Source organism: Nitrosospira sp. Nsp18 (assembly GCF_900103145.1).
In the GTDB taxonomy this organism is placed as follows: domain Bacteria; phylum Pseudomonadota; class Gammaproteobacteria; order Burkholderiales; family Nitrosomonadaceae; genus Nitrosospira.
This window is the reverse complement of the sequence record NZ_FMWY01000003.1, coordinates 115344-159513: the sequence shown is the minus strand read 5'-3', so window position 1 is coordinate 159513 and position 44170 is coordinate 115344. Positions and strand designations below refer to the sequence as shown.

The 44170-nt window shown below is 54.1% G+C and carries 49 protein-coding genes and 1 pseudogene (1 of these 50 running past the window's edge); 40 read left to right on the top strand and 10 right to left on the bottom strand.

Annotated elements, in window-relative coordinates:
* The first annotated feature begins 155 nt into the window (after window positions 1-155).
* The 5 genes from BLS94_RS02575 to BLS94_RS02555 all read left to right on the top strand — a co-directional run bounded on the left by BLS94_RS02575 (window position 156) and on the right by BLS94_RS02555 (window position 7820).
* The gene (locus BLS94_RS02575) at window positions 156-3413 is read left to right on the top strand and encodes an autotransporter outer membrane beta-barrel domain-containing protein (RefSeq protein WP_176767769.1); all 3258 of its coding nucleotides are present in this window, start codon (window positions 156-158) and stop codon (window positions 3411-3413) included.
* Between the two features lie 283 nt (window positions 3414-3696).
* A complete protein-coding gene (locus tag BLS94_RS02570; RefSeq protein ID WP_256325253.1) occupies window positions 3697-3990 on the top strand; it encodes a c-type cytochrome in 294 nt (97 codons plus the stop codon).
* Between the two features lie 40 nt (window positions 3991-4030).
* On the top strand, window positions 4031-5008 hold the full coding sequence (locus BLS94_RS02565) for a hypothetical protein (RefSeq protein WP_143021635.1): 978 nt from the start codon (window positions 4031-4033) through the stop codon (window positions 5006-5008).
* A gap of 23 nt (window positions 5009-5031) precedes the next feature.
* On the top strand, window positions 5032-6576 hold the full coding sequence (locus BLS94_RS02560) for an FAD-binding oxidoreductase (protein ID WP_090957630.1): 1545 nt from the start codon (window positions 5032-5034) through the stop codon (window positions 6574-6576).
* A gap of 113 nt (window positions 6577-6689) precedes the next feature.
* Entirely contained in the window at window positions 6690-7820 is a 1131-nt protein-coding gene (locus tag BLS94_RS02555) for an NAD(P)-dependent alcohol dehydrogenase (protein WP_090957629.1), read from the top strand.
* Between the two features lie 125 nt (window positions 7821-7945).
* On the opposite strand, the gene BLS94_RS02550 is transcribed toward BLS94_RS02555, so the two are convergent.
* Complete coding sequence (locus BLS94_RS02550) at window positions 7946-8554, bottom strand: PEP-CTERM sorting domain-containing protein (RefSeq protein ID WP_090957628.1); 609 nt, start codon at window positions 8552-8554, stop codon at window positions 7946-7948.
* 358 nt (window positions 8555-8912) lie between these two features.
* On the opposite strand from BLS94_RS02550, the gene BLS94_RS02545 reads away from it, so the two are divergent.
* From BLS94_RS02545 to BLS94_RS02535, 3 genes are read left to right on the top strand one after another with little or no spacing between them, the layout of a single operon-like run.
* The gene (locus BLS94_RS02545; protein ID WP_090957627.1) at window positions 8913-9479 is read left to right on the top strand and encodes an NADPH-dependent FMN reductase; all 567 of its coding nucleotides are present in this window, start codon (window positions 8913-8915) and stop codon (window positions 9477-9479) included.
* Window positions 9480-9532: 53 nt separating this feature from the next.
* Entirely contained in the window at window positions 9533-9934 is a 402-nt protein-coding gene (locus tag BLS94_RS02540) for a hypothetical protein (protein ID WP_072767571.1), read from the top strand.
* A 45-nt stretch (window positions 9935-9979) separates the two neighbouring features.
* Complete coding sequence (locus tag BLS94_RS02535) at window positions 9980-10594, top strand: hypothetical protein (RefSeq protein ID WP_090957626.1); 615 nt, start codon at window positions 9980-9982, stop codon at window positions 10592-10594.
* 58 nt (window positions 10595-10652) lie between these two features.
* Here the strand turns inward: BLS94_RS02535 and BLS94_RS02530 are convergent, their stop codons facing one another.
* The 3 genes from BLS94_RS02530 to BLS94_RS02520 all read right to left on the bottom strand — a co-directional run bounded on the left by BLS94_RS02530 (window position 10653) and on the right by BLS94_RS02520 (window position 13424).
* Window positions 10653-12236 (bottom strand): FAD-binding protein, encoded by a 1584-nt coding sequence (locus tag BLS94_RS02530; RefSeq protein WP_090957625.1) that lies wholly within the window; start codon window positions 12234-12236, stop codon window positions 10653-10655.
* Between the two features lie 197 nt (window positions 12237-12433).
* Window positions 12434-12838 carry a Bor/Iss family lipoprotein gene (locus BLS94_RS02525; protein WP_090957624.1) on the bottom strand — a complete coding sequence of 135 codons (405 nt, stop codon included), beginning with the start codon at window positions 12836-12838 and terminating at the stop codon, window positions 12434-12436.
* A 40-nt stretch (window positions 12839-12878) separates the two neighbouring features.
* Window positions 12879-13424, bottom strand: a complete 546-nt coding sequence (locus BLS94_RS02520; protein WP_090957623.1) for a hypothetical protein — start codon at window positions 13422-13424, stop codon at window positions 12879-12881.
* Window positions 13425-13990: 566 nt separating this feature from the next.
* On the opposite strand from BLS94_RS02520, the gene BLS94_RS02515 reads away from it, so the two are divergent.
* On the top strand, window positions 13991-14377 hold the full coding sequence (locus BLS94_RS02515; protein WP_090957622.1) for a hypothetical protein: 387 nt from the start codon (window positions 13991-13993) through the stop codon (window positions 14375-14377).
* 36 nt (window positions 14378-14413) lie between these two features.
* Here BLS94_RS02515 and BLS94_RS15160 read toward each other — a convergent pair whose 3' ends face one another.
* Window positions 14414-14542: a hypothetical protein gene (locus BLS94_RS15160; protein WP_256325252.1), complete on the bottom strand. Its 129-nt coding sequence runs from the start codon at window positions 14540-14542 to the stop codon at window positions 14414-14416.
* A 179-nt stretch (window positions 14543-14721) separates the two neighbouring features.
* On the opposite strand from BLS94_RS15160, the gene BLS94_RS02510 reads away from it, so the two are divergent.
* From BLS94_RS02510 to BLS94_RS02385, 26 genes are all read left to right on the top strand, one after another.
* On the top strand, window positions 14722-15054 hold the full coding sequence (locus tag BLS94_RS02510) for a hypothetical protein (RefSeq protein ID WP_090957621.1): 333 nt from the start codon (window positions 14722-14724) through the stop codon (window positions 15052-15054).
* Window positions 15051-15587 (top strand): terminase small subunit-like protein, encoded by a 537-nt coding sequence (locus BLS94_RS02505; RefSeq protein ID WP_256325251.1) that lies wholly within the window; start codon window positions 15051-15053, stop codon window positions 15585-15587. The genes BLS94_RS02510 and BLS94_RS02505 overlap by 4 nt, the downstream gene beginning before the upstream one ends.
* Window positions 15588-15628: 41 nt before the next feature.
* A complete protein-coding gene (locus tag BLS94_RS02500; RefSeq protein ID WP_090957620.1) occupies window positions 15629-16882 on the top strand; it encodes a PBSX family phage terminase large subunit in 1254 nt (417 codons plus the stop codon).
* A complete protein-coding gene (locus tag BLS94_RS02495) occupies window positions 16879-18876 on the top strand; it encodes a portal protein (RefSeq protein ID WP_090957619.1) in 1998 nt (665 codons plus the stop codon). Before BLS94_RS02500 ends, BLS94_RS02495 begins: the two co-directional genes overlap by 4 nt.
* Before the next feature lie 13 nt (window positions 18877-18889).
* Window positions 18890-19465: a hypothetical protein gene (locus BLS94_RS02490; protein WP_072767562.1), complete on the top strand. Its 576-nt coding sequence runs from the start codon at window positions 18890-18892 to the stop codon at window positions 19463-19465.
* A 1-nt stretch (window position 19466) separates the two neighbouring features.
* Entirely contained in the window at window positions 19467-21050 is a 1584-nt protein-coding gene (locus BLS94_RS02485; protein ID WP_090957618.1) for a right-handed parallel beta-helix repeat-containing protein, read from the top strand.
* 180 nt (window positions 21051-21230) lie between these two features.
* Window positions 21231-22199, top strand: coding sequence for a hypothetical protein (locus tag BLS94_RS02480; RefSeq protein WP_090957617.1), 969 nt, complete (start codon window positions 21231-21233; stop codon window positions 22197-22199).
* Window positions 22200-22210: 11 nt separating this feature from the next.
* Window positions 22211-23482 carry a phage capsid family protein gene (locus BLS94_RS02475; RefSeq protein ID WP_090957616.1) on the top strand — a complete coding sequence of 424 codons (1272 nt, stop codon included), beginning with the start codon at window positions 22211-22213 and terminating at the stop codon, window positions 23480-23482.
* A 152-nt stretch (window positions 23483-23634) separates the two neighbouring features.
* Window positions 23635-24081, top strand: coding sequence for a hypothetical protein (locus tag BLS94_RS02470; RefSeq protein WP_090957615.1), 447 nt, complete (start codon window positions 23635-23637; stop codon window positions 24079-24081).
* Between the two features lie 29 nt (window positions 24082-24110).
* Entirely contained in the window at window positions 24111-24527 is a 417-nt protein-coding gene (locus BLS94_RS02465; RefSeq protein ID WP_256325250.1) for a hypothetical protein, read from the top strand.
* Window positions 24528-24537: 10 nt separating this feature from the next.
* The gene (locus tag BLS94_RS02460) at window positions 24538-24870 is read left to right on the top strand and encodes a DUF6682 family protein (RefSeq protein WP_090957614.1); all 333 of its coding nucleotides are present in this window, start codon (window positions 24538-24540) and stop codon (window positions 24868-24870) included.
* Window positions 24867-25508, top strand: coding sequence for a phage adaptor protein (locus BLS94_RS02455; RefSeq protein WP_090957613.1), 642 nt, complete (start codon window positions 24867-24869; stop codon window positions 25506-25508). Before BLS94_RS02460 ends, BLS94_RS02455 begins: the two co-directional genes overlap by 4 nt.
* Window positions 25509-25666: 158 nt before the next feature.
* Complete coding sequence (locus BLS94_RS02450) at window positions 25667-26569, top strand: hypothetical protein (RefSeq protein ID WP_090957612.1); 903 nt, start codon at window positions 25667-25669, stop codon at window positions 26567-26569.
* Window positions 26569-26916, top strand: a complete 348-nt coding sequence (locus BLS94_RS02445) for a hypothetical protein (protein ID WP_090957611.1) — start codon at window positions 26569-26571, stop codon at window positions 26914-26916. Before BLS94_RS02450 ends, BLS94_RS02445 begins: the two co-directional genes overlap by 1 nt.
* A gap of 256 nt (window positions 26917-27172) precedes the next feature.
* Complete coding sequence (locus BLS94_RS02440) at window positions 27173-27442, top strand: hypothetical protein (protein ID WP_090957610.1); 270 nt, start codon at window positions 27173-27175, stop codon at window positions 27440-27442.
* A 278-nt stretch (window positions 27443-27720) separates the two neighbouring features.
* A complete protein-coding gene (locus BLS94_RS02435; protein ID WP_072767553.1) occupies window positions 27721-27900 on the top strand; it encodes a hypothetical protein in 180 nt (59 codons plus the stop codon).
* A 2-nt stretch (window positions 27901-27902) separates the two neighbouring features.
* Window positions 27903-28202: a hypothetical protein gene (locus BLS94_RS02430; protein WP_072767552.1), complete on the top strand. Its 300-nt coding sequence runs from the start codon at window positions 27903-27905 to the stop codon at window positions 28200-28202.
* On the top strand, window positions 28199-28504 hold the full coding sequence (locus BLS94_RS02425) for a hypothetical protein (RefSeq protein WP_090957609.1): 306 nt from the start codon (window positions 28199-28201) through the stop codon (window positions 28502-28504). The genes BLS94_RS02430 and BLS94_RS02425 overlap by 4 nt, the downstream gene beginning before the upstream one ends.
* A gap of 31 nt (window positions 28505-28535) precedes the next feature.
* Window positions 28536-29075, top strand: a complete 540-nt coding sequence (locus BLS94_RS02420; protein WP_072767550.1) for a glycoside hydrolase family protein — start codon at window positions 28536-28538, stop codon at window positions 29073-29075.
* A 12-nt stretch (window positions 29076-29087) separates the two neighbouring features.
* Window positions 29088-31118 carry a hypothetical protein gene (locus BLS94_RS02415; protein ID WP_090957608.1) on the top strand — a complete coding sequence of 677 codons (2031 nt, stop codon included), beginning with the start codon at window positions 29088-29090 and terminating at the stop codon, window positions 31116-31118.
* 91 nt (window positions 31119-31209) lie between these two features.
* On the top strand, window positions 31210-31593 hold the full coding sequence (locus tag BLS94_RS02410) for a hypothetical protein (protein ID WP_090957607.1): 384 nt from the start codon (window positions 31210-31212) through the stop codon (window positions 31591-31593).
* 76 nt (window positions 31594-31669) lie between these two features.
* The gene (locus BLS94_RS02405; protein WP_090957606.1) at window positions 31670-32107 is read left to right on the top strand and encodes a hypothetical protein; all 438 of its coding nucleotides are present in this window, start codon (window positions 31670-31672) and stop codon (window positions 32105-32107) included.
* Window positions 32108-33655, top strand: a complete 1548-nt coding sequence (locus tag BLS94_RS02400; RefSeq protein ID WP_090957605.1) for a hypothetical protein — start codon at window positions 32108-32110, stop codon at window positions 33653-33655.
* Window positions 33655-34266 (top strand): GNAT family N-acetyltransferase, encoded by a 612-nt coding sequence (locus BLS94_RS02395; RefSeq protein ID WP_090957604.1) that lies wholly within the window; start codon window positions 33655-33657, stop codon window positions 34264-34266. The genes BLS94_RS02400 and BLS94_RS02395 overlap by 1 nt, the downstream gene beginning before the upstream one ends.
* Entirely contained in the window at window positions 34259-35383 is a 1125-nt protein-coding gene (locus BLS94_RS02390) for a hypothetical protein (protein ID WP_090957603.1), read from the top strand. Before BLS94_RS02395 ends, BLS94_RS02390 begins: the two co-directional genes overlap by 8 nt.
* Entirely contained in the window at window positions 35376-36104 is a 729-nt protein-coding gene (locus BLS94_RS02385; protein ID WP_090957602.1) for a hypothetical protein, read from the top strand. Before BLS94_RS02390 ends, BLS94_RS02385 begins: the two co-directional genes overlap by 8 nt.
* A gap of 252 nt (window positions 36105-36356) precedes the next feature.
* Here the strand turns inward: BLS94_RS02385 and BLS94_RS02380 are convergent, their stop codons facing one another.
* The 4 genes from BLS94_RS02380 to BLS94_RS02365 form a co-directional block, all read right to left on the bottom strand.
* A complete protein-coding gene (locus BLS94_RS02380) occupies window positions 36357-37316 on the bottom strand; it encodes a glycosyltransferase family 2 protein (protein WP_090957601.1) in 960 nt (319 codons plus the stop codon).
* The gene (locus tag BLS94_RS02375; RefSeq protein ID WP_176767768.1) at window positions 37313-38233 is read right to left on the bottom strand and encodes a class I SAM-dependent methyltransferase; all 921 of its coding nucleotides are present in this window, start codon (window positions 38231-38233) and stop codon (window positions 37313-37315) included. The genes BLS94_RS02380 and BLS94_RS02375 overlap by 4 nt, the downstream gene beginning before the upstream one ends.
* A 269-nt stretch (window positions 38234-38502) precedes the next feature.
* Window positions 38503-39702 (bottom strand): glycosyltransferase family 4 protein, encoded by a 1200-nt coding sequence (locus BLS94_RS02370; protein ID WP_090957599.1) that lies wholly within the window; start codon window positions 39700-39702, stop codon window positions 38503-38505.
* Window positions 39703-40235: 533 nt separating this feature from the next.
* Complete coding sequence (locus BLS94_RS02365) at window positions 40236-41252, bottom strand: PstS family phosphate ABC transporter substrate-binding protein (RefSeq protein WP_090957598.1); 1017 nt, start codon at window positions 41250-41252, stop codon at window positions 40236-40238.
* A 128-nt stretch (window positions 41253-41380) separates the two neighbouring features.
* On the opposite strand from BLS94_RS02365, the gene BLS94_RS02360 reads away from it, so the two are divergent.
* From BLS94_RS02360 to BLS94_RS15150, 5 genes and pseudogenes are all read left to right on the top strand, one after another.
* Entirely contained in the window at window positions 41381-41617 is a 237-nt protein-coding gene (locus BLS94_RS02360) for a hypothetical protein (protein ID WP_143021634.1), read from the top strand.
* Window positions 41618-41651: 34 nt separating this feature from the next.
* Window positions 41652-41898, top strand: a pseudogene (locus tag BLS94_RS15155) (heavy metal translocating P-type ATPase); the annotation flags it as partial.
* Window positions 41899-42207: 309 nt separating this feature from the next.
* Window positions 42208-42561 (top strand): hypothetical protein, encoded by a 354-nt coding sequence (locus tag BLS94_RS02345; protein ID WP_090957595.1) that lies wholly within the window; start codon window positions 42208-42210, stop codon window positions 42559-42561.
* Between the two features lie 27 nt (window positions 42562-42588).
* Entirely contained in the window at window positions 42589-42939 is a 351-nt protein-coding gene (locus tag BLS94_RS02340; RefSeq protein ID WP_090957651.1) for a hypothetical protein, read from the top strand.
* A 100-nt stretch (window positions 42940-43039) separates the two neighbouring features.
* Window positions 43040-43246: a GDCCVxC domain-containing (seleno)protein gene (locus tag BLS94_RS15150; RefSeq protein ID WP_090957650.1), complete on the top strand. Its 207-nt coding sequence runs from the start codon at window positions 43040-43042 to the stop codon at window positions 43244-43246.
* A gap of 454 nt (window positions 43247-43700) precedes the next feature.
* Here the strand turns inward: BLS94_RS15150 and BLS94_RS02330 are convergent, their stop codons facing one another.
* Window positions 43701-44170: the 3' portion of a hypothetical protein gene (locus tag BLS94_RS02330; RefSeq protein ID WP_090957649.1), read on the bottom strand. 109 nt of this gene lie beyond the right edge of the window; only the last 470 of its 579 coding nucleotides appear in the window; the start codon falls outside the window, past its right edge; the stop codon is at window positions 43701-43703.

Here is a 44170-nt window from a genome sequence, read left to right as displayed (position 1 = left end):
AATCATCTTCGATGCACTAAAATGAATTCCTTTCCTTATGGCACAACGTTAACTGCAAAACTGTTTCGGTAACCTTTTTCTATGGCGCAACGCGTGCACGCCGCGTTTCTTTTCAAATGGGATTCGCCGCAACATTATTAGCGAGTCCCGTTTTAATGCCCTTGGTCCATGCCCAACAAAATCTCACCTGGGATGCCAGTGGTGCTGCGGCGGGCGCTGGTGGTACCGGAAGCTGGGACACGAGTTCTCCAAGCTGGTTCAACGGCACTACCTTTCAGGCATGGCATAACCTGGCGTCCGACAACGCGATCTTCGATGGAACGGCCGGCAGCGTGACGCTCGATACGCCAATCACCGCGTACAATCTTACTTTCAGTACGAATGGATATATTATCGATGGCGGCACACTCACGCGTAGCGGCGCCAGCCCCACGGTTATCGTCGACGCGCCCATGGCGATAATCAACTCGAATCTTGGCGGCAGCAGCGGTTTGAGGAAGGGCGGAGCGGGTACACTGGTCCTGACCGCTGAAAACCTGGGCTTCAGCGGCGTGACGACGGTCACCCACGGCACGCTACGCGTGGATAATGCAAATGCGCTCGGTACCTCGACGGCAGCTTCCGACCTGGTACTGAACAAGAATTCGACTTTCTTTTTCAATACGGACTTCACACATGATTACACCCTGATGGGCAACACGGTGAGCGTGCAAGGAGGAGAGGGGGCTACCTGGAACGGTTCCCCGACGCTGACCCTATCGACCATCATGAACTTGAATGGAGCAAACGGCACATTATCGGGCAACCTAAGCGATACCGGCGCCCACGTGCTTTCCCTGACAAGAAACGGCACGGGCCGCATGACGTTGTCGGGAAATAATGCTTATACGGGCGCGACCACGGTCACTCAGGGCATTCTGCAACTGGGTAGCGCGAATGCGCTCTCGGCCGGCAGCAACCTGGCGTTCAACGGTGAAATTGGCACGGGTGGCTCAATCGAGCTGACCAGCTCGTCGGGCGACTTTACACGAAATCTTGGCACTGGGGCCGGGCAGGTACAATGGGCCGGAGATGGCGGTTTCCAATCCTCCGGATCGAATCGGGTTGTTGATATTGGTGGCGCCGGTGCCACGCTGGCGTGGGGGAGCGGTGAGTTTGTGCCTACCGGCCACCGGCTCATCCTGGGTGCTTCCGGCAATGGGATGCTTGATTTCCAGAACGGAATAGACCTCGGCGGGGTGCTCCGTACGATTCAGGTCGAGGGTGGCGCCAGCAGTGGTCATGCTCGGATCAATGGTGTTTTATCTGGAGACGGCGGGCTGAACGTTGCCGGAAACGGCGCGTCTTTATTGGAATTGACCGCTGCCAACACCTACACGGGCGGCACGGTTTTGACTTCCAGCACGTTATTGGTGAGCTCGGATGAAAACCTCGGCGCGGCCTCGGGTACGCTTACCTTCAATGAGGCCACGCTGGTAAACACAGCGGCTTTCTCGACGGGGCGCAGCATCACGCTCAACACTCCCAATGATACCTTCCAGACCGACGCGGACCTGGTGGCCAACGGTGTAATAAGCGGTGGCGGCAGTCTGAACAAGACCGGATCAGGCGCGCTCATTCTGGCGGGTACCAACACCTATGCGGGGGCCACGACAATTACTGCCGGTACCTTGCAGGTCGGCAACGGCGGCACAACGGGCAATCTCTCGGGCGATGTCGATGTAATGAATAACGCGGTGTTGACTTTTAATCGTTCCGACAACAACAGCTATGGCGGCATTATCTCCGGTACCGGGTTGCTGAATAAAGACGGAGCCGGTGTGCTCGCATTGACCGGTGACTCAAGCGGTTTTGGCGGACATATGTTCGTGAATGACGGCACACTTGCGATAAGCGGGACACTGGGCGGTACGCTGGATGTGCTGGCCCGCGGCCGTCTGCAAAGCACCGGCACGACTGGAACTACCATTACAGCCGGTACCATTGCGCCAGGAAACTCGATCGGCACGCTGACTGTCGACGGCAACTACACCCAGCTTCCCGGTTCCACTTATGAGGTGGAGGTTGAGCCGGGGAACCGCAGCGACCAGATCATCGTCAAGGGGTTGGCAGATATTAAAGGGGGCACGGTTTCCGTTATCCACACGACCGGTTATTACGCGCCTGGCAGCCGCTATACTATTCTGACAGCCGACGGGGGCTTGTCGGGCCAGTTCGATAGGCTGACTCAGAATTTGCCGCTTATTAATCTCGGCCTGGTCTATGATCCAACCCATGTTTATCTTGACGTGCTCCGGTTTTGCACTATGGCTGGCACTCGTAATCAGTGTGCCGCCGGAAACGGTACGGAGAGTCTGGGGCCTGGCAACCCGATCTATAGCGCCATTGTTGGCTTACCCGACCAGGAGAGCGTGCGACGGGCATTCAACAATCTCTCCGGCGAAAGCCACGCGAGTGAAAAAGCTGCAATAATCGAGGACAGCCGCTTCGTGCGTGAAGCCATCTCCGATCGGGTGAGGCAGGCTTTCAGCACGGACGCCGCGTTGGCCCAGGAAATACCGGGTCAGACGCTACAGCGAAATCCGACAACGGGACGTGCCTTTTGGAGCCGTGGCTTCGGCTCTTTCGGTCATCGCAATGGGGACGGCAATGCCAGCCGTATCGGCCGCAATATCGGCGGGATCTTCATTGGGGGGGATATGCTGATTGCGGATAAATTCCTCATCGGTGTTGCCGGCGGCTACAGCAATGCTTCATATAACGTGAGCCAGCTATTGGCGAGCTCCAGCGATAATTATCATATCTCCGTTTATGGCGGCACACGGTGGGGCCCCCTTGGGCTGCGCGTTGGCGCCGCTTACGCATGGCATGATCTTGAAACCAACCGGAACATCGCCTTCGCCGGCTTCTCGGACCATGCCAAGGCGAATTACACCGCCCATACCGCCCAGGTATTTGGCGAAGTAGGTTACAGCCTGCCATTTACCCTGATATCGCTTGAGCCATTTGGCAGAATTGCTTATGTCAACCTTGATGCGAATAGTTTTCAGGAACGCGGCGGACCCGCAGCCCTGCGCAGCAAGAAGGATAACCAGGGCACTGCTTATACGACTGTTGGTCTCAACGCAGCGAAGATATTCTCAAGCTCTGACAGGATGACTACCACATTGCGCGGCTCGCTCGGCTGGCGCCATGCCTTCGGCGAGATGACACCTATCTCGAGTTTCGCCCTCCCCGGAGGATCTTCCTTTACCGCCGCAGGCGTATTGATCGCGGGCAATGCCGTCGTCATGGTCGCGGGCATGGATGTAAATATTATCAAAGCAGCCACTTTCGGCATTTATTACAACGGTCAGGTATTGCACAATATCGTGGATAACGGTGTCCGTGCGAATCTCAGCTGGAAATTCTGAGCGGGTATTGCCGGATTAGACTATGCTAGGTCCTGCTCGTGCTGAGTGGTCTGAGTGGAAGCGGAAGGATCAATGTTGCGGTTGCCCGGATAGTATGTCTTCAAGTTAGGCGCAACTTTTCTTTCTCTTATAAAATTCTCTTCTATAATAAAACAAGCAAAAGACTCTCGCTATCCCCCGATGAATCGCGCGAAGCGCATGAATTCGGTTCTCAACAAGCAATACGATCTATGAGAGGCGCGGTATGAGGAAAACAGGACCAGAAGGCTCAGCTGTCGGTTTTATGCTCGCAATGATAGTCACTGCCGGACTCTTCGCCGATGCCGCGTGGGCAGCGCCTGAGAAAGTTCCCGCGTCAGGGTTTGCGTGGAAAGATGGCGCCGAAGTCTACATCAAGGTTTGCGCTTATTGTCATGAAGGTGGTCCTGTGGGGCCACAGATTCGCGGTCGTGAGCTCCCTGCAGTTTATGTCCAAACGGTGGTGAGAAACGGATTCCGAGCGATGCCTGCTTTTAGGGCTTCCGAGATCAACGACGAGTCCCTGGCAAAACTGGCTGAATATATCTCGAAAAATTGAATCGACCGGCAGTAACAGATAAGCGCGGGGAGGCTGAACAATGGACGTTAACAGACGTAATCTTATGAAAGGTGCGCTTACGGGCGGGACATTGCTGGCGTTGGGCATTCCTGCGGGCGCGTTTGCAATCCCCCCGAGAAGGGCAGAAAAATTCGGACTGCTGCTGGGAAACACACCGGTGGACGCCGCGTTTGCCGCTGGTTTCCGCTCGGCCGCTCAATATTCTGCCAAGGGTGGTGGAGTGATGGCGGCAGGTGCGGGAGAAGGTAACGGCTCACCGCAAGTGGTAAAGCTAAAAGGCGGACTACTCAGCGATTATGAGATAGCGGCACGGTTGCTGGAAAAGTCCCGCGGAACACGTTGGGTTGCCGTGATGGATAGCGGCAGCGCAGCGGTTTTCACGGAACTGGTGCGGAATGCCGGCGCCAGGCTGCTCTTGCTGGGCTCGCATGTTTCCTCCGATCATGACCCCTCCAAGCAAGGTATTTTCCCTGATATTGCCAGGCTTCGCCATGTATGGGCGGCGGCGTCGCCTGCGCATACCGCGGGAGCCATTCTTGCTTCCCAGCTCATTGGGAATCAGGGCAGTTTTTCCATAACAGAGAATTTTTTCTCCGCAGAGCATTCTGCCACGCAGGCGCAGACCGATAGCGCAACGACAGACGGATTTGCCCCCGGTTTCCTGAGCTATCGGCTTGATGGACCGGATGCGATTCATCTTCATTGCTCCGGCCTTTCGCTCTCGAATGGCTGCGAATCGCTTGGCTGGAGTAGCGCAGGAAGATGTGCGCCTGTTTCGCAGCAGGCCCCCATGCACGGAGCCATCATGGGGACCGGGCGGCCACAGTCCGCAGGTTGGGTGGAATCGGTAGGATATGCGGTAATGGCTGCGGCGCTGGGTACGGGTGCGCTTCAGGAATCCTGCTCCAGCCGCGCGTTCGTGCATCGGTCAGCTTTGGGAAACCGGGGCGAGCGGATTGATGCGACGGAGTTTACGTCATTTGTAATCGATATTTAGCGTAGCGCCGAGGAGAACAGGCTATGGCCAGCAAATATATTGCACTGCCCAACGGTGTATCCGAAAATACTTTCGATGCCGCCATAAATGAGTTTCGCGCTATTCTGGGCGAGGCGTCCGTACTCACCAGCGCGGCGCAACTCGCGCCCTACATCAAGACCATGATGCCGGTTCCGGATGCAGAACATGCGCCTTCGGCGGCGCTGCTGGCCACGACGGTGGAGCAGATCCAGAAGATCGTAGGCGTCTGCAACCGGTATAAAGTGCCTGTATGGACCATCTCAACCGGAAAGAATCTGGGCTATGGCTCTGCCGCGCCGGCCGAGCGCGGCCAGGTCGTGCTCGATCTCAAGGGCATGAACCGTATTCTCGAAGTCGATAAAGATTTGGCTTATGCTCTGGTCGAGCCAGGCGTGACTTACAAGCAGCTCTACGACTACATTGCCGAACGTAAGCTGGGTTTGTGGTTGTCCTTTCCGGCTCCTTCCGCGATTGCAGGACCGGTCGGCAATACGCTGGACCGTGGAGTCGGGTATACGCCCTATGGCGAACATTTCATGTATGCGTGCGGGATGGAGGTAGTTCTCGCCAATGGCGAGGTACTGCGCACGGGGATGGGCTCCATGCCGAAATCCAATACCTGGCAGGTATTCAAGTGGGGTTACGGCCCCTACCTGGACGGTATTTTCACCCAGTCCAATTACGGCATTGTCACCAAATTCGGCTTCTGGCTGATGCCGGCGCCTCCGGCTTTCAAGCCATTTGCCATTCAGTACCAGAATGAGGACGACATCGTGGAGATCGTGGAAACGATCCGCCCGCTGCGCATCAATGGTGTAATACCCAACGCCGTAGTCATTGCCCACGCATTATATGAAGCGCCGGTGAAGGCCCGTCGAGGCGACTATGTAAAAGGATCAGGTTCGATCCCGGATGAGGCGGTGCGCCGGATCACCAAGGATCACAATCTGGGGATATGGAACGTTTATGCCGCCCTCTACGGCACGCCGGAACAGATCGAGGTGAACTGGAAGATCGTGACGCAGGCATTTGGCAAATCCGGCAGGGCAAAAATCCTGACGGAGGAGGAAGCTGCAGCCGACCCTGCATTTGTGTATCGAGCCAAGCTCATGCGGGGAGACATGACACTCCAGGAATTTTCCTTGTACAACTGGCGCGGGGGTGGTGGGTCCATGTGGTTTGCGCCGGTCTCCCAGGCTCGGGGAAGCGAAACGCTCAAACAGATGGCTTTGACCAAACAGATTCTGGGCAAGCACGGGTTGGATTATTCTGGGGAATTCATTGTGGGCATGCGAGACATGCATCATGTCGTCGATGTTCTGTACGATAAGACAGACCCGGAGCAGGTGAAGGCGGCATATCAGTGCTTTGATGAGCTGGTGACGACGTTTTCGGCGCAGGGATATGGGATTTATCGCGTTAACACCGCTTTCATGGACAAGGTGGCTGATACTTACGGTCCGGTGCAGCGCAATGTCAACAAGATCCTCAAAAAAGCCCTGGATCCAAACGGCATCCTCGCGCCAGGGAAATCCGGTATCCGGTAAATGCATGAGTGCCGATGGGCTTTTAAGAATCAGGCAACTCTCCTTTAACTGCAACCTGATCAATTCCCTCAAACGTCAGGCAGTCATGTAATACGGATAAGGAGGCGCTACGCATGAGAGAGATCAAGGCGGCGACAATTCGACGGAAGGGCGGCCCCTTCAAGGTGGAAACCCTGCTGCTGGATGAGCCTCGTCCCGACGAGGTACTTGTCAGAATAGTGGCAACAGGGATGTGCCACACCGATATGGTGGCGCGCGACCAGTTGTATGACGTGCCCATGCCTGTTGTGCTCGGGCATGAAGGCGCAGGCGTAGTGGAGAAAATCGGCACCAGCGTCAAAAAGGTGGCGCCGGGCGATCACGTCGTACTGACCTACCTGTGGTGTGGCCACTGTAAACCCTGCCTGCGCGGCAACCTGACCTATTGCCAAAATTTTTACCCGCTGAACTTTGGTGGTGCGCGGGAAGACGGCACCACCTCCACTTATGAAACTCATGCTCACGGTACGCATGAGCGCGGCGCGCCCATTCACGACCATTTTTTCGGGCAATCGTCATTTGGCACTTTTTCCCTTGCGCATGAGCGCAACGTGATCAAGGTGCCCAGTAATGCGCCGCTGGAATTTCTCGGTCCACTTGGTTGCGGCATTCAAACTGGCGCGGGAGCGGTGATGAACTCACTGAAATTGAACCCCGGCAGCAGTTTCGCGGCTTTTGGCGGTGGCGCGGTGGGGCTGAGCGCCATCATGGCGGCGCGTGTAGCGGGAGCCACCATCATTATCGCCGTTGACGTGGTGCCCTCGCGCCTGGCGCTGGCCATGGAACTCGGAGCGACCCACGTCGTAAACAGCCGCGAGACAGATCCTGTCGAAGTCGTGCGTGAAATTACGGGCGGTGGGGCGGATTTTACGCTTGAGTCGAGCGGTCGACCTGCAGTGTTGCGCCAAGCCATTGATGCGCTGGCTACGCGTGGCACCTGTGGCATTGTGGGAGCGCCAGCGTTGGGCACCGAAGCAAGTTTCGATGTGAATGGCGTGATGACGACCGGCAAGCGCATCATCGGAATTATCGAGGGCGACAGCGTTCCCGATCTTTTTATTCCCGCGCTTGTCGAGCTATACATGCAGGGGCGCTTCCCCTTCGACAAACTGGTGAAATTCTACACGATGGACCAGATCAATCAGGCGGCCGAAGACAGCGAGAAGGGCATAACCATTAAACCCATCATCCGCCTGGAATCCTGAACTGCCGCGTCAACGGGCACTGGTGTGTATGAGATCAATGGGCGGCCGTGAAAACGAAACCCCAGTCGCCATTCAGCCTTCCGCCCAAACCCCAATTCAACTGGGAGTTTGGGCGCTCGTCAAACTCAAATTCTTCGGTTTCTGGCCGATGCCCATCCAATCAGCATAAGCCCTGCAAGCATCATTGCGTAAGTGGCAGGCTCAGGAACCGGAAGCGGTCCACCCTCGGCAAGAAGATTCACTCGAGCGACGGTGGACGGGTTGAATGCAAGGCCCTCGACATTGATAAACAGCTCATTTCCAGCGAACCGAACATCCGATGGTTGCAGACCGAGAGTTGTTACGCTGTTATCTATCTGCGCACCGATGATGTCCCCGGCAGCAGCGCTATCGAAGCGAAAAACATAGGTATTTTCAAAGGCCGAGGCAAATCTTGTGAAAGGGGCCGAGTTATGAAAATCGATCGTGATGTGATCGCTGGCGACATCGATCGCCACGTCAACGAGACTATGCGCGAATCCGGATCGACTCTGCGTAGCCGGATTGAAGAGATCGGCCACATCAGGATATTCGATACCTGAACCGATCACCGTGGCGTGCTCGAAGGACGTGACGACTGGAGTACTTGACGGCTTGGCCTGCGCAAGTGTTCGAAGACTGACCTCTGTACCATCCAATCCCGCATAAGCAGGCATGCTCAGCAGCAGCGCTGCTGTAAGAACAAGTTTCTTCATCTATATCGCTCCGGTTAGTATTATTGACCATCAGAGTTTGCGAGATAAAACGATCCTGCTTGATGCTTGAGTTGACTGGCTATGTATCAGTTGCAAGGGCGGCGTAAAATTCGCCAGCAAGGTAAACTGCTGGCAATTAGAATTCTATAGCTGAATCCGTGCATTAGGTAATTTTTTTTCGAGTAAATCGGCAAAATTGGGCATGCTCGGGGACATTTGAAGATACCGCGTCGGCGCATGTCGAGCTTTGTTGGCGACAGGCAAGTTAATGCTTTTATTATACAACTGAGCTGATAAAATCAGTAAGAAGCAGAAGCCCGCTTACGCGGGCTCATGTAGATATTTCTCGGGGAAACCAATGAAACTCAAGCTTCATACCATCATCTGCAGCACACGGCCCGGTCGTATCGGTCCATCCATCGCCAAATGGTTTCATGATCTCGCCGTGCAACACGAGAAGTTTGAATCGGTGCTGGTCGACCTCGCCGAATTCAATTTACCGGTTTACGATGAGCCTGAGCATCCCATCCGGCAGAACTATCAACATGAACATACAAAAAAATGGGCTGGCAGCGTGAATGCGGCCGATGCCTACGTATTCGTGACGCCGGAATATAATTTTGGGCCACCACCCTCTCTTTTGAATGCGCTGGATTATGTGTACAAGGAGTGGAATTACAAGCCTGCCGCGCTTGTCAGCTATGGCGGTATCTCGGGTGGCTTGCGCGCGGCGCAGATGGAAAAGCTGACCCTCACCACATTGAAAATGATGCCGATACTGGAGGCCGTCGTTATTCAGAATGCTGCCGGGCATTTCGATGACAACGATAATTTTCTGCCGGGTGATGTTCATAAAACGTCAGGCATTTCGTTGCTGGACGAACTGCACCGGTGGGCGGAGGCGTTGAAAACGATGAGGAAATGAACTTTTTCCTCGAAAGGAAGGCTATCATGATCAACTTCATTATCGCCAGTTGAATGCCACGAACTGGTGCTTTGCTCTTGTTGTCGCGCCAGCACCATACCTCGCTGGTGGTTGCGCGTGACGCGCGGCGAGCGGCGAATGAGAAAGACGCAACTGCGTTGTCCAGGGCGATTTCAGGTATTGAAGCTCATTGGCATACGGTGATGGCTACGCACTTTGATGAGGAGGAGCGGTTGATTCGAATTGCGGAGCATATGCTTGAGGCGCAAGCGGTTGCACGTATTCTCGCCGAGCACGTCGAACTGAGGATGCTTGCCTGCGGACCATGCTTACTTGAGCCAGCCGTGCGATTGCGCAGGTTTGCCGACCTTATCGTAACCCACGTGCGCTTCGAGGAGCGCGTGTTTTTCCCCCGGCTGCAGTCGCACCCTTGCGTTGACAATGCTGATGCTTAGGCTTCGCCACGGTCTATTCAACTAACCCATAAGGAAGAGATTCGCATGAATTATCCTGATTTTTATGAACAGGCTCCGGTTGTTCGTACCCGCGACCCATTCGCCGAGATGCTGGGCGCTGCGCGAGATGGCGTGCTTGAATATCATTATGCCGACGCCGTGCGCTTGGCTGGACATTCCTGTCCTACCGTCGCGGGCGCGTTTCTGATGGGGCGAGCCGCGCTGGCTGCGCTCTTTCCGGATGAGCCCGCCGAACGCGGCGCCATCGCCATACACATGCCGGCGCCAGAAAGCGAAGGCACCACCGGCGTGACGGCACAAGTGCTGACTTTGCTTACCGGGGCCGCCTCGGACAACGGCTTTCACGGCATCCAGGGGCGCTTTAGACGTAAGGGATTACTCAGCTTTGCTGAAAGCAAAGAGGGCGAAGCCATCAGCTTCAAGCGGCTCGACACCGGGGCGGGCGTTACGGTAAGCCTGGACGTTTCTCCTGTTCCGGGCGACCCTGCCCAAGGCGCGCGCATGGCCGCCATTCTGTATGGCAACGCGGACGATGAGCAGCGGGTCGCCTTCGCCAATGCCTGGCAGGAACGCGTGCGGCGGCTGCTGTTTGAGTTTGCCGACGATCCAAGGGTGATACGCGTCACCCCCGTGCAATAGCGCATGGTAAAAATCTGCATTTTTTAAGATGCCGCGGTTCCCCGCGGGACATCCGGTTTCAGTTCGTCAGCCCTACGCCAGCAGTGAAGTCGTTGTTGAATATCTTCCGCACCGCTGCGCTTTCGAGTAACGTCTCGCGGCTGGCGAGCCAATGGTCGACGGAGACGTCCCCATAGCAATTACGTACACGATCAGGCGTAAGGAATGCATTATATTTCCCCCAATGCAGGGTGAAGGGAATACCTGCCGCATCAAGGGCTTCCCAGACCTTGTTGTAGAATGCGCGGGTTTCCGGGGTGTTCACCGCATCCATTTCCAGTACTGCCGTGATGTCGAAGCGGGTGAATCCGAGCAGTGCCTGTGTGCCTTTGACAAAACGGTGCGAAAGTATCAGCGGCAGGACGACGTTTGCGTCTTTGTATATCCTGAAAGCGATTTCCATTGCCTCGATTGCACGGGAGACGGGCATTCCGACACCGCAGCCAAGAGTCTTGCCCAAAGTTTTCTCGCCTCGGAAGAGATCGCGGATGATCGCCTTTTTAAAATAAGGCGAGAACTCCGCCTCTACCTGGCTGTTGAGCAATGGCAGGGCCAGCTTGTTTATCGGACTGGGAATTTTCCCCACCAGCGCGCCCATTATGTCAAGGCCCGAGGCGCCCAGGCCGGGCTCCCCGGCATTCCATTCCGGCGGTGTGTAATTATCCGGATCATAGGCCGATTCATACATTACAAGAACGATGGCTTCGGCAGGGGGTGTGCCCTCATTGGGGTTGAAGAATATTTCAAAATGGTAGGGATTGTCTTTGGGCACGGCGTTGGCTACCGCCGGCAGGGAAATCAGACTCGGGTCGCAGGCGGCGATCGCGGCCTTGAGCGTGGCGTCATACGGATGCCGGAACCGGACCGCATTCAGAATGAAAAGCGCACGCGTCTCGATCATGATGCCGTGAATAATACCGAAGGAGCCCAGGCTCACCAGCGCAGCGTTGAAAAGCGTATCGTCCTGTATGAAATCGGCGCCTATGCTCTCCGCAAAGGCAGGTTGCATCACGGGATATGACTTCCGCTCCAGATAGACTTGCTTGTTCGGTCCGGTGATGAGGTGCAACCCGACGACCATCTCCTGCATCGCGCCAAAGTTGTAAGCGCCACCATGGGTTCCCGTCGAGACCGCGCCAGCGACGGTCTGGCCGTTGTTGGAGCCGCAACCTTTGATCGACAAGCCGCTGGCAAAGAGATATTCGTTCAGCGCGGCAACCGAGTTGCCGCATTCGATGAAGCGCAGTTTCGCGGCATCGCCTGCGTACCCCGAATCGGTCAGCGCATGCGGGACCTCGAACGCCAGCCGCAATGCTGTGTTGTCTATCAGGCGGCCCTTCGTGACGGCGACGGTACTCAGCGACCACAGGCTGCCATGCGCGCGCAGAGACTTGCCATCCCGAACGCAAGCCTGAATGATGCCCTGCAATCCCTTTGTCGCTTCATTGTAAGTGTCGAAAGGCGGCTTGCCGCCCCGGTCGATGCGAAAGACGTATTCTCCCTCGATCGTCTGCCTGAAAGAGTCGTGCCGTCCGGTTTCGAGGATGGTGGGGCGGAAAAAGATTCGTTCATCCGAGCTGTTTTCTTGTCGTCCGTTGGGCATATTCTTGCTTCCTTATGGTCTGGCAGCCTGTTGGACTTAAAGGAAATCGGCTGCAAAAGCGTCCGGCTGGCTCATATCTCCCCGCTTTTTCGGCCAATAGAATAACTATTGGCCTTCAAAATCCTCAAAATTTGCCCTCACCGAGTCAGTTTTTCGCTGCGATTCTTCAAGTCCGACAGGCTGCCGGCTGATACTTATCAAGAAACGTTCCGTGATTTTTTTCGCGGTACAGGGAGCGTGCCCGGCCTTGTCGGCGGCGCTTTGCAGCGGAAGTGCACCTCCGTCGGCATCCAAAGACCCAAGGTGATAACACCGGCAAGATCATGAGCCAGCGTACGGTAGATTACGACATCGTTGATACCCTGGCCATGGCATTCCGCTGCAAAAACCTGGGGGTCCAGCATCAATCCCCAAAAATACGCGTGCATAGTCTTACTTTGGTAACCCGCAGTATGCCCTTCAGGACTTATAGGGTCCGAATCTGGAACACTGACCTGAAAACTGGCGCAGCCGGACAGGAAAAAAAGGCCCATGCAGGCAGCAACACACCAGGAGCGAAATTCCTTACCTGTGCCGCGCTCTCTCATGCTTGCGGTTCCCATTACCGCTCTCCTTGTCGAATAGTTCTTGGTGCGTTCGGGCCTAGGGCCTGGTTGTGGTGGTGTAGCCTTTTTGTTTTGGTATCTCGCCGTTTACGGTATAGACCGGGCACGGCTGCTGATGACCAGGTGCCGCCAGGGATCGTGTTGACGTGATTTTGATCAAACGCCGTGCTGGTGCGTTTGTCGTGGCTTCCGCCGCCGCAGCTTCCTCAGCCAGATCAGGCGGATCGCAAACGACATAACCATTAACTTTGTGAAGAGGCGTGTCCCGCGGCATATAACTGCCGGGATACTGGAACCCATGCATGTTGTTATAACCCGAACCACCGCCCATCGGCGGCATGGGCAACACCACGACCAGCCCGCCAAGTGAAGATCGATCAAGGCGCTGAGCCTGTTTATGCGACGCCCCCAAAGGCACAAGCAGGTTATTCATCGCCGGGGGGTAAATGAACGGGTTGTCCTGCACCATCTCCGCAGGGGGATTGGCTGCGGCGTTCTGGTTTGCAGCCCCCCATTCCTGTGCTGGCGCCTGGCCCGAATATGCCAGACCGAATATGAAAGGCACTATGAAAAGTTTGATCACGGATATCTCAAGAAAGTGTGAGTATCGAAGCAAGGGTCCGCTGAATCATTATACCGCACCGCCCCGGCCGCTTTTATTTATAGCAGCCGCCGGCAAAAAATCAATTTTCATTGTAGCTGAGTCAATTTTTCTCCAGTTGAAAACAATTTCCGCCCGCGCTTTCCATGGCAAACCGAATACCGCAACATAGTGATTTTCCATTTTATACCTCTTAACGTAGAAACCTCTTGACAACGATCGGTAACGCTGTATAATTCGCTTCCATATTGTGGATTTCCGTGCACGATCACTAAAACTAAAAACCCGCTACAGCGGGGCTCACATCCACCCGCCTTTCGCGGGTTTTTTATTGTCCGCTTTTTAGCGGCTTTTTTTTGCCTGCCCCCAGGAAGCAATAATATTGAAGAAATTCTTGTACGCTGATACGGCGCAATGCGCTTTGCTTAATCGACGCTTACGTCCTATGAAATAGTATCTGCGTTTACGCAGTATCCTGATTACTAGCCAACCCGCCTCAGGCGGGTTTTTTATTGCCCGCTCTCAACAGCTTTTATAGGCAAACGTAAATGATCAGCAGTCCTGCGATTATAGCAATCGTCCTCGCAATTTTTGTCGCTCTTGCCTTTAGTGGCGGTTTTGCAGTCAGCAATTGGCGGTCCGCGTCGGAGATACAACGGCTCAGCTCCAGTAATGCGGTGCTATCGGCGGCAAACGACAAATGCGCTACCGATATTCAATCCGTGCGCAGCGCGATAGATGCGCTGGCGGCAGCCTCAGCCGCGCGAGATAAAAACGCGGCAATGGCGATGCGACGCGCAGAGTCGGTTGCTGTGAAACACACAAACCACGCAAAAAAAATAATCTCTCTTCCGCCAGTAGCATTGGAAGATCAATGTGAGGTATTGGCCCACGAGCAGATAGAGTACGTAAAAAGCCGCCGCCAGAATAACTAGATTAGCATCAGGCTGTGTTGCTCGTCGTTGCATAGATTAACTATGCGCCTTCTCGCGCCTTGCCTGATGCCAATCGAGATTGGCGCTCATGTTGCGTTTCCCGTCGTTGCATAGAGTAACTATGAGCTCCTCACGCCCTGCCTGATGCCTATCGGTCCGCGTCATGCTCGTTGCTCGCAGTTGCATAGGAATAACTATGCGCGTTCTGGCGCCTCGCCCGTTGATTTAGCGGTAACCCACGTCTTTTTGCATGCTGCCGAGGTGGTAGCCGAGGCCGTCGAGTGCCGTGTTGCTGCGTTCGACATCAAGTCATTTTTAATCCTTATTCATTCAGGTATGTCTATATGCAATTGATGACGCGCTACGCCCGCCTCGCGCTGGTGTCGGTATTTGTAACGCTGCTGGCCGGTTGCGCTGGCAAACCGGTAATTCAGACGCAGGTAATCGAAAAACAAATTGCTGTGCCGTGTCTGGTTGAGACTCCATCTGAATGTAAATCAGCCTATGCGGTTGATCGTACTTCGGCAAAAGATGATGCAGTAACCATCAACAGGGCGCTGCGTGCTGAAATCGAGGAGAGATGGGCATGTGAGGTTAAATTACTCGCAGCCATGAAAGGCTGTAACAAAGAGACAAAAAAAGAGGGTGCGATGAGCGCTGAAAAAGCCGGATCATGAGTGAATTTGAACGTGAAGTGCTTTCAATAAAAGCAGCGAAGAATCAAGCAGGCGCGACAGTATCTGGAAGAAAAAAGGGTGCGTCGACAATTAAAACACCTGAATTGCTGGACGCGATTTTTGCTGGTATTTCACTTGGCAAATCGGCCCGGGCAATGTGCGTGGAAGTTGGCATCAGTCAACGCGTCTTATGGAACTGGTTGGCGTGCGATGAAGATCTCATGCGGCAATATCTGCGCGCGAAAGAACTTTGCGTGGACGCTTATGCTGAAGAAATCATCGAAATTTCCGACGACGGATCAAAGGATACTTATATCGATGAAAAGGGCAAGCAAGTGATTGATCGAGAGGTTATCGCACGCGCCCAATTGCGTATCGATGCCCGCAAATGGTATGCCGCGAGGCTGGCGCCCAGGAAATACGGTGACAAACTTCCGGTAACGCACGAGGCGGGCGATACAAAAAGACAGGCGATGCAACGCGTCGAGGTGGCTTTTGTCTCTACAACTGATGCCGGCAAACAGGTCATATAAAAACATGGGACCGAGATACAGGGCATCAAGGACATCATGCCATGGCCGCGCATAGGGCGGAGTTTCCGGCCAAGCTCCGGTTCCTGTTCGAGCCGGCTCGGTATAAGGTTCTGTACGGCGGCCGCGGCGGCGCAAAAAGCTGGGGTGTAGCCAGGGCATTACTGATACAGGCGGCTGCTACCCCATTGCGCATCCTGTGCGCGAGGGAGTTCCAGAACTCTATTGTTGAATCTGTGCATCACTTGTTGCAGGCCCAGATTGAGGCAACCGGACTGGGACCTTTTTATGAGATACAAAACAGCATGATTCGGGCGGCCAATGGTTCCGAATTCATATTTGCCGGGCTGCGCAATAATGTCACCAAGATCAAATCGTTTGAAGGCGTTGATCGGGTCTGGATTGAAGAAGCGCAGACGGTCAGCAAATCGAGCTGGGATACGCTTATTCCGACTATTCGTAAAGACGGGTCGGAAATATGGGTTACTTACAACCCGGAGCTGGAAACGGACGAGACGCATCAGCGATTTGTCGTCATTCCTCCGCTTGGCGCCGTGGTGGTGAAAATCAACTGGAATGACAACCCCTGGTTTCCCGAAACATTGCTTCGGGAAAAAGATGCGTTGAAAGCCCGTGATCCCGATGCTTACCAGAACGTCTGGGAAGGAAATTGCAGAGTGACGCTGGACGGCGCGATCTATGCGAAAGAACTCAGGCTTGCCCAGGAAGAAGGGCGCATCCGGAGCGTGCCCTATGATGCCGCAAAGCAGGTGCATACCTTCTTTGACCTGGGGTGGGCCGATAACACCAGTATATGGTTTGCCCAGGCGGTTGGGAACGAACTCAGATTGATCGATTATTACAGCAGCAACCAGATGCCGATACAACATTACATCAGCGTGCTGCAAAACAAGGGATATCTATATGGTACTGATTGGTTGCCCCATGATGCAAAAGCTAAAACACTGGCAACCGGCCGGAGCGTCGAGGAGATCATGCTTGCGGCCGGGCGAAAGGTGAGGATAGTGCCGAATCTTTCAGTTGCCGACGGAATCAATGCCGGGAGAACGATATTCAATCGTTGCTATTTCGACGAACAGAAATGCACCGAAGGATTGCAAAGCTTGAGGCGTTATCGATTCGACGTCGATCCTGAATCCAGGCAATTCAGTGGCAGGCCATTACACGATTATCATAGCCACGCCGCAGATGCGTTCAGGTATTTTGCTGTATCGGTGGAGGATGAGAAACCGGGTGCCAGCGTGCGCGGTGTCAGCATGAAGGGGTGGCGCGCATGATCGAACAGAAAATTACCTCGGATATATCGGTCGAGGCTTACGACAAGATCTGCCGCGATATTCGCCAGCAGCCGAAGTGGCGGCTCGATTCAGACACCGATTGCGATTACTACGACGGCGCACAGATAACCACGGAGGTGGTCCAGCGACTGAAGGAAGCGGGCATTCCGCCCCAGGACTCGAATCTGATCAAGCCGACGATCAATGCCGTGCTGGGACTGGAAGCGCGTAGTCGCACCGATTATAAAGTTACCTCGGACGACGAGAGCCAGGCCGAGATCGCTGAAGGGCTTTCCGCAAGGATCAAGGAGGCAGAAACCGAGTCACGCGCCGACCGCGCGATGTCCGACGCCTATTCCAGCATGATTCGTGCCGGGATTGGGTGGATTGAAGTGTCCCGGGAATTCGATCCGCTGAAATATCCGTATCGCGTGCGGGAAGTGCACCGTAACGAGATCTACTGGGACTGGACAGCGAAGGAGCCGGACTTGTCCGACGCGCGCTATCTGAGGCGTGATAAATGGGTGGACTGCCTTCAAGCGTCATTAATGCTGCCGGATCAGGCCGAGCTCATCCAGAACAGTTGGTGCGGATGGAACAACCTGGACGTCTATGATGGAACTGACACCGGCATGGCCAGAGCCTACGAGATCGAGCGAGCCTGGGGCCAGGGCCAGCAGGATTACCTGAACCGGAGCTCGGGCATGGTCAGGCTTTCCGAGTTGTGGTACCGGCATTTCGAGGAGGGGTATGTGCTGGCGTTGCCGGATGGTAAAGCCATCGAATACCGGGAGGAGAATCCGTACCATCAGATGGCGGTAGTACAAGGACGGGTACAGGTACAGAAATCGCTGCTCGCAAGAACGCGCGTCTCGATCTGGCTGGGGCCGCATAAATTGATGGACGTGCCAAGCCCGTTGCCGAATACGGATTTCCCTTATGTACCGTTCTGGTGTTTTCGCAAAGATCGCAGCAGAGCGCCCTACGGGTTGATTCGCGATATGCGCGGGCCACAGGATCAGATTATCGACCTGGATATTCTGCTCTATGAGGTCCTGAATTCGGTAAAAGTCGAGGTGGACAATGACGCGCTCGACCTCAGCCAGAATTCATACCACGAAGTTGCGCAGAATATCAGCAGCTTGCGATCGATGACTGTTCTGAACGCCCAGCGCCGGAACACCGCGGGATTCAAGGTAACGCGTGAGCACCAGCTTGCAGCGCAAGTGTTCCAGTTGATGCAGGAGCGCAAGCGGAGAATCGAGGAAGTGGGCGGCATATACCGTGCCATGCTGGGGGCGGATACCACGGCCACCAGTGGCGTCGCCATCAACAGTCTGGTAGAGCAGGGCTCCACCGTTCTGGCTGAACCCAACGATAATTTCCGTTATGCCCGGCGAATAGTCGGGCAGCAGCTTCTGGCACTCATCAAGCAGGACATGCTGGGTAGCGCAACCGCCGTGGCGGTCAAGCGTGGCGCCGGCCAGAAGACCGTGTACTTCAACCGCTCGGTGATTACCGACACGGGCCCGGTAGTGGAGAACGATATCGCAACCGCCCAGGTCAAGGTCGTGCTGGAAGATATACCTGCCACGCCCAGTTTTCGGGCGCAGCAATTGCGATCATTCAGCCAGATCGTACAGTCGGCTCCGCCAGCTTACCAGGCCGTGCTTTATCCCGCCATGCTGGAACTGTCCGATGTACCTAACCGGCATGAACTGGCGGATCAGCTGCGAAAGGTCGGTGGCGTGGATGCAGCGGACCAGCGGACCCAGCTCATGCGGGAGCAGTTTCAGGCCGCAATGCAGCAACAGCAACTGGCTATGGCCGGATTGCGGGAGCAATTGATAAAGGCGCAACAGGCACTGACTGACAAGTCGCGTGAATTGGACCTTAAAGAGCGGAACCTGGATATTGAAGAAGAGAAGTTTGAGGTGGATGCCAGGCTGAAGATCGAAGAGCTACAGTTAAAGCATACCGATAGCGCATTTTAGTGAAGGAGAAAACATGATCAGGTTTTTAAATGATGAAACCGTTGCAGGGCACAGGTTCGGGAAAGGCGCGATAGCGCGATTCGATTCAGCAACGGAGGCGCAGCTTATTGCCGTGGCGGATGCGGAAAATTATCCGCTGATTTCGCGCCCGATTGAAATACTGTCCGGATCGGCGGTGGCGACATCTTGTGCATTAACCGCCATTGATGAAGTGCTGGCTTCGTTTACCATTGCTGCCGGAATACTTGGGGTCAACAGCGTCCTGCAAATAGAGCCGCTATGGACATTTGCCAGTAGTGCGAACAACAAGGTCCTCAAGATCAAGATTGGGGGAATGACGGTTTACAGTGCCACGCGCACTACGTCGGTTAAAGAGGCACCGTTGTTCGTGCTCGCAAACCGGAATTCTCTTGCCTCGCAGATACACCCCTATGACAACAACTACGTCGTGGGGGGGTTGGATACACCGGTTACCTCGGCAATCAATTTCGCGAACGCGCAAACCGTTGAGATTACCGGTCTCCGGACAAATAGCGGAGACACTTTGACACTTGAGTATTACCGAATCCTGCATTTTATAGGCGATTAAAATGACTACCTGGTATGTTAGGCCCGACGCGAGCCACTCAGCTATACGCAACGGTACGTCATATGCAACCGCCTGGGGCGGATGGTCGTCTGTCGTCTGGGGTGGCGTTGGCGTTGTTGCCGGGGATACGCTGTATGTATGCGGCGCACACTCAGCCGGTGTAATCCTCGAGATTGGCGTGCATGGCGCAACTGTAAGCAGTCGTGTAACGATCAGAGGGGACTATGCTGGCGATTCCGGTTCCATTACGTTTACTACGGGTAATTTCTACCTCAATGTCAATCGTTCATATACGACCGTCCAGAATTTAACGATTATTGCGGCTAATTATTCATGTATCGCGCTTGGCGGGGCGCCGCTTACTGGTGTCCATGTCAGACGCTGCACGTTGAAAGGCGGCGGAAACTCGATGGTGCTGTTTCTTGCATTCAATGGATGGTCTTATATCGATTGCATCATTGACGGAAACACATTTTTAGGTGGCGCAGGCGCAGTAGGGGGTTCAGCTATCCAATGGTACGCGACATCAACCGGATCAGTAACGAGCCTCTCAAACCTCCAAATCAGCAATAATACGTTTATTGGCTGCTCAGCTGCTCGAGCAACTATTCTGCTAAAGGCGCTAAACGCAGTCGCCGCTGCCACAAAGATGGCCGACATCGTCGTATACGGCAATACGTTTATCGCCTGCAGTGCAGTAATGATGGAGGTTTATGGGCCGGATGTATATGGAAGGAATACCGGAATCAAGGTTTACAACAACATTATCCGTAATCAGACGCTGGTGGGAATCATTGGTGGCGGGATCGTTCTTGGCGGTTTCGCCCAATCGCTCACGGCTGACTTTGGGGAAAACGTTGTTCGCAACAACAAGGCATATGAACTGAACGGGATGAGCGGATTTGTGAACCTGTTTTATGGGACTTACAAGGTGTTCGACAATTACGCCGATGGCATTAGCACACCTACTATCGACGGTAACGGCGTTCTATTCGACCACGGTTGCGATAACTGCGAGGCGTTTGGAAACGAATTCCGCAATATTCGCGGCACGCGAGCGGAAGGTTACTACGACGGTGGATTTGGCATCCTGGTGCTTGATGCCACGAATTGCAAAGCCTACGGCAACTTGATAGACGGCTGCGTTACCGGGGTCGCATTCGGCAACAAGGATGGCGGGCAATCAGCAAATATATTTAACAATAGTTTTCTCAATTGTTCGCAATCAGGCGCTTATCTTACCGGTGGGGCTGAAGTTAAAGGCAATCTGGTTCGTAACAACATATTCACCGCCACACGCAACACAATCTCCTCAGTGAAAAATAACGCGGCTATTTGGACCGGGGAGGCGAGCAACTGCTTCCATGGCTTCGGCGATGCTTCAAGGCACACGCTACACGCCACAACTAACACTGTCGATCCTCAGCTGGACGGGAACTACCGGCCCCGGTCGGTGGCGCTTGTGCGTAAAGGGACTTACCTGGGCGGGATGGATTTTAACGGCAAACGTTTCTATAACCCGCCCAATATCGGTGCGGTGGATGACGTAACGGCAACACCTCGCTACCTGGTGACGGAACCGTAATTTCTTTTCCCTGAGGACAGGCCGCTTTCGAGCGGCTTTTTTTTGATTTTCATATTCAGCGATTAAAAAATTCCAATCAACTGGAACACGCGCTAACGGCGATACCGTAGTTTTTATCAACCCTGCCCGGGTTAGTACGGGCAGCCCGCTCACTGGGTTAAGCAGTTGGAGGAAACGGTAATGGAAGTAGATCAGCTTACGGATGAGCAAATTGCAAACCTTACGCCCGAACAGATCGAGATGCTGGAGAACGAACCAGGTCTTCTTGTTGAAATTCTGGGCGAACAAACGGTAGCAGATGAGCCCAGCCAGGAAGAGGGAACAGGGGTGCCCGGTGGCAGAAGCAGCATCATGGATGAAGTTGAGCCCGTCGTTCTGAACAAGAGCGGCAAGGGAATCATTCCTTACGAGAAACACAAGGAATTGCGCGTGGAAAACTCGGCGCTGCGCGAGCAACTGAAATCCGCACAGATGGAAAACAGCAAGGTTGCCGAGAAGCTTGGGGCGCTTTTGAAGAAAAAAGATAACGCGACAGGTACAGATGCTGCTGTGGCGGACGATGCCATCGAAAAACACCTGGAGCTTATCAGAAGCGATATGCCCGAGCTGCACAAGGTAATCAGCGCGGTTCTTGAAGGAAGCCGGAAGCAAGGCGAGAAACTGGAAAAAACGCTCGAAGAACTGAAGCGCGAAAAGGAGGAGTCTGATCGCGCAGCCCAGTTGAGTATCCAGGAGCAGGTCGCCGAAGCCAAGGAAAATATGCCTGACCTGGTCCATTGGGAAAGCAACGATCCGCAAGCCTGGGATGAAGCCCTGAAGCAGGATGAGATTTTGAGAACCAGTACCAGATGGTCGGGAAAGCCTTATTCCGAACGGTTCGAGGAAGTCGTCCGCCGCGTCAGGGCAATCATGCCGGAAGCTTCCTTACCAACAAAGCATTCCGGCCACGAGCAAACGAAAGCCGACGCGAAAGCAAGGCTTGAGAGCGCTCCAGTACGGAAACCCACAACCCTGTCGGATATTCAAGGCGGTGCAAATCCGGCGTCCGAGCGAGAGCAGATCGACAATCTGAGCCCGCATGAACTGGCTCGAAAGTTGATGCAAATGCCATCGCAAAAAGCCGCCGCCCTGAGAGCCGAACTTGATTAAGGAATAATGAAATGGCTGAAACAAACGTAGCAAGCGGAAGCTCGGTCGCTGTAAAACATTATAGCGCCGCACTCTTCGCCAACACCCTGAAAGGGGCATCATCGATCGAAAATCTTTCCGGACCAGTGGAGCCATCCGCTGCGATGGAAAAGATTGCGGGTCAAACCGAGCCAGGAATGCCTATTGTCCGCATCGACAATCTGATGAAAAGCGCAGGCGACATCGTCTCGCTGGATCTGGTGGATACCGTAAGCGGCGAACCATTGATGGGCGACGTCAACCGCGAGGGCAAGGGTGACCCTCTCTCGTTCTCTTCGATGGAAATCAAGATCAACCTTTCCAGCAAGGTGATCGATGCCGGTGGCAGCATGTCACAGCAACGCACCAAGCACCAGTTGCGCGAAATTGCCCTGGCGCAATTATCCGGCTACTTTCCGCGGCTGGATACGCAGGAGTCGCTGGTTCACCTGGCAGGCGCGCGTGGCTCGCAAACGGGAACGGACTGGACGATACCGCTGCAGACCAGCAACAAATTTGCCGACATTATGGTTAACCCCGTGAAAGCGCCGACCTACAACCGGCATTTCGTAGTTAACGGGGCAAATTTGACTGCGGGCGGCCAGCAGCTCGGCTCGATCGTCTCCACCGATATGCTGAAACTCTCGCACCTGGATGTATTGCGCAAGCGCCTGGACGACATGGATCAGCCCTTGCAATCGGTGAAGCTGCCAGGCGACCGCGCCGCACAGACCTCGAAGATGTGGATATTCCTTGCCACACCGAACCAGTACTCGGTACTGCTGACCGAAGGTTCGCTGCGTGCATTTCAACAGAATGCCATGAATCGCTCGGCCTATCTGGACACCCGCCATCCGCTTTTTGCCGGTGAAGTCGGCATGTGGAACGGCATACTGGTGATCAAGAATGAGCGGGCAATTCGTTTCATGCCCGGCGAGAACACCAGTATCGTTACTGCCGCGAATGCGCCGACTGCTACCGAAACCAGTCAGGCCGTCAATGGCGGCCTCACCGCTGGTTACGCCGTGGAGCGCGGCTTGCTGCTCGGCGCCCAGGCACTCGGCGTCGCTTATGGCAAGACCAAGGTCAGCGGCATGCAGTTCGGCTGGAAAGAGCACTGGTATAACTTTGAAAGCAACCTGGAAGTCATGGGTGAGAAAGTATGCGGAAAGAGCAAGGTGCGCTTTTCAGTCGATGATGGTACGGGTACCAAAGTGCCGACAGACTTCGGCGTCATCGCGGTCGATTCCGCGATACCTCTCTAACTCAGACTCGAGACGAAGTGCAGGCGGTGCGATAGATCTGTATCAATAATTGGAGAAGAACAGGTTCCCGTTTCCGCAGGAGCGATGGCCTCTCCATGTGATGCACGCCTTATAAACGCACCGCTTCATCATTATTACAAAAGGGGTTATGAATGGCTACTTTTAGTGCAGCAGATTTGAGCAGCAAAGCCCGGCACATGGGCGGCTATGGCAATACCGTTGTTGCCTGGGGCTCAGTGGCGCCCACAGCAGGGGCCTCAGGCGACATCTATCGCCCATTGATTATTCCGGCAGGCATAGAGGTAACCGATGTGGACATCGTGAACGACAAGCTGGACAGCAACGCAACCCCTGCAATAGCCTTCAAGGCAGGTTATGCGCCGGTCTACCCGGACGAGGGCCCCGCTGCGAGCGATGCGTACTTCACAGCCGCCGGCAATACCGTGCTTCGCAATGCCGGCCGCGCTTCGCTCGCGTTTCAGCCGGTCAAATTCGAGAAGCCGGTATATCTGACTATCACGCTTACAACAGCGGCGGCGTCTTTTGCGCCAGGCAAGGTAACGGCAATCGTCAAGGGCGATGCAGTGGGAGTGAAGTAGACATCAGGCAGCAGTAAGCGAGTAAGGGCGTGATTTCAGGCGGCTACCGCGAGGTGGCCGCCTTTTTTATGGAGCATTACATGCCGCATCTGAAATACATTGCCGCTACAGTTAAAACAGACAGCATCAACGGTGTCGGATTGAACTGGCAGCCGGGGCAGGTTCGTAATGTCACCGCCGAGGTGGCCGAACGACTGCTTGTCTTTACCGATACCTGGCAGATTGCCGACGAAGCGAACGGAAGCAATGAACGCATCGGGCTCGCTGAGCAATCCCAAGCAGCGGAGGAGCCGCTGCCCGTCATCGACTTCCACGCGATGGATAAAAATACGCTGATCGAGTATGCCGAACGTCACTATAACGAACGGCTGGGCAAGCGCCAGAGTGAAGAAGCGGTGCGACACAAGGTCATCGCCTTATTCTCCAGACACGAAATGGCCGACTGAGGGATGACAGATGGCTTTCACCTACCACTCGGTTATCGATCTGGCGCGCATACCGCTCAACGATGAGGATAAAGCCAGGTATTCAGACGCTACGTTGCTGTCATTAGCCAACCATGCAGTGCTACAAATCCTCAAGCGCCGGCCTGACTTGTTCGTGGGTCAGTTCGCCAGCCTGCCGGACGGAGAGGGGATGTTGAGCGATGTCTTTCCAGTATCTGCCGCGTACGTACAAACCGTGGCGGATTATGTCACGGCCAGAGCGGAAATGACTGACGACGAGCACGCCAGTTCAGGCCGCGCTGCCGTGTACGCCCAACTATTCAGCGCCGAGGCTCAATCATGAAACTGTGGCGTGATTTCTACGATCTGATGATGCCGGATCTGCCCGGTTGCCCATCCGCTGCTGCCGATAGCGCGTTGCGCCAATCCGCCATTGCATTTTTCGAGCAATCTCTTGCCTGGCAAGGAACGCATCCGGATGTTTCAGTAGCTGCGGGCGTGGCGGAATACGCTTTTACCCCACCGGCGGATGCGGTGGTGCATTTAATTATCCATGCGGCACTGGATGGAGAAAAAATCGCATTGTATCCAGGTGAGCCGAGCATGGGCAGCATGAACCGGCACGGGCGGAAGGGTGCTCCGGCATACATTCTTGCCGAGGCCGCTTCCTTGATGCTTGTGCCAGCACCTGCCGCACCCGGTACGTTGTCGATGACCGTTGCTTTCAAACCTTCACCGGCCAGCATGGGGATAGTAGATGGGCAATTCAACGAATACCGCGAAGCGATTGTCCACGGCGCACTGGTGCGGCTGATGCTGTCGCCCAAGAAGCCATACTCCAGCACCCAACTCGCACAATACCATCAACAGCAATTCGCAGTAAAGACAGCGGCGGCAGGCCAGCGGGTGGCGAGAGGTTATACGCGTGCGCGGTTGCAAACCAGAATCATGGCCAGGGGTATAGAGCCGACCATCAAGTAATAAGGGAAACGGTCTGGATTCTCGTTTTTGGGGAATGAGGACGCCAAAGCATTCTGATTTCCGGTTATGCAGAGGACATGAAGACGTCCAGATTTCCGGCTTTGAAGGAGAGATGTCAGGCCGCTATAGGCTGCTGGCTCAAATAATAAGGGTAAAGCATGGGACTCAAGTTCTCGAATTTCGGCAAGGCTACCGTCAGTTCCGCACCAAGCGGCACAGCGGGGTTGAGCTTCACGGTTGAGGCCGGAAAAGGGATTCTCTTCCCGGTGCTTGGCGCCGGCGATTATTTTTATGGTATTTTCAAGGACGCCTCGGGCAATCGGGAAATCGTAAAGGTCGAGGCGCGCAGCACAGATAGTCTTGCGATCTCCGCGGGCGGACGTGGGCTGGACGGCACCGCCGCCCGAACCTGGGCGGCCGGTGATTATTTTCTGGCTGGCGTGACCAACGTTGCCCTGCAGGAGTCGCTTGCAAACGCGAATCTCATCGCGCTGGGCGGGTTGGCCGCATCGGCCGACAAGTTGCCGTATTTTACGGGGGTGGGCACAACCGCACTGGCTGACCTGAGCTCCTTTGCCCGAACGTTACTGGATGATACAGAGGCGGAGGCGGCACGGGCAACATTGGGAATTCCCGCCGCGATTGCCGCGCTTATTCCATCCGGCACGGTCATGTCATTTTTTCAGCCTGTCGCCCCCGTTGGTTGGACACAAATAACCACACATGACAATAAGGCCATACGAATAGTCAGCGGCCTCGGCGGAAACTCGGGCGGTTCAGTCACATTTGCGAACGCCTTCGCGCTGCAAGCAGTTAATGGATCGAACAGTGCCACCACCCTTACCTCGGCCCAAATACCGTTTCATACCCATAGTTTCAGTGTGTATGGTACATCGGGCGCGGGACCGAACCCTGGCGGCGGCGGGGGGGGAGTAGTAACGGGAACGCCAGTCACAGATAGTGGTACTGGTGGTGGCGGCTCCCATAACCACACTTTTACTGGCACAGCCATCAACCTGGCCGTTCAATATATCGACATGATCATAGCGAGTAAAGACTGATGGAAACCAGGGTTGCCGATTGCCCGCTCGGGGCGAAGTGCGAGGAGGTCAAAACCGAAGACAGGAAGCCTATCCTGTACCGCTGCCCCTGGTATGTGCAGATTCTCGGCGTCGACACGAATACCGGACGGGAAAGCGGCGCCTGGGGCTGCGCCATTGCATGGCTTCCCACCCTGATGATCAACACGGCCAACGAATCGCGCAAAGGCGTGGCGGCCACCGAATCGTTCCGCAACGAAATGGTGAAGCAGGGAGCGCAGACGCAGCAGGTGCTGCGGGTAGCGGCGCAATCGGCGAACAGGAAACCGGACATCAAACCATTGGAGCAAGCAGACGTATGCGAATAACAATTATTCGAGACGACGGCGTCATCTGAGTTGCCGGGATATTCAGGCTGGTTAACTTGTCGGCGTTACCCATCGGCATACGTGGCCGTACAGTGAATGGCATAAGCGGGCACATGGAGTATGACGGCGCTGCAACACGGCTCTGGACAGCATAACGGACTTCAAGCCATTTATAGAACGATGGACTGCCGCAACTGCCGCTACCTCGCAATTATTTATTCCGCCTCCTCCACCTGCGCCGCCTTCAGGCACCCAGATGAAAGTGGCCGTGCTGATACGCATCAATGCAGCCTATCAGGCCGCTATCGATGCAATGAGCGCAGATTACCGTCGGGCGAAGTCGGCAGTTAGCCTAAACAGGAAGCAAAAGCCAATGCCTGGCTGCTGGATCCAGATGCTGCAAGGCCGTAGCTGGATAGCGCGGCAGCCGGGCAGGGCAAAAGCAGGGCTGAACTGGCTGGCAAGATCATTGCCAATGCCGCGCTGTTCGCACCTGCCCATGGTCATCGCGGGTAAGCGACAGTAATTGCGCGACCAGGTCGCCGCACTAGGCGACCATGCGACCCAGGAACGGCCGGATGCAATTCAATGGTAAGCACGCGGGCACGTATAAAACAGGCACGTATAAAACGCTTAACCCACCTGTAACACAGCTGATCAGATTCAGTTGATCAGATTCGTCGGATATGACGCGGCTTTGCCGCGTTTTTTTTTGCTCCTCACCAGCATAGAACCACTTGTCCCACAGGGATCACTGGGACCACTTTGCCTGTTTGTTCAGATTTATTTTTTGGAGAATTCACCATGACCATGTTTCAGCGCAAGCGCATCAGGATCATCAAGGACGAGATGGAAAAGCAAAATGCCGCGGTCGACGCAAGCGCCGATAAGCTGCTCGATAAATTGAAGGCATCCAAATGGACGGCGGCGATGCTGCTGGGCGCTGCCCTGTTTGCCATTGCACTCTTGTGGATCCTGTCCTGATCATGGCGGACGATGATAGCGATCACAAGACCGAGCGGCGGCGCGGGCCGTCCACCTCTACATTATCCTTTAGCGGGATTATTGCAATAGCGGGTCTACTCGCGTCGGGCGTTGCGACCTATAACGCGGTGCAAAACGATATTGCAAGCTTGAAGCGGGGAGAACTTTATCAGGAAAGAACCAATGAGCGCCTGGGCGAAGAGCTCAAATCGGTACGGGTGGAGCAACGGGAAACGATGAAAGAATTTAACGAGAAGCTCGACCGGATCATTGACCAGTGGGCACGCGGGAGGAAGCAATGAGATATCCGCTTGGAGCCCTGTTTCTGGCGTCATGTTCCATGCTGGCGCCACTGCCGGCGGAGCATCAGGCGGAGCATCAGATGGCCGAGGAGCCCGCAACCGCCATTCATCCCGAGCTGGGAAACGGGACGGAGACGCGCAAGCCGAAACCCAGGATATCGTCTTCACCCTCACCCTCATCCGAAATTGCGTCCTGTGCCACCCTGGATGCGGGCGATATGAAAGAGACGATAAAGGCGAAGCTCGACTGCATTACGGAAAATGCCAGACGAGATCCGCCGCAATCGGCAAGAGTGCCGTGAAAAAATGCAGTAAAAATCCGAGGATCGAGAAATGATTAAATCATCCGCGACGCAAGTCCGGTCTGCAATGGCGGTATTGGTGCTAGCGGCCTCCACGCTCGTGGGGATCGCAGTGCATGAAGGCTACAAGGATGAGGCATATATTCCTGTGCCCGGCGATGTGCCGACTATTGGATACGGCACGACTGCCGGGGTCAGGATGGGCGACAGGACCACGCCGGTGCGGTCACTGGTGCGGTTGCTTGACGAGATCGAGGGCGTCTATGCCGCGGGCGTCAAACGCTGCGTGACCGTACCGCTGTACCAGTATGAGTACGAGGCGTTTGTCAGGCTGGCTTATAGCGTTGGCATCCCGACATTCTGCCGAAAAGCTTTGCCGGGAAAATCGCCCAACCTGATCGACTTGATCAACGCGGAAAAATATGCGGAAGCATGCGCACGTATAGAGGCGTTCAAGTACGGACCGGGCAGAAAAGTATTGCCGGGCCTGGTAAAGAGGCGGGCCGAAGAGCGTGCGATATGCGAAGGAAAGAAATCAGGCCAGCAATATGTAACATTATCCCAAAATTGAGGCTTTGCCAGAGTGAGCGCTTTCAGAATCACTGGATTTTCCGGGTTGGTGCCAAGGCTGGCAAAGCAATTGCTTGGGGCCAGCCAGGCTCAGGTTGCGACCAACTGTAATTTGACAAGCGGCGATTTACGCCCGATAAACGGCCCGCGTCTGGTATTTGCACCGGTCATCGCCAATGACATCGTTTCCATGTTTCGCATGGAGAAGGATGGGAATGAAAAATGGCTGGCGTGGGACAAGGATGTGGATGTTGCCCGTTCTCCTGTTGCCGGAAATACATCGCGACGCTTTTACTACACCGGCGATGGCGAACCGCGCGCATCGGAATATGACATGGCAACTGCGGGCGCCGGGCCTTATCCATCGGGCTGCTATGTGCTGGGCGTGGCACAACCGCTTAATCCGCCTGCTGTCATGCCCGCCGGCGGCGCCGGATCGACGGTTACCCGTTCCTACGTTTATACCTTTGTCACACAATGGGGCGAAGAATCCGCGCCGTCGCCGGCATCCTCAGTAACAACCGGCAAGGATGACGATACCTGGGCGCTATCAGGCATGGATACCGCGCCGCCCAATACCGGGTCAATAACCGGCGCAGTGAAGGATATACCGTTTGAGGGACAGGTAGAGATCACGCTGGATACGGTGTATGGGCTTCGGGCGCACGAGAAAATCAGGTTTGCATCCGTGGAGGGTATGGCGGATCTCAATGGCGAGTTTGCGCTGGTGGGTGTTGATCCAGCCACAAATAAGGTCGTGGTGTCGCTGTCGACAACTCAGGTTTACACCGCCGGCGGGGCATGGGTACGGGTGGCGCGGCACAACACGAGCGGCATGGCCAAGCGTATTTACCGCACACTCACCACTTCGGGCGGAGCGGAGTATCACTATGTCGTCACGGTATCTGCAATTACCACCACGTACGATGATTCAACCCGCGATGAGGAAGTTGCCCTGGGTGAAATGCTGCCTTCCACAACCTGGAATATGCCGCCTGCGAACATGAAGGGTATTACGATCCTTGCAAACGGGGTGGCCGCTGGTTTCGCCGGCAACGAAGTCCTGTTCTCGGAACCATTCAAGCCCTATGCCTGGCCGACTTCTTACCGCCAGACCTACGACCAGGACATCGTTGCGATTGCCGTTACCGGCACCACATTGATCGGAATGACCGAAGGCAACCCATTTACCATTACCGGGGTTGACCCGGTGACAATGGGCGGCGGCATGGAGAAGCTGGGCGTGGCGTGGCCCTGTATGGCGAAGCGCGGCGTGGCAAGCTTTGCGTTCGGCATAGGCTACCCCGCCCCTCAAGGCATGGTAATTATTGGAACGAATAGCGACATCGTTACCAAAAACCTGTTCACGCAAAGAGAATGGGCGGAGCTGAACCCTGCCACATTTATCGGCACCTCTGCCGATAACCGCTACTACGCGGGTTATACCGCTAACGATAGTTCGCTCATGTTTGTGATCGACAAGGCCGAGAGCGCATCCTTTATCAAGATCAACCAGAATATCACCGCAATATGGGCGGACCCGGCTACAGGCAAACTCTATGTGGCAGTGGACAGGAAAATTTACGAATGGGAAGGCGATGCCGGGGCCAAACTCGCCTACGAGTGGAAAAGCAGGAAATTCATCACTGCGCCTCCCGTTAATTATGGAGCGGCGAAGATAGACGCTGACTTCGATATGCCGGAAATGGAGGCGGCATCCGCGCAGACTTCTTACGATGCGGCTATTGCAGCAAACCAGGCATTGATTACCGCCGGGATGATGAATGACGGATTAGCCGACTCCTGTCTCGCCGAATATGAGATTGGCGGCGATGCCATGCAGGATATTCCGCCGCTTGCCATCGATTCCCTGCAATTTCAGCTATGGGCCGATGGTGCGCTGAAATTCACGAGGCAGGTGCGTAACAGTCGCGCTTTCCGGCTGCCCGCCGGGTACAAATCCGATAACGTGGAGATTGTGCTATCCGGCAATGTGAAGGTTACCGGAGTGGTGCTGGCCGAGACAATGGATGGGTTAAAGTAGGCATAGCAAATATTGAAGTGACCTGCTCAGTTAGCTTGGTTCGCCCAGTTCGTCTGGGCGTTTTTTTTGTTTATGGAAAAAGGAGTATCGAGTGGCAAAATACGTGCATTCCGATGTACTGGATGGCGGCCTCAATGCAATCAGAAATGGCGCAATCCGCATGCTTTTGCTCAAAACCTACATGCCGACGGACAGCTACGCAACAGTAACCGGAAACGCGATCTGTGAAGTTACCATGGTCTCTGGCGATTACGCGCTGACCGGCGCCGATGGCGCGGCACGTATCTTGAGCGTTTCGGCCAAAAGCGGAGCGGCTTTCGCCAACTCGGGCGCAACGCCGGATCTGCATATTGCTTTTACCGATAGCGTCAGCAAGGTTTTGCTGGTAACGGATGAGACCAGCGACCAGGTGATTACCAGCGGAAATACCATCAATTTCCCGAGCCTGACTTATACCAGCTCACAGCCTGCCTAAACCCGCTTAGGCCTGCTTAAGTACCTAAATCTGCTTAAACGAGGCTTTCCCGGAAAACTCTTGAGGAACACAGATCATGGCAATCTTCACACAGACTCAGGGCGCTCGCAGCCCATCCGTACTGAATTTGGGAACACTGGCGAACGCGGCCTATATAGCATCGGCAGCAATTGACCTGGGCGCCGCTATTCCACTGGACGTTACTTTGGAAGTTGAATGCGACCCGAGCGGGACCCCTGCTGGCAACAGGCAACTCATCCTGTTCGCAAAGCTATCGCTGGACAATATCAATTTTGGCAGTGGGCCTGAAACCGGCCTAACGGCAACTGAAGAAGCTGATTTGCATTGGATTGGAACATTGCCGTGCAATGATACCAATACGCATAGAAAATTCTTCAGCCTGCAAGGGCTGCCCACTGCCCGCTATTTAAAGCTGGTCGCAAAAAACGACATGGGCGTGCCACTGACTTCCGGCAATATTTACCTCGCTGAGATTGCCGGAGTGTCGGCGTAAGTGTCTGCATTAATCCTGCCGCGCCGGTTTAAGCAGCAGCCGCAGGCGCCCGCGCCGATAGACTGGACAAACCCGCTAGCATTCGGCTTGGCGGCGGCAACCGTATTTGATACTGCAGGCGCGGTATTTGACCGCGTAACCGGAGTCAAATATCAGGTAACGAATGGCACATACCGCACGGACAAACCTGGGCGCGTTACTTCATTCGCTGGAGCGGGCTACGTCAATACGGGGAAGCAGAGCCTCGGCGGTGTAAATCTTTTTGCTGACTCAACCAGCCAGTGGTCGGTTGTTATTTATGCGCGGCTTGAGGATACCGGAAATACCGGTACATTTGTAGGCAAAGCCAGCGCCACTGGCGCAAGCCGAACCTTCCAGATTTACTGTGATGCTGCTGCCAATCAAAACCCTGGAATCTGGCTGCGCGGCGCTCAAACTATTCCGAAATGGGAATGGGGGAACGCCGATTGGCATCAATACACGATCACTTGGGATGGATCGATTGCCAAACTCTACGGAGATTACGGCAGGGAAGTCACCCTTATTGTGGGCGCGGCGGGTCAAGAATCAGAAAACATTGTTTTTGGGGCAAGAACGGGTGGCACCGGCGGGTTACTTACGGGGCGAATTGCTTACGGGTATTTCTATAACCGCGCCATCGGTCGCGCAGAAAGTATCGCCCTATACAACAATCCGTGGCAGTTATTCAAGGCTTCCCCAAAAAAGTTGTGGAAAAGCAGCAGTACGATATGTTATTTGACTGCTGAAACTCCGGCTCAGGCGAATTTCGTCGATATGGGAGCAGTAGCGCAGGACCACGCGCTGGTTGGGGCCGCATTAACGCAAAATGGCACGGCCAAAGCCGGGACGCTCATCCAGGATCAAGCTCTTGCCGCTGCACCAGCCGTTCAAACCAGCTCGTCAAATGCGGATGGGCGGATTACCCAGAATCAGGTTCTTGCCGCTGTATCGAACGCTCAGACCAATATGTCCGGCACCGGCGTGGTAACACAGGCACGAATGTTGATCGTGCCAGGGGGAACACAGGGACAGGCATGCTTTGCGCCTGCGATAACCCAAGCTCACATCATCGTTGCCGCTGCGCCTACCCAGGAGAACACGAGTACCACTGGCTTTCTGTATATCGGCCGGGGCGGGCTCGAAGCGGAACCGGTGGTTCAGGGAAATTCTGCAGGCGCCGCGATCATTACGCAGACGCACATCCTCATTGTCTCCTTTCCCAATCAGGGTAACAAAGCCGGCACAGGCGCCATCAGCGATGGGATTGTCGTCGAAGCTGCGTTGAGTACCGGCATGGCGGCAACGCTACGTATCAAGAAACCGGGCATACCTGCGGGAACGCCGGAATGGTTGAAAACCATGATCGAGCTACTGACCGGGCGGCGGGGAAACAGAATAATGCCACCAGCGTTCCGCGCGCTTACATTCTCTGCCGTACCTACCCGAGCGGAATGTGAGGCTCTCTATGCCTATACCAATGACGTCCGCATTGCGGTAGAACGCATAATCACCAGACTGGATAGCTGATGAATACAGAACTGATTGCTTTGCTCAAGACAAACATGGGCTTGCCCTTGCTACCCGGGTTGGCGGCAGACATTTGCGTTGCAGCCAGCCGGATTGGCACGTTGATACCGGCAAGCGTAATTGAACGGATCGAACCCGAAGGTCATGAGGATTTCATATTTTCACTGGAGCGTATCGAGAACATTGGCGAGGAGATAAAGCCGCTGCACCGGGTGCATTGGGACGAGACGGAGGCGCATCGGCATGGGCTGCCGTTCAATCCGGATTACGAGACCTTCATCCGTTATGAACGTGCCGGGCGGTATGTTCTCTTGACCCTGAGACGCGAAGGGAAACTATTGGGCAATTGTGCCATGTACCTGGATAGGAGCGCGCATACGCAAACCATCATTGCCACGGAAGACACCCTCTATTTATTGCCTGAAGCGCGCAAGGGGAGGGTTGCCCGGCATTTTGTGGCCTATACGGAAAACGCAATGCGGCGCATCGGCGCAAGCGAGATCAATATTACCGTGAAGACGGCCAACAAGGCTGCGCGGTTCTTCCGCCTGCTCGGCTATCGCCATGTGGAAAATGGATTGAATAAAATACTGGAGGTTGAAAATGTGTAGCTCGAAACCGCCGAAACCCGATCCACTGATCGGCCAGACAGCGAAGCAGAATGCCGATATCGCGCAGCAGCAGCTCGATGTAGCGAAACAACAGCTCGAGTGGGAAAGGGATAGAGCCAGCGTGCAAGACCCGCTCATTCAAAAGATTGTTGATCAGCAGATTGCATCGGGCGATGCCGATGCCGCCAGGGCGGAGTCGCAATGGCAGGTTTACCGCGATCTGTTCGCGCCCGTAGAGGAGCGCATGGTCCAGGATGCCAATGAGTTCGACTCACAGGCGCGCAAAGACCGGATGGCGGCAGAGGCGGGCGGCGATGTCGTGCGCGGCTATCAGGCTGCGCGGGATATTAGCCAGCGCTCGATGGAGCGCATGGGCATCAACCCGAATTCGGGCAGATTTCAAGCATTGGACCACGAAACCAATCTGGGGCTGGCCAAAGATACGGCAGGCGCCATGAACAGGGCGCGCCGGGATACTGAGCTGCAGGGCATGGCCATGCGGCAAGGCACGGCGCAATTCGGGCGCAATATGCCCACCACAGGGATAGCGACGGATGCAGCCGCTTTGAATGCCGGTAACTCAGCCACAGGAAACCTCGCCACCCAGGCGGGGCTGCATAATGCCGGCCTGAACGCGGCACAGAGCTGGTTCGGTGGAGCTACCGGGGCCAACAACTCAGCGGGCAATACAATGCTGAATCAGTACCAGGGCCAGCTTGGCGCATGGCAGCAACAGCAACAAAACAAGGCAGCCGCGCTGGAAGGATTAGGGAGCCTTGTTGGAACGCTAGGGGGCGCTTATATGATGGGGCCAAGGCTTCGCAAAGGCGGCATCATAAAAAACGGAACCCCTTATGGCCCTGGATTACTGAAGCGCAAGGCCTATATGAAGGGCGGTATGATAAAAGGCCCGGGCACCGGCACGAGCGGTTCCATCCTGGCAAGCATTGAAGGGATCAAGCCTATCCGTTTATCCAACGGCGAAGCAGTATTGAACAAGGAAGCCATTGATCTGGTAGGGGAGGATTTTATCCATCGAATCAATAGCGGAAGCCTGGCTATGCTGAAGCGTAACCGCGCTGTAGATAAAAAAAATAGGGAGGTGGGGCATGATTAATGGACTGGGCGCATTTGCCAGCGGGCTCGCGAAAGGTTTGGGCGCGGGGCAGGATATCAATTTGCGGCGACAATATCTCCGTGAACAGAAAAAATCCGGTCTGCGCAAAACAGAATTGCATCAGGTAAAAATGGAACAGGCTGGTTTCGACAGCGAAAAGCGGAATCGGCTGCGGAACGCCAACGACGAAATAGTTGCCGGCTGGCAGCGTAATCAGCAGGATGGAACTGCTCAGCCATTGCAATCCACAGCGCCGGGGCTAAGCGAGATTTCCGCACAAATGCCCCCGGCTGTTGACACAAGGTCCGCAGGGCTTTCCGGCCTGAACAAGCCGGGGGCGCGGCCAACGATGTCATCCGATGAATTGATCGGCATGCGCATGTTGACCAGCAATCTTCCGGAAGACCCGAATGAGCTGACGCGGATGGCAGGCGTTTATGAGAAATATGGCCTTCTGGAAGAGATGGCGCCATGGATGAACCAGGTTTATGCTGCCAAGAAAAGTCGTATCCCTGATGCGTTGCATTTTTTGTTGAGTGGAGATGCGAAAGGCGCCAGGGAAGTATTGGAAAAAGGCGGTGTAAAACTATTGGCTGATCCATTGGAGATTGGCGGGGATAATAATATTTGGAAATTTAGGCTTGAAAAAGGTGAAGAAAAAAATATCGAACTAAAGAATTTAGCAAAAAAGTTTTTTCCCACGAGTATTCAGACCGATTAATAATTGGAAATTTGTTGCCGTAGCGTGGCGCGCAAATCCATACTTCGCAGGTTCTTAAATGGATATGTTTATCGTTTGATACTTTTGTAATTACCTTCACAATCGCACGCGGCATCATGTTCAAGCATCGGCAGGTTAATAGTCTTACCACACCTTGTGAATGGAAACATAGCGAGGTAATAGGGCATGGACAATCTTTGCTGGGATGAATTATTTTAATAAAGTTTACCAAGGATTCTATCAAGTGATCTGCTAGCGTAAGAGGTCCCTACGGAAACTTCTCCACCCATATGCGTAGCGATGGTAATTGAGTAAGACGAGCTCACGCAGGAGCTCTGGTAACCGGCGCCAGCGGGCTTGTGGCAGCCCGGCGCGAACGCGCAGAAAGGTTAGCGCCTCATTAAGACGATGTGCGTTGTAAGCGTTTTTTGGAAAACGATCCGTGCACTCCAATAGCCGCGCTAGCGCGGCTTCGTAACGCAGAACTTGTGGACCATACAGTGCGGCGCATGTTATACCTCGATTCTTGACGCGGCGTATGCCTATTTGATTACCGTTATGCTGTCGATAAGCGATCAATGGTATTGGCAGCGCAGCCGCATCAGATGTGGCGCCGATTAGCATGGCGATCCATGCATCATGGATCCAAATCTCAGAAAAGGGCAGCACGAGGTCTCGGTAAGTGGAACGAAAAGCCATGGTCGCACCCGTCACGATATAACGTTTAAGCAGCACTGAAAATGCATCAAGGGCCGCAACTTGTGCCTGATCTCTTAGGCTGAATCGCACTGCTTTCCATAGTCGCAACCCTAGCGGATTCAAATTTTCATCGACCGCATCGGCATCAGTAAAGACAATACCCACGCCTGGGTTATCTATGAAACATGCTTCGATCACAGCAATTTTCTCGGGATACCACACGTCGTCCTGGTCGCAAAGAAAAATGATCTCTCCTCGGCATGCGCGGATCGCCATTTCGAAATTGCGCGTCGAACCAAGTCGCTCGTCGTTTGCTTGGACTCGTACAGGAAAGGGTGCATGCCGGATAAAGTCCGCTATGATCTCCTGCGTCGCATCAACTGAGGCATCATCAGATATTACCAACTCGTCTGGCAGACGGGTTTGGCGCATGATGCTATCAAGCTGCTCGCTTATATAACGCTCGCCATTATAACTAGCTAGAGCTATAGACACCTGTGGTCGTGCTTTCATCTGGAACAGTGCCGTATGTTTTCGTCGTTAGGTCCACAAATCATCATCAACTCCTCGCCTCGGTCCAGTCCTACTTGGAGTAGCAACCATTCTGCCCACTGAAGGGCTCTGGACCAGCGACGCAAGCCCAAAGAGTGGCGGATACCCCAAACATGACGCTTTGTCCTCTGAATGTCGCGGCTCGCCCGAAATAGCCCATCTGCGTCGCGCACAGTCGAGGTGAGGCGGAGTACTTTAAGGCCTGCCTCCTCGGCAGCTCGACGTAGTGAGATAGAGTTGAACAGGTGCAGATGACGCGGAGGATCCAGCGCAAGCCAGTGACTACGAAACCACATGTGGCCCCAACTCGATGTGTTTGGCGTAATTATGACGAGCTTGCCGTCGAGCTTTAGGATACGCCCACACTCGCGCAGCAGACCTACAGGGTCATGCACGTGCTCGATGACGTGGCTGGAGACAACTGCATCGAAGGATCGGCCTAGAAAGTGTTGTTCCTCCAAGCTACCGAAGTGAATTGTCAGACCGCGCGCGGACGCAATTTCGACCGCTTTTGGATCTAGATCAAGCCCTTCCGCTTGCCAACCCAGCTTTCGAAAAATTTCCAGTTGGCGTCCGCTGCCGCAGCCGATTTCCAGAAGCTTAGCGCCCGATCGAATTCGCAGATACATTGCGTCGAAGTCAAGCGTAGATTTGAGTATGGGTTGGAGGTATGCATATAGGCCGGCCAGCTTCGTCAAGGATGACGCACCGTTCACCGCGCCGTACTTGAGAGCCAGGTATCCTTTGTTGCGCGCCACAGAGAACGCACGCTTGAGTCGCCGGACAACGCCGCCACGCTTCTTCGGCTTTTGGATATTCTCGTCTTCATGCGTATAGTAGTTGAGGTAGGCTTTTCCGATATCCTTCTTCGTAGGCATGGGGTCTAACCAAATAAGGCCACATCCTGATCCAGGGCATTGTTTGAGGGTCCAATGCCCAGTTGCATCGAAAAGGCGATCTTCTAAATCACGGTAAATTACCTCACCGTGTCCTTTGCACAGGCCACATTCGGGTCGGGCCTCGGTAGTGATGGCGTTGGGCTGCATTGTATCTTTCATTGCAATTTCAAGTTTTCCTAAAATAGTGTTAGTTGATGAGTCTTCAATCCATTAACCAGCTGTGTATATCTCAGCGCCGCGATAAATCATTAATCGTCGGACTGTTCAAATTGGTTTACGGCTGGCGCCGCGTGCTGCTCTTTCGTTAGTGCTTCACTCAACAAACTAAGCACTTCCCTCGCATATCGTTGTTGAGTAAAGCGACCCGCTGCCCACATGCGCGCAGCCGTGCCCAACCTTATCCCTTCGCTTGGAATCTGATACAGCCGCTGAATCTTGTCGGCAAGTTCGACATGATTGCCGGCTTCGTACAGGAGCCCTGTTTCTCCGTCATGAATCAATTCCGCAGTACCGCCGCTATTGGCTGTAGCGATAATTGGCTTACCCAAAAGCATGGCTTCCACCGTGGCTCGTCCGAAAGCTTCCCAGCGAGAGCATACCAGCACAACGTCCGCCATTCGAATATAGGGTAGGGGGTTTTCCGCATATCCAATAAATTTGACTCGCTGTTCCAGACCAAAATCGCGAACTTGCTGACCCAGCACTTTGCGGTATCGCTTACTACCTGCCCCTACAAAAAGCAGTTCCATATCGACTCCCCGGCGCACTATCTCGGCCAAGGCACGGATGGCTTCGTCCTGGCCTTTTGCAATGTGCAGCGAGCCAACGATGACACACGTAAAACATGGTTTATCAGTAGTAGCGTGATTACCTGGCGAACTTTCAATCTCATCGCGTAATGTCACCGCCTGATAAACGACCTTTATTCTTTCCTGGTTAATATATCGGCCATAATGTTTAACCACCGCATAGGAGTTGGCGATAAAAATCGCGGAAAGCCGGTCCATCAAGCGCGCCGTGCGGCGCTCGCCCAGGTCGAATAACAGATTGGGATCACGGTACCCGAACTCATGCAGGTGCCAGACGTGCGGACGCTTCGCCAACCGCGCGGCCAACGCTCCAGCTCCAATAGTCATTGTATTCGAACAAACCAGGTCGCATTGCCATTTGGCAATGATGTGTGCCATAGGAATCGCAAGCAATAGCGTCCTTACTGTGCGGAGAATACGGCCTGACATCCATCGTCGTCGCGCGCCCGCCACCCAAAAAGGGTAACCAATGATTTTCCACTCGATGTGCAATTGATCCAGCGCTGTCAGCAACGGACCTTTTTTTGGAACCAGTACTTTGCAATCGACGCCCTCTGCGACCAACCCCTGCAACAGTTCGAGCAGAGCGAGCTCTGCTCCATATTTTTTAGCCGTATGAGACACGAAACATACGCGCACCAAGCACTCCTATAGCGGTTTCTGCCTGCTAGAGAACTGTTCCGTTCATCTTCTGGCATTCATTAGCAATGGCCGTGGGACAAGGAACAGTCGAATGCTTCCCGAAGGAAAGCAAGAGAAAGCGTTATTAATCGGCAGTACAAACAACGCCAGAAAAAACGAAAATCAACGGTATGAAACCGAGGGATAACCCAGCTGCCATCAATCCTGATGGACATGAGGTAACAACGGCGTAACAAGAACGAGCCTAGGCGGAAATCAGCAATGAATTTCCTCCTGTCGGTTACACCATTGTAACCCGTGCTACCTGGGCCAGGGCTGAAGATCATCCCCCTTCGGTTCGTAGGTGACTCACTTCTCATCCAAATTTCTCGCTATCCGCAAGGCGCGCATTTCAGCAAAGTTTTCTGCACCAGACGGCTTGTGATCCTGTCCCATCCAAGGCCTTGGTTGGCTGCAGATGGGGCAGGGGTCGATAACAGCTTGATCTGCTATCGATGTTTCGAAAGCGGCACTAACGGCTGGATTCAGCGTTAATTTTCATAAAAACGGGCCTCTCGCTGGAGCAGATCGTCGATTGTGATGCCTACCGGCAAAAAGCCATCGAATACTGTTCCCAACCTCTTCGTCTTGAAGAATTCCATGTCGGCTCTATAAGCTCTGGGCGGCAGTGGGAAATATTGGGCGCTTCTCACAAGGGCGGAGGCATTTTTGATATAGAACGTAACAAACTCCTTGACTTCGGGTTTCTCTGCCGCCTTCATGTTTACATAGACGAAAATGGGGCGGGACAAAGGCCGATAGGTTCCGTCTTCCACAGTCTCGACAGACGGAATGACTCCTTCACCTCTACCATCATCTATGGCGACAGCTCTGACTTTCTCCTGATTTTCTACATAATATCCAAAACCGAAAAAGCCAAGCGCGTTCTTGTCGCTTGCGACGCCCTGGACCAGCACGTTGTCGTCCTCAGATGCCGTAAAGTCGCCACGGATGGATTTCGCCTTACCGATGATGGCTTGCGTAAAATAATCAAACGTCCCGGAATTCGCACCAGCGCCGTAGAGCTTGAACGGCTCATCTGGCCATGCCGGATTTACCTGGCTCCATCTGGTGATTTTACCTTGGGCGGCGGGGCTCCATATTTTCTTCAATTCGGCGACAGTCATGGTTTTGACCCAGTTATTCTTCGGGTTCACCGCCACTGTTAGTGCATCAAATGCCACCGGCAATTCGACATATTCGACGCGGGCCTTATTGCAGGCCTTCATTTCCTTTCCCAGAATGGGACGGGAAGCATTGACGATATCTATTTCACCACGGCAGAATTTCATGAAGCCGCCACCGGTGCCGGAGACGCCAACCATTACTTTGATTGCATTTTTTTGGGTTGACTGGAAATTTTCAGCCACCGCTTCGGTGATGGGATACATGGTACTCGAACCGTCAATTTTTATAATCGCATCGGCGTCTGCGAAGCCGGCAGCGCTGATTAACGCACTTGATACAGCCGTCATGCCTAACAATTTAACGATACGTGAAATAAACATTTTTTTTCTCCCTTCGGTTAACTCGGATTAGTCGCTACACATCACCGCCTAAGGCCCTTGTTACTCCGCCCAGCGGTCATACAGTTTCATGTAAAGGGATTACAGTTTCATGTAAAGGAATGAAACGTGTGAAATGGCTGGCGAGGCGCTCGTCAACTGATAAATATCAGCGTGACATTCTCATCATGGCAGCGGTCGAGCAAAACGTCGAGAAATTCCTCTTCCCTGCCGACGTCACCTCATCAGCAAGGCTCAGCTTGGGGTTCCCGGTGCACGTAAGCGGCAACAGAATAATTAACCTCGAATTATTCAAATATCAAAAAAGTTGGCCTAATATGAATCAAGGCCGAGGAAAACCGGTTTAGTTCAGTTTGGCACATTTGCCAGTGCTGTTTTGGTTTAAAGAGCGCGGGCGTCACGCTTGTCAAGGGCGATTTGCGCGGTATCGAGCGCGCCACCATGCGAAACATTCGTCAGAACTTTACCTTTGCATTTTGCTATAACGCCGTTGGCATCCCGCTTGCAGCAGTGTGTTTTATCCCGCTTTCGGTCTATTGCTCTCACCGATGTTTGCCAATGCGGCCATGATGATGAGTTCGGTATGCTGGTTACCAATGCCTTGCGGCTTAATCGCATTAAATTATGAAAAAAAACGGATACTATGAAGAAAAGGATGCGCTCGCCGATTTTTTACGGATTATTGGTATGCTTGATCAATCTGGCGAAGCAGTTTGCTTATCCTATAGCCGGCAGTTGGACGGGTGGAGTGAGCTCACAAGAAAGGTGAAGCTCAGGAAGTATGAAAAATCCTTTTCAGTTATAGCGCCTGGCTGACAAATGAGCGTGATTACAGTGAAGGAATAGAGCAGCATGCCAGCGGGCACGACTGCTGCAGCCGCTTAGCCCTATCATTTTGATCGCGCCGCTATTTTTTCATAACACTACAGAAATCGATATGAACCCACCCATATTCTTCTTAATTCTGGCTATTCTCAGCGCATTGGCCTCTTGCGCGCATATGGACCCGCATCCGATGGATATGACTAGCGCCATCCGGAACGCTAAAACCAGAGCTGACCATCTTGCACTAGCCAGACATTATGAAGCTGTAGCGAAAGACATGCGCTTAAAAGCGCGAGAAAGTGAAAAAAAGCTGGAGGAATACGAGATGCACCCCTATTACGGCCCCAGGGCTTTGGATCTGAAAGCACACTGCCGAGCCTCAATGAGTAATTATAAGCGCGCTGCAGAGGTAAACATGAGCATGGCGAAATCTCACCGCCAAATGGCCGAGCAGATGAAAAAATAGAATTTGATAACCAGCATGGAGATGATCATGAAATCACGTGTTATTTTTACCATTCTGGGGGCTCTCGCCCTGTCGGCCTGCGCGCGTATCGATCCACATCCGATGGATATGAGCAGCGCTGTCCGCAGCGCCAGGACCAAAGCAGACCATAACGCGCTGGCCAGGCATTATGAAGCTGCAGCGGAAGCAATGCGTGCGCGAGCACAAGAACAGAAAAACGGCCTCGCGGAATACCGGGAGCATGGGTATTACTATGGCAGGCAAACTGAAGATCTGAAAGAGCATACCAAAGCTTTGGTGCGCGTGTACGAAGAAGCCGCAGAGGCTAACATGAGCATGGCGAAAGCGCACCGCGAGATGGCAGAGGAGGCGAGATGATGCCGTCAACATGCTCTGCCTGTTATTTGCCGGGGCTAATGGATTAATGAATGAAGCAGAAACAGCTTTCCCCAATCTCGTGCGTATGAGGACTGATAACATGCCAATTCTGGAGTCGATACTGACATGCCCCCGCTGCGGGTTCGTCAAACGCGAGATAATGCCGACGGACGCATGCCAATTCTATTATGAATGCACTGGATGCCGATCTCTGCTGCGGCCCATCCCTGGCGATTGCTGTGTCTTTTGTTCTTTTGGGACTGTCAAATGCCCACCGGTCCAGATGCAATCATGCCGCTGCGTATAACAAACAGGGAATTCAATAAAAACCGGTGGGGATCAGGCTGGATTGTTATAGGTATTTTGCTATTGGACGCGAGCCAGACGGCGTGCGAATACAAGTCGGAATGAGTGACAAGGCTCATGATTGGCGACGACCAGTACAGAATGGCTAGCGATGCCCGCCGAAGCAGATCATCGCTAGCCTATCGAAGCTGGCGTCGGAGCCTGATGCCTCCCCCATGAAGGACTTCGCCAGCACATCGACACCTACCCGTGTCATCGTAGCTCATGCTTTATTGCGTTAGCATATCTTGGCGCACTTTTCGGTAAAGCTGCACGATAACGCGGAATCTATAATGGAAGCTTCTACCTTGTGTTCGTCAGCTTCCTTGTTTGCCTGTTTCCTTAACTGAGCCATATCTTATGTTACAGGAAGCAGCTTCCTGTTACATTCCTGCTCTTTGCGGCCGAAATAGCGCCTACGGGTGGCGGGACGCACGCCACTGCTTCACTCGCTTTGATTGCATGACTTTATACCCGAGCAAGCTCAATAGAAGCACTGCGATCAGCGGCCCTATCGCGGCGCGAAAAGTTTTCGCGTAATTAACAAGTTCTACGCGCAATGGATATTGATAGCGCACAGGAGGTACCGCCTCTCCCGTAATGAATACCGTATATTCACCCTTGTCCAGACTGGTCTCTCCCTTGATCACTCCATCAGGGTGGTAGGTCGGGCGCAAATAAGTCACTGTCTCGTCTTCTGTCTCGTGGCTTCCTTTGACGATTCGCACACCTATCGGTATGTCACGCAGCGCGGGATCTACGAGGTCTACTACCAGAAAAGTGTCGCCCCCCTTGGGGATTTCCGTGCAGTACTGATCGCTGGGCTCGTACTGAGGCTGGTAGGCACTTAGATGCACCATGCTGTTGTCGCCAAGCCGGCGCATGC

Bases quoted from the DNA above. Each gene is read 5' to 3' on its own strand.
- BLS94_RS02575 (WP_176767769.1), top strand. From the start codon at position 156: ATGCCCTTGGTCCATGCCCAACAAAATCTCACCTGGGATGCCAGTGGT.
- BLS94_RS02570 (WP_256325253.1), top strand. From the start codon at position 3,697: ATGCTCGCAATGATAGTCACTGCCGGACTCTTCGCCGATGCCGCGTGG.
- BLS94_RS02565 (WP_143021635.1), top strand. From the start codon at position 4,031: ATGGACGTTAACAGACGTAATCTTATGAAAGGTGCGCTTACGGGCGGG.
- BLS94_RS02560 (WP_090957630.1), top strand. From the start codon at position 5,032: ATGGCCAGCAAATATATTGCACTGCCCAACGGTGTATCCGAAAATACT.
- BLS94_RS02555 (WP_090957629.1), top strand. From the start codon at position 6,690: ATGAGAGAGATCAAGGCGGCGACAATTCGACGGAAGGGCGGCCCCTTC.
- BLS94_RS02550 (WP_090957628.1), bottom strand. From the start codon at position 8,554: ATGAAGAAACTTGTTCTTACAGCAGCGCTGCTGCTGAGCATGCCTGCT.
- BLS94_RS02545 (WP_090957627.1), top strand. From the start codon at position 8,913: ATGAAACTCAAGCTTCATACCATCATCTGCAGCACACGGCCCGGTCGT.
- BLS94_RS02540 (WP_072767571.1), top strand. From the start codon at position 9,533: ATGCCACGAACTGGTGCTTTGCTCTTGTTGTCGCGCCAGCACCATACC.
- BLS94_RS02535 (WP_090957626.1), top strand. From the start codon at position 9,980: ATGAATTATCCTGATTTTTATGAACAGGCTCCGGTTGTTCGTACCCGC.
- BLS94_RS02530 (WP_090957625.1), bottom strand. From the start codon at position 12,236: ATGCCCAACGGACGACAAGAAAACAGCTCGGATGAACGAATCTTTTTC.
- BLS94_RS02525 (WP_090957624.1), bottom strand. From the start codon at position 12,838: ATGGGAACCGCAAGCATGAGAGAGCGCGGCACAGGTAAGGAATTTCGC.
- BLS94_RS02515 (WP_090957622.1), top strand. From the start codon at position 13,991: ATGATCAGCAGTCCTGCGATTATAGCAATCGTCCTCGCAATTTTTGTC.
- BLS94_RS15160 (WP_256325252.1), bottom strand. From the start codon at position 14,542: ATGACGCGGACCGATAGGCATCAGGCAGGGCGTGAGGAGCTCATAGTT.
- BLS94_RS02510 (WP_090957621.1), top strand. From the start codon at position 14,722: ATGCAATTGATGACGCGCTACGCCCGCCTCGCGCTGGTGTCGGTATTT.
- BLS94_RS02505 (WP_256325251.1), top strand. From the start codon at position 15,051: ATGAGTGAATTTGAACGTGAAGTGCTTTCAATAAAAGCAGCGAAGAAT.
- BLS94_RS02500 (WP_090957620.1), top strand. From the start codon at position 15,629: ATGGCCGCGCATAGGGCGGAGTTTCCGGCCAAGCTCCGGTTCCTGTTC.
- BLS94_RS02495 (WP_090957619.1), top strand. From the start codon at position 16,879: ATGATCGAACAGAAAATTACCTCGGATATATCGGTCGAGGCTTACGAC.
- BLS94_RS02490 (WP_072767562.1), top strand. From the start codon at position 18,890: ATGATCAGGTTTTTAAATGATGAAACCGTTGCAGGGCACAGGTTCGGG.
- BLS94_RS02485 (WP_090957618.1), top strand. From the start codon at position 19,467: ATGACTACCTGGTATGTTAGGCCCGACGCGAGCCACTCAGCTATACGC.
- BLS94_RS02480 (WP_090957617.1), top strand. From the start codon at position 21,231: ATGGAAGTAGATCAGCTTACGGATGAGCAAATTGCAAACCTTACGCCC.
- BLS94_RS02475 (WP_090957616.1), top strand. From the start codon at position 22,211: ATGGCTGAAACAAACGTAGCAAGCGGAAGCTCGGTCGCTGTAAAACAT.
- BLS94_RS02470 (WP_090957615.1), top strand. From the start codon at position 23,635: ATGGCTACTTTTAGTGCAGCAGATTTGAGCAGCAAAGCCCGGCACATG.
- BLS94_RS02460 (WP_090957614.1), top strand. From the start codon at position 24,538: ATGGCTTTCACCTACCACTCGGTTATCGATCTGGCGCGCATACCGCTC.
- BLS94_RS02455 (WP_090957613.1), top strand. From the start codon at position 24,867: ATGAAACTGTGGCGTGATTTCTACGATCTGATGATGCCGGATCTGCCC.
- BLS94_RS02450 (WP_090957612.1), top strand. From the start codon at position 25,667: ATGGGACTCAAGTTCTCGAATTTCGGCAAGGCTACCGTCAGTTCCGCA.
- BLS94_RS02445 (WP_090957611.1), top strand. From the start codon at position 26,569: ATGGAAACCAGGGTTGCCGATTGCCCGCTCGGGGCGAAGTGCGAGGAG.
- BLS94_RS02440 (WP_090957610.1), top strand. From the start codon at position 27,173: ATGAAAGTGGCCGTGCTGATACGCATCAATGCAGCCTATCAGGCCGCT.
- BLS94_RS02435 (WP_072767553.1), top strand. From the start codon at position 27,721: ATGACCATGTTTCAGCGCAAGCGCATCAGGATCATCAAGGACGAGATG.
- BLS94_RS02430 (WP_072767552.1), top strand. From the start codon at position 27,903: ATGGCGGACGATGATAGCGATCACAAGACCGAGCGGCGGCGCGGGCCG.
- BLS94_RS02425 (WP_090957609.1), top strand. From the start codon at position 28,199: ATGAGATATCCGCTTGGAGCCCTGTTTCTGGCGTCATGTTCCATGCTG.
- BLS94_RS02420 (WP_072767550.1), top strand. From the start codon at position 28,536: ATGATTAAATCATCCGCGACGCAAGTCCGGTCTGCAATGGCGGTATTG.
- BLS94_RS02405 (WP_090957606.1), top strand. From the start codon at position 31,670: ATGGCAATCTTCACACAGACTCAGGGCGCTCGCAGCCCATCCGTACTG.
- BLS94_RS02395 (WP_090957604.1), top strand. From the start codon at position 33,655: ATGAATACAGAACTGATTGCTTTGCTCAAGACAAACATGGGCTTGCCC.
- BLS94_RS02390 (WP_090957603.1), top strand. From the start codon at position 34,259: ATGTGTAGCTCGAAACCGCCGAAACCCGATCCACTGATCGGCCAGACA.
- BLS94_RS02385 (WP_090957602.1), top strand. From the start codon at position 35,376: ATGATTAATGGACTGGGCGCATTTGCCAGCGGGCTCGCGAAAGGTTTG.
- BLS94_RS02380 (WP_090957601.1), bottom strand. From the start codon at position 37,316: ATGAAAGCACGACCACAGGTGTCTATAGCTCTAGCTAGTTATAATGGC.
- BLS94_RS02375 (WP_176767768.1), bottom strand. From the start codon at position 38,233: ATGCCTACGAAGAAGGATATCGGAAAAGCCTACCTCAACTACTATACG.
- BLS94_RS02365 (WP_090957598.1), bottom strand. From the start codon at position 41,252: ATGTTTATTTCACGTATCGTTAAATTGTTAGGCATGACGGCTGTATCA.
- BLS94_RS02345 (WP_090957595.1), top strand. From the start codon at position 42,208: ATGAACCCACCCATATTCTTCTTAATTCTGGCTATTCTCAGCGCATTG.
- BLS94_RS02340 (WP_090957651.1), top strand. From the start codon at position 42,589: ATGAAATCACGTGTTATTTTTACCATTCTGGGGGCTCTCGCCCTGTCG.
- BLS94_RS15150 (WP_090957650.1), top strand. From the start codon at position 43,040: ATGCCAATTCTGGAGTCGATACTGACATGCCCCCGCTGCGGGTTCGTC.